51 protein-coding genes and 2 tRNA genes (1 of these 53 running past the window's edge) are annotated in these 57,671 nt (G+C 60.5%); 42 read left to right on the top strand and 11 right to left on the bottom strand.

Annotated features, from left to right (window positions below):
* A protein-coding gene (ybfF, locus tag CYR52_RS01830) for an esterase (protein WP_101827856.1) crosses the window boundary here: on the bottom strand, positions 1–81 show its 5' end (the start). 699 nt of this gene lie to the left of the window's left edge; only the first 81 of its 780 coding nucleotides appear in the window; the start codon lies at positions 79–81; the stop codon falls past the left edge of the window.
* Between the two features lie 204 nt (positions 82–285).
* Between ybfF and seqA the strand changes: the two genes are divergently transcribed.
* The 4 genes from seqA (at position 286) to CYR52_RS01810 (ending at position 3,767) form a co-directional block, all read left to right on the top strand.
* Positions 286–876 (top strand): replication initiation negative regulator SeqA, encoded by a 591-nt coding sequence (seqA, locus tag CYR52_RS01825; protein WP_072926279.1) that lies wholly within the window; start codon positions 286–288, stop codon positions 874–876.
* Positions 877–899: 23 nt separating this feature from the next.
* Positions 900–2,543: a phosphoglucomutase (alpha-D-glucose-1,6-bisphosphate-dependent) gene (gene pgm, locus CYR52_RS01820; protein ID WP_101827898.1), complete on the top strand. Its 1,644-nt coding sequence runs from the start codon at positions 900–902 to the stop codon at positions 2,541–2,543.
* Positions 2,544–2,713: 170 nt separating this feature from the next.
* On the top strand, positions 2,714–3,361 hold the full coding sequence (locus CYR52_RS01815) for a PadR family transcriptional regulator (protein WP_101827855.1): 648 nt from the start codon (positions 2,714–2,716) through the stop codon (positions 3,359–3,361).
* A gap of 199 nt (positions 3,362–3,560) precedes the next feature.
* Positions 3,561–3,767, top strand: coding sequence for a YbfA family protein (locus tag CYR52_RS01810; RefSeq protein ID WP_072926276.1), 207 nt, complete (start codon positions 3,561–3,563; stop codon positions 3,765–3,767).
* 36 nt (positions 3,768–3,803) lie between these two features.
* Here CYR52_RS01810 and kdpE read toward each other — a convergent pair whose 3' ends face one another.
* From kdpE to kdpF, 6 genes are read right to left on the bottom strand one after another with little or no spacing between them, the layout of a single operon-like run.
* Positions 3,804–4,490: a two-component system response regulator KdpE gene (kdpE, locus tag CYR52_RS01805; protein ID WP_394853977.1), complete on the bottom strand. Its 687-nt coding sequence runs from the start codon at positions 4,488–4,490 to the stop codon at positions 3,804–3,806.
* A 2-nt stretch (positions 4,491–4,492) separates the two neighbouring features.
* Entirely contained in the window at positions 4,493–7,180 is a 2,688-nt protein-coding gene (gene kdpD / locus CYR52_RS01800) for a two-component system sensor histidine kinase KdpD (protein ID WP_072926272.1), read from the bottom strand.
* Positions 7,177–7,758, bottom strand: a complete 582-nt coding sequence (kdpC, locus tag CYR52_RS01795; RefSeq protein ID WP_072926887.1) for a potassium-transporting ATPase subunit KdpC — start codon at positions 7,756–7,758, stop codon at positions 7,177–7,179. Before kdpC ends, kdpD begins: the two co-directional genes overlap by 4 nt.
* A gap of 15 nt (positions 7,759–7,773) precedes the next feature.
* On the bottom strand, positions 7,774–9,837 hold the full coding sequence (gene kdpB / locus CYR52_RS01790; RefSeq protein WP_072926271.1) for a potassium-transporting ATPase subunit KdpB: 2,064 nt from the start codon (positions 9,835–9,837) through the stop codon (positions 7,774–7,776).
* Positions 9,838–9,858: 21 nt separating this feature from the next.
* Positions 9,859–11,565 (bottom strand): potassium-transporting ATPase subunit KdpA, encoded by a 1,707-nt coding sequence (gene kdpA, locus CYR52_RS01785; protein WP_072926269.1) that lies wholly within the window; start codon positions 11,563–11,565, stop codon positions 9,859–9,861.
* Positions 11,565–11,654, bottom strand: a complete 90-nt coding sequence (gene kdpF, locus CYR52_RS01780; RefSeq protein WP_079205155.1) for a K(+)-transporting ATPase subunit F — start codon at positions 11,652–11,654, stop codon at positions 11,565–11,567. The genes kdpA and kdpF overlap by 1 nt, the downstream gene beginning before the upstream one ends.
* Positions 11,655–12,092: 438 nt before the next feature.
* Here kdpF and CYR52_RS01775 point away from each other — a divergent pair, with 438 nt between their 5' ends.
* The 11 genes from CYR52_RS01775 (at position 12,093) to CYR52_RS01725 (ending at position 23,494) form a co-directional block, all read left to right on the top strand.
* Positions 12,093–12,686, top strand: coding sequence for a fimbrial protein (locus CYR52_RS01775; protein ID WP_420912760.1), 594 nt, complete (start codon positions 12,093–12,095; stop codon positions 12,684–12,686).
* A gap of 68 nt (positions 12,687–12,754) precedes the next feature.
* Positions 12,755–13,489: a fimbrial chaperone gene (locus tag CYR52_RS01770; RefSeq protein ID WP_101827853.1), complete on the top strand. Its 735-nt coding sequence runs from the start codon at positions 12,755–12,757 to the stop codon at positions 13,487–13,489.
* 90 nt (positions 13,490–13,579) lie between these two features.
* The gene (locus CYR52_RS01765; RefSeq protein WP_072926263.1) at positions 13,580–16,126 is read left to right on the top strand and encodes an outer membrane usher protein; all 2,547 of its coding nucleotides are present in this window, start codon (positions 13,580–13,582) and stop codon (positions 16,124–16,126) included.
* A gap of 90 nt (positions 16,127–16,216) precedes the next feature.
* Positions 16,217–16,795 (top strand): fimbrial protein, encoded by a 579-nt coding sequence (locus tag CYR52_RS01760; protein ID WP_101827852.1) that lies wholly within the window; start codon positions 16,217–16,219, stop codon positions 16,793–16,795.
* Between the two features lie 16 nt (positions 16,796–16,811).
* Positions 16,812–17,372 carry a fimbrial protein gene (locus CYR52_RS01755; RefSeq protein WP_101827851.1) on the top strand — a complete coding sequence of 187 codons (561 nt, stop codon included), beginning with the start codon at positions 16,812–16,814 and terminating at the stop codon, positions 17,370–17,372.
* A 30-nt stretch (positions 17,373–17,402) separates the two neighbouring features.
* Positions 17,403–17,987, top strand: coding sequence for a fimbrial-like protein (locus CYR52_RS01750; RefSeq protein WP_072926885.1), 585 nt, complete (start codon positions 17,403–17,405; stop codon positions 17,985–17,987).
* A 177-nt stretch (positions 17,988–18,164) separates the two neighbouring features.
* Positions 18,165–19,064 carry a fimbrial protein gene (locus CYR52_RS01745; protein WP_165699061.1) on the top strand — a complete coding sequence of 300 codons (900 nt, stop codon included), beginning with the start codon at positions 18,165–18,167 and terminating at the stop codon, positions 19,062–19,064.
* 169 nt (positions 19,065–19,233) lie between these two features.
* A complete protein-coding gene (locus CYR52_RS01740; protein WP_072926250.1) occupies positions 19,234–20,187 on the top strand; it encodes a YbgA family protein in 954 nt (317 codons plus the stop codon).
* 75 nt (positions 20,188–20,262) lie between these two features.
* Positions 20,263–21,717 carry a deoxyribodipyrimidine photo-lyase gene (phrB, locus tag CYR52_RS01735; protein ID WP_101827849.1) on the top strand — a complete coding sequence of 485 codons (1,455 nt, stop codon included), beginning with the start codon at positions 20,263–20,265 and terminating at the stop codon, positions 21,715–21,717.
* 17 nt (positions 21,718–21,734) lie between these two features.
* Positions 21,735–22,721, top strand: a complete 987-nt coding sequence (locus CYR52_RS01730) for an MBL fold metallo-hydrolase (RefSeq protein ID WP_101827848.1) — start codon at positions 21,735–21,737, stop codon at positions 22,719–22,721.
* Between the two features lie 29 nt (positions 22,722–22,750).
* Positions 22,751–23,494, top strand: coding sequence for a type 2 GTP cyclohydrolase I (locus CYR52_RS01725; RefSeq protein WP_101827847.1), 744 nt, complete (start codon positions 22,751–22,753; stop codon positions 23,492–23,494).
* Positions 23,495–23,500: 6 nt separating this feature from the next.
* Here the strand turns inward: CYR52_RS01725 and CYR52_RS01720 are convergent, their stop codons facing one another.
* A complete protein-coding gene (locus CYR52_RS01720; protein WP_101827846.1) occupies positions 23,501–24,940 on the bottom strand; it encodes an MFS transporter in 1,440 nt (479 codons plus the stop codon).
* Between the two features lie 203 nt (positions 24,941–25,143).
* Here CYR52_RS01720 and pxpB point away from each other — a divergent pair, with 203 nt between their 5' ends.
* From pxpB to nei, 7 genes are all read left to right on the top strand, one after another.
* Entirely contained in the window at positions 25,144–25,800 is a 657-nt protein-coding gene (gene pxpB, locus CYR52_RS01715; RefSeq protein WP_072926242.1) for a 5-oxoprolinase subunit PxpB, read from the top strand.
* Positions 25,794–26,723 (top strand): 5-oxoprolinase subunit PxpC, encoded by a 930-nt coding sequence (pxpC, locus tag CYR52_RS01710; RefSeq protein WP_072926241.1) that lies wholly within the window; start codon positions 25,794–25,796, stop codon positions 26,721–26,723. Before pxpB ends, pxpC begins: the two co-directional genes overlap by 7 nt.
* Positions 26,713–27,450 carry a 5-oxoprolinase subunit PxpA gene (pxpA, locus tag CYR52_RS01705; protein ID WP_072926239.1) on the top strand — a complete coding sequence of 246 codons (738 nt, stop codon included), beginning with the start codon at positions 26,713–26,715 and terminating at the stop codon, positions 27,448–27,450. The genes pxpC and pxpA overlap by 11 nt, the downstream gene beginning before the upstream one ends.
* Before the next feature lie 79 nt (positions 27,451–27,529).
* Positions 27,530–28,258 (top strand): DUF969 domain-containing protein, encoded by a 729-nt coding sequence (locus tag CYR52_RS01700; RefSeq protein ID WP_101827845.1) that lies wholly within the window; start codon positions 27,530–27,532, stop codon positions 28,256–28,258.
* Positions 28,255–29,268, top strand: coding sequence for a DUF979 domain-containing protein (locus CYR52_RS01695; RefSeq protein WP_101827844.1), 1,014 nt, complete (start codon positions 28,255–28,257; stop codon positions 29,266–29,268). The genes CYR52_RS01700 and CYR52_RS01695 overlap by 4 nt, the downstream gene beginning before the upstream one ends.
* Positions 29,269–29,313: 45 nt before the next feature.
* Positions 29,314–29,964, top strand: coding sequence for a pyroglutamyl-peptidase I (gene pcp, locus CYR52_RS01690; RefSeq protein WP_072926234.1), 651 nt, complete (start codon positions 29,314–29,316; stop codon positions 29,962–29,964).
* A gap of 89 nt (positions 29,965–30,053) precedes the next feature.
* Complete coding sequence (nei, locus tag CYR52_RS01685; RefSeq protein ID WP_072926233.1) at positions 30,054–30,845, top strand: endonuclease VIII; 792 nt, start codon at positions 30,054–30,056, stop codon at positions 30,843–30,845.
* A gap of 18 nt (positions 30,846–30,863) precedes the next feature.
* Here the strand turns inward: nei and CYR52_RS01680 are convergent, their stop codons facing one another.
* Both CYR52_RS01680 and CYR52_RS01675 read right to left on the bottom strand, forming a co-directional pair.
* Complete coding sequence (locus tag CYR52_RS01680) at positions 30,864–33,848, bottom strand: autotransporter family protein (RefSeq protein ID WP_101827843.1); 2,985 nt, start codon at positions 33,846–33,848, stop codon at positions 30,864–30,866.
* Positions 33,849–34,170: 322 nt separating this feature from the next.
* Complete coding sequence (locus tag CYR52_RS01675; protein WP_072926229.1) at positions 34,171–35,454, bottom strand: citrate synthase; 1,284 nt, start codon at positions 35,452–35,454, stop codon at positions 34,171–34,173.
* Between the two features lie 766 nt (positions 35,455–36,220).
* Here CYR52_RS01675 and sdhC point away from each other — a divergent pair.
* The 8 genes from sdhC to sucD all read left to right on the top strand — a co-directional run bounded on the left by sdhC (position 36,221) and on the right by sucD (position 45,908).
* On the top strand, positions 36,221–36,598 hold the full coding sequence (gene sdhC / locus CYR52_RS01670; protein ID WP_072926221.1) for a succinate dehydrogenase cytochrome b556 subunit: 378 nt from the start codon (positions 36,221–36,223) through the stop codon (positions 36,596–36,598).
* On the top strand, positions 36,592–36,939 hold the full coding sequence (gene sdhD / locus CYR52_RS01665; protein ID WP_072926219.1) for a succinate dehydrogenase membrane anchor subunit: 348 nt from the start codon (positions 36,592–36,594) through the stop codon (positions 36,937–36,939). Before sdhC ends, sdhD begins: the two co-directional genes overlap by 7 nt.
* A complete protein-coding gene (sdhA, locus tag CYR52_RS01660) occupies positions 36,940–38,706 on the top strand; it encodes a succinate dehydrogenase flavoprotein subunit (RefSeq protein ID WP_072926217.1) in 1,767 nt (588 codons plus the stop codon).
* Positions 38,707–38,734: 28 nt separating this feature from the next.
* Entirely contained in the window at positions 38,735–39,451 is a 717-nt protein-coding gene (locus tag CYR52_RS01655; RefSeq protein WP_072926216.1) for a succinate dehydrogenase iron-sulfur subunit, read from the top strand.
* Positions 39,452–39,685: 234 nt separating this feature from the next.
* Positions 39,686–42,493 (top strand): 2-oxoglutarate dehydrogenase E1 component, encoded by a 2,808-nt coding sequence (gene sucA, locus CYR52_RS01650; protein WP_101827842.1) that lies wholly within the window; start codon positions 39,686–39,688, stop codon positions 42,491–42,493.
* A gap of 16 nt (positions 42,494–42,509) precedes the next feature.
* Positions 42,510–43,739 carry a 2-oxoglutarate dehydrogenase complex dihydrolipoyllysine-residue succinyltransferase gene (gene odhB, locus CYR52_RS01645; protein WP_072926213.1) on the top strand — a complete coding sequence of 410 codons (1,230 nt, stop codon included), beginning with the start codon at positions 42,510–42,512 and terminating at the stop codon, positions 43,737–43,739.
* Between the two features lie 130 nt (positions 43,740–43,869).
* Positions 43,870–45,036: an ADP-forming succinate--CoA ligase subunit beta gene (gene sucC / locus CYR52_RS01640; protein WP_072926211.1), complete on the top strand. Its 1,167-nt coding sequence runs from the start codon at positions 43,870–43,872 to the stop codon at positions 45,034–45,036.
* Positions 45,036–45,908, top strand: a complete 873-nt coding sequence (gene sucD, locus CYR52_RS01635; protein WP_072926209.1) for a succinate--CoA ligase subunit alpha — start codon at positions 45,036–45,038, stop codon at positions 45,906–45,908. The genes sucC and sucD overlap by 1 nt, the downstream gene beginning before the upstream one ends.
* Before the next feature lie 111 nt (positions 45,909–46,019).
* Here sucD and CYR52_RS22560 read toward each other — a convergent pair whose 3' ends face one another.
* The gene (locus CYR52_RS22560; protein ID WP_101854753.1) at positions 46,020–47,654 is read right to left on the bottom strand and encodes a phosphatidylinositol-specific phospholipase C domain-containing protein; all 1,635 of its coding nucleotides are present in this window, start codon (positions 47,652–47,654) and stop codon (positions 46,020–46,022) included.
* 632 nt (positions 47,655–48,286) lie between these two features.
* Here CYR52_RS22560 and cydA point away from each other — a divergent pair.
* The 12 genes from cydA to CYR52_RS01570 all read left to right on the top strand — a co-directional run bounded on the left by cydA (position 48,287) and on the right by CYR52_RS01570 (position 57,670).
* The gene (gene cydA, locus CYR52_RS01625; protein WP_072926206.1) at positions 48,287–49,882 is read left to right on the top strand and encodes a cytochrome ubiquinol oxidase subunit I; all 1,596 of its coding nucleotides are present in this window, start codon (positions 48,287–48,289) and stop codon (positions 49,880–49,882) included.
* A 12-nt stretch (positions 49,883–49,894) separates the two neighbouring features.
* On the top strand, positions 49,895–51,034 hold the full coding sequence (gene cydB / locus CYR52_RS01620; protein WP_072926205.1) for a cytochrome d ubiquinol oxidase subunit II: 1,140 nt from the start codon (positions 49,895–49,897) through the stop codon (positions 51,032–51,034).
* A gap of 11 nt (positions 51,035–51,045) precedes the next feature.
* Positions 51,046–51,159, top strand: coding sequence for a cytochrome bd-I oxidase subunit CydX (cydX, locus tag CYR52_RS01615; RefSeq protein WP_072926203.1), 114 nt, complete (start codon positions 51,046–51,048; stop codon positions 51,157–51,159).
* A gap of 273 nt (positions 51,160–51,432) precedes the next feature.
* Positions 51,433–51,837 carry a tol-pal system-associated acyl-CoA thioesterase gene (gene ybgC, locus CYR52_RS01610; protein WP_072926202.1) on the top strand — a complete coding sequence of 135 codons (405 nt, stop codon included), beginning with the start codon at positions 51,433–51,435 and terminating at the stop codon, positions 51,835–51,837.
* The gene (gene tolQ, locus CYR52_RS01605) at positions 51,834–52,520 is read left to right on the top strand and encodes a Tol-Pal system protein TolQ (protein WP_072926200.1); all 687 of its coding nucleotides are present in this window, start codon (positions 51,834–51,836) and stop codon (positions 52,518–52,520) included. Before ybgC ends, tolQ begins: the two co-directional genes overlap by 4 nt.
* A gap of 14 nt (positions 52,521–52,534) precedes the next feature.
* Positions 52,535–52,960, top strand: a complete 426-nt coding sequence (tolR, locus tag CYR52_RS01600; protein ID WP_072926199.1) for a colicin uptake protein TolR — start codon at positions 52,535–52,537, stop codon at positions 52,958–52,960.
* 106 nt (positions 52,961–53,066) lie between these two features.
* Positions 53,067–54,431: a cell envelope integrity protein TolA gene (gene tolA / locus CYR52_RS01595; RefSeq protein ID WP_101827897.1), complete on the top strand. Its 1,365-nt coding sequence runs from the start codon at positions 53,067–53,069 to the stop codon at positions 54,429–54,431.
* A 129-nt stretch (positions 54,432–54,560) separates the two neighbouring features.
* Positions 54,561–55,853 carry a Tol-Pal system beta propeller repeat protein TolB gene (gene tolB / locus CYR52_RS01590; RefSeq protein ID WP_101827841.1) on the top strand — a complete coding sequence of 431 codons (1,293 nt, stop codon included), beginning with the start codon at positions 54,561–54,563 and terminating at the stop codon, positions 55,851–55,853.
* Between the two features lie 44 nt (positions 55,854–55,897).
* Positions 55,898–56,422 carry a peptidoglycan-associated lipoprotein Pal gene (gene pal / locus CYR52_RS01585; protein ID WP_072926195.1) on the top strand — a complete coding sequence of 175 codons (525 nt, stop codon included), beginning with the start codon at positions 55,898–55,900 and terminating at the stop codon, positions 56,420–56,422.
* Positions 56,423–56,431: 9 nt separating this feature from the next.
* The gene (cpoB, locus tag CYR52_RS01580) at positions 56,432–57,220 is read left to right on the top strand and encodes a cell division protein CpoB (protein ID WP_072926193.1); all 789 of its coding nucleotides are present in this window, start codon (positions 56,432–56,434) and stop codon (positions 57,218–57,220) included.
* A gap of 171 nt (positions 57,221–57,391) precedes the next feature.
* A tRNA-Lys gene (locus tag CYR52_RS01575) sits at positions 57,392–57,467 on the top strand.
* Positions 57,468–57,594: 127 nt separating this feature from the next.
* Positions 57,595–57,670: transfer RNA gene (locus CYR52_RS01570), tRNA-Lys, on the top strand.
* Position 57,671: the final 1 nt, after the last annotated feature.

Genomic DNA, 57,671 nt, shown 5'->3' with positions numbered 1-57,671 from the left:
GTGAATCAGCACCACCGGCAGCGCACCGGCCGGTGAATGGTCGGTTTGTAAGCGATAATTCAATTTCATGGCAAAGTTCATACTGAGAGACAATCTCCTTAGGTTATCATGAGATATAAATCTGGATCTTCCCCGTGATTGAGAGATGACGAAGCGCCTGCCGGGCAGCGCGTTTAGGTAATAGTCTGCATTTTTGGCTGAGGCCGCAGGAACCTGTTCGCGAAACCGGATTAGCTTGTATACTCTTTTCGATTGAATTAAGTAGAAAAACAGTACTGGATAAAGATGAAAACTATTGAGGTTGACGAAGAGCTCTATCGTTATATCGCGAGCCATACCCAGCATATCGGTGAGAGCGCGTCCGACATTCTGCGTCGTATGCTGAAGTTCACCCCCGGCCAGCAGGCCGTGCGTGCGGCCCCGGCCGCCGTTGCCCAGTCGATGCAGGCCCGCGCTGAGCCGCAGGCCGCGCCGGTTGCCCCGGCCGCACCTTCCGTGACGGCCCCGGCCGCCGCGCAACAGCCGCGTGACAAAGTCCGGGCGATGCGTGAACTGCTGCTGTCGGATGAGTACGCCGAGCAGAACAAGGCTGTGAACCGCTTTATGCTGGTGTTGTCGACCTTATATAGCCTGGCGCCGCAGGAGTTCGCGGCGGCGACGGAAACCTTGCACGGCCGCACGCGCACCTACTTTGCCGGCGACGAGCAAACCCTGCTCCAGGGCGGTAACCACACCAAGCCCAAACCTGTTCCGGGCACACCGTACTGGGTCATCACCAACACCAATACCGGCCGTAAACGCAGCATGATTGAAACCATCATGCAGGCGATGCAGTTCCCGGTGGAACTGACTGACAAAGTTTGCGGCACCATTTAATTTAGCGAAAGGGAGAAGTGCCGGTGGCTAATCATCCACGTGCAGGGCAACCTGCTCAGCAGAGCGATTTGATTAATGTGGCACAGTTGACGTCGCAATATTATGTATTGCGTCCGGAGCCGGGCAACACTGCGCATGCGGTGAAGTTCGGCACCTCCGGGCACCGCGGCAGCGCCGGGCGTCACAGCTTTAACGAGGCACACATTCTGGCTATCGCCCAGGCGATTGCCGAAGTGCGCAAACAGCAGGGCACAACCGGGCCATGCTACGTGGGTAAGGATACGCACGCGCTCTCAGAGCCGGCCTTCATCTCTGTGCTGGAAGTGCTGACCGCCAACGGCGTGGACGTGATTGTCCAGCAGGATAACGGCTTCACCCCGACGCCTGCGGTCTCCAATGCGATTCTGGTACACAACCAGAACGGCGGCGCCCAGGCAGACGGCATTGTGATCACGCCGTCCCACAACCCGCCGGAAGATGGCGGCATCAAATACAACCCGCCGAACGGCGGCCCGGCTGACACCAACCTGACCTCGGTCATCGAAAAGCGCGCCAATGCGCTGCTGGCCGACAACCTGAACGGCGTGCAGCGCCAGTCGCTGGACAAAGCCCGGCAGAGCGGCCACCTGCACGAGAAAGATCTGGTGCAGCCGTACATTGAGGGGCTGACCTCCATCATCGACATGCCGGCCATCCAGCGTGCGGGCCTGAAGCTGGGCGTTGACCCGCTCGGCGGCTCCGGCATCGCCTACTGGCAGCGCATCGCCGAGCACTACAAGCTCGACCTGACGCTGGTGAATGATGAAGTCGACCAGACCTTCCGCTTCATGCACCTTGACCACGACGGCATCATCCGCATGGACTGCTCCTCCGAGTCCGCGATGGCCGGCCTGCTGGCGCTGCGTGACAAGTTCGATCTGGCCTTCGCCAACGACCCGGACTATGACCGCCACGGCATCGTCACCCCGAAAGGGCTGATGAACCCGAACCACTATCTGGCAGTGGCCATCCAGTACCTGTTCCAGCACCGCCCGCAGTGGGGCCAGGATGTGGCCGTCGGCAAAACGCTGGTGTCCAGCGCGATGATCGACCGCGTAGTGGCCGACCTGGGCCGCAAGCTGGTGGAAGTGCCGGTCGGCTTCAAATGGTTCGTGGACGGCCTGTATGACGGCAGCTTCGGGTTCGGCGGCGAAGAGAGCGCCGGGGCCTCGTTCCTGCGCTTCGACGGCACCCCGTGGTCCACTGACAAAGACGGCATCATCATGTGCCTGCTGGCCGCGGAAATCACCGCCGTGACCGGTAAAAACCCGCAGGCGCATTACGATGAGCTGGCACAGCGTTTCGGCGCGCCGAGCTACAACCGTATCCAGGCACCGGCCAGCCATGCGCAGAAAGCGGCGCTCTCCAAGCTCTCCCCGGAGCAGGTGAAGGCTGACCAACTGGCCGGTGACAAAATCACCGCGCGCCTGACTGCCGCACCGGGCAACAACGCGGCAATCGGCGGCCTGAAAGTGATGACCGACAACGGCTGGTTTGCCGCACGCCCGTCCGGCACCGAAGAGGCGTACAAAATCTACTGCGAGAGCTTCCTGGGTGCTGAGCACCGCGAGAAGATCGAGAAAGAAGCGGTGGATATCGTCAGTGAAGTGCTGGCGAACGCCAAATAATCGCGACACCTTCCCGACTTGCTGAAAAAGCGCTGTGAACACAGCGCTTTTTTTATGCCCGCAAAATAGATATATCGAATTTGCAAAAAGATCTTGCCTGCCTTCTGCGCAGCGTCTATTTTAGATATATCGAAAACAAATCGATATATCTAAAACGAGTGGAGTGAACAATGATTAATGACCACATTACCCCCCGCAAAGCCGGCGGCCGCCGTCGCGACAAAGTCTATAACCTGATCCGCCGTGGCGGGCACCATGCGCATCACCACGGTGAGCGCGGCGGGCGCCGTGGCGGCCAGGGTGAAAGACTGCACCGTCTGTTTGAACATGGTGACCTGAAGCGGGTGCTGCTGGCACTGGTGGCGAAAAAACCGAGCCACGGTTATGAGCTGATCAAAGCGATTGAAGAAGCCTCATCCGGCCTGTACGTGCCCAGCCCCGGCGTGATCTACCCGACGCTAACGCTGCTGGAAGAGCAGGAGTTACTGGAAGCGGTGCCGACCGGCAATGGCCGTAAAAGTTACCGCCTGACTGCCGCCGGGGAAGCGGAGCTGGCACAGCATCAGATGGCAGTAGATGTCATTTTTGCCCGGCTGGCGCAGGTAACGCAGAACCGCGAAGGCAACCTGGCAGAAGGGATCAGCGGCACCATGAAACAGCTGAAGCACGTCCTGCGCAGCAACATGATGCGCACTGACCTGACCCCCGCGCAGATCGCTGAGGTTAACCAGGCACTGCAAACCGCCGTCGCGGCCATTACGCTGACGCTGGCCCCACAAGATGCCGCAGAGGATCAGCCGGAAGACCAGCCGGAATAGCCGTAAATTAACTAATGGTTAGTTAATTCTTAACACTCTTGTAACTTAATGACAGAAATAAGGTAGGATAAGGTAAAAAACGCGAAAAATAGTGGTCGGATGAGTGGTAAAATTACATCACGCAGAGTAATATTTATACTAACTTACATAAACAGCGTGACTGTTTACCTGCGTAACTTTACTGCTGAGGAAGATAGCCATGTCCATCTATACCGCGTTTCCCCGCTACCAAATTTTCTTGCGCCGCCTGGCCGTGCTGGTGGTCGGCGTTCTGGCCCTGCCGGTGATGCTGTTGCGCCGCGATCGCGCCCGTTTTTACAGTTACCTGCACCGCGTCTGGCAAAAAACCAGCAATAAACCGGTCTGGCTTGCCCAGTCGGAACTGGCGGTTCAGGACTTCTATTGATGGCCGCACGCGTGGGCGGTTGCCCGCCACGCGGGGTTAACTGATAAAACGGTAGCCGACGCCGGTTTCGGTCAGCAGATGTTGCGGCCGGGTGGGGTCGGCTTCCAGTTTCTGGCGCAAATGGCCCATATAGATGCGCAGATAGTGGTTGTGTTCCACCGCGTTCGGCCCCCACACCCGGCTCAGCAACTGGCGCTGGGTCAGCACTTTTCCCCGGTTCGCCAGGAGTTCTGCCAGCAGCCGGAACTCAATCGGCGTCAGGTGCACCGGCTCGCCTTGCCGCGTCACCTGCCGGTTCAGCAAATCCACCGTCACGTCTGAAAACGTCACCAGCGGGCTTTCGCCGCCGTTGTTGTTGCCGTGGCGGCGCAGCGAGGCGCGCACCCGTGCCAGCAACTCCCCGACGCCAAACGGCTTGCTGAGGTAATCATCCGCCCCGGCATCCAGCGCGGCGATCTTATCTTCCTCCTCACTGCGGGCTGACAGCACGATCACCGGGATCGCACTCCAGTGGCGCAGATCCCGGATAAAATCCAGCCCGTCGCCGTCCGGCAAGCCAAGATCCAGAATGATCAGATCCGGCTTGCGGGTCGCGGCTTCGATCAGCCCCCGTTGCAACGTGGCGGCGTCATGCACGCGCCAGCCTTCTGCCTCCAGCGCGGTACGCACAAAGCGGCGGATCTCTTTCTCATCTTCTACTATCAGAATCTGCACCGGGTTCAGGGTCAGTTCTCCTCGTCGGCATCCATTTCAAGGTGCGGCGGTGGGGCGAGCGGCAGCCGGAAACAGAACGCCGCACCGCCTTCAGGCCGGTTTGCGGCCTGAATATCACCGCCATGAAGCGACATAATGGCACGGCAAATCGCCAACCCCAAGCCGACGCCAGGAATTGCTGACTCTTTATGCCCGCGGGCGAACTTATCGAAGATCAGCTGTTCACTGCCGGGCGGAATGCCGGGGCCGTCATCCCATACCGTGACCGCCAGCATCTCCGGCTGCACATCCGCACTGATGCCGAGCGTGGCACCCGGCCCGGCGTACTTGTGGGCGTTTTCCAGCAGATTGACCAGCACCCGCTCAATCAGCCCGGCATCGCACTCCACCAGCACCAGCGCCGGCGGCAGGTTCAGCACCAGCCGGTGGCTGTCGAGGAACGGCTCCAGCGAGCGCAGCGCGCTGCCCACCAGCTCCTCCAAAGATTGCCACTCTTTGCGCAACTGGAAACCGCCCGACTGGATGCGCGCCATATCCAGAAGATTATTCACCAGCCGGGTGGTGCTCAACACCTGCTGGCGGATCTGGCTGGCCTGCGGCGCATGCGGGGAGTGCGCCGCCGCCAGGTCCAGCGTCAGAATCTCCGCCTGCCCGAACAGCACCGTCAACGGCGTGCGCAGATCGTGGGAGAGGGCGGCCAGCAGCGAATTGCGCAACTGCTCGCGCTCCGCGTCCACCCGCGCCCGCTCGGTTTCAGCCGCCAGATGCAGCCGCTCCAGCGCATTGGCCAGCAGCACGGTGAAGGTCTGCAACAGCCGTTGCTGTTCCGGCACCAGCAACTGGCGCGGGCTGGTAGGCTCCACTGCCAGCAGGCCAAATGTCCGGCGGGCCGTCGCCAGCGGCAGCAACTGATAAGGCACGCCGGGCAGGGTGTCGGTGCCGGCACCCGCCGGGGCGTGGGTGTCAAAACTCCAGCGGGCGATGGCCGGGTCGATCGGGCCGGGCGCGGCCCCCTCTTCACTGAAAGGCTGCAACACGCCCTGATCGTCCGGCAGGAACACGCTGACCCGCGCCGGGAAGCCGCTGGCCACCACGCGGCAGCCGGTGCGCGCCACCTCTTCCGGGGTCAGCGCCTGGCTGAGCGCGGTGGAAATCTCATACAAATGCCGGGTACGCTGTTCGCGGTAACGCGCCACCCGCGCCTGGTAGCGCACCCCGGCGGTGAGGTTGCCGATCACCAGCCCGACAATCAGCATCACTGCAAAAGTCACCAGATACTGCACATCCGTCACCGCCAGCGAGCCGCGCGGCTGCACGAAAAACAGATCAAAACAGACCACATTCAGCAGCGCCGCCAGCGCGGACGGCCAGCGGCCAAAGAACAGCGCCACCACCACCACACCGAGCAGGTAGAGCATCACCAGATTGGAGGGATCGAAACCGGGCAGCAGCCAGTGCGCCGCCAGCGTGATCAGCGCGCACAGCGCCACTGCCAGCCCGCAGCCCTGCCACTGCCGCCGCCAGCGCCCGGCCAGCGGGCGCGGGTCCGGGGCGGTGGGCGGGAAGGGCGCGTCGGCCAGCGGCACCAGCAGCAGATCGGCATCCGGGGCCAGCCGCGCCAGCCGTTCGCCAAAACTGCGCCGCCAGCGGCGGGGCGTCGGCGGCCGCCCGGCGACAATTTTGCCCAGGCTGTGCTGGCGTGCATAGCGCAGCAGCGCCTGTTCCGGCTGGGGATCGGCCAGGGTCGCCGTCTCCGCGCCCAGGGCCTGCGCCAGTTTCAGCGCCTGTAGAATGGCCCGCCGCCGCGCCTCCGGCAGCCGGTGCAGGCGCGGCGTTTCGGCATAGACCGCGTGCCAGTCACAGCCGAGGCGCGCCGCCAGCCTGGCGGCCACCCGCACCAGCTTCTCCTGGCCGCCGCCGGGGCCGATGCACACCAGCAGCGCATCCCGCGCATGGCGCAGGGCCTCGCTCTCCGGCCCTTGCCGCAGCTCGCGCATCTGGCCGTCCACCCGGTCTGCGGTACGGCGCAGCGCCAGTTCACGCAGCGCAATCAGGTTACCTTTACGGAAAAAGTGCTCAATCGCCCGCTCGGCCTGGCCGGGCAGGTAGACTTTGCCCTCCTTCAGCCGCCGCCGCAGGTCATCCGGCGGCAGATCCACCAGCACCACTTCGGTGGCCTGATCGAACACCTGATCGGGCACCGTTTCCCGCACGCGGATGCCGGTCACCCCGCCGACCACGTCGTTCAGGCTCTCCAGATGCTGCACGTTCACCGTGGTCAGCACATCGATCCCGGCGTTCAGTAGCTCGTCAACGTCCTGCCAGCGTTTCGGGTGGCGGGAGCCGTCGACGTTGCTGTGCGCCAGCTCATCCATCAGGATCAGCGCCGGGCGGCGTGCCAGTGCGGCATCCAGGTCAAATTCCGGCAGCGGGCGGCCCCGGTGGGTAATGCGCCGCAGCGGCAGCACCGGGATGCCCGCCAGCAGCGCTTCGGTTTCCCGGCGGCCGTGGGTTTCCACGACGCCTATCAGCACATCCAGCCCGGCGGCGTGCAGCCGCTGCGCCTCCTGCAACATGGCGTAGGTTTTCCCCACCCCGGCGCAGGCACCAAAGAAAATTTTCAGCTGGCCGCGCGGGCGGGCATTGGCCAGCGCCAGCAGGGCATCCGGGTCGGGGCGCGCAGGCACCTCATTCACTATGACTTATCCTTGTTGAGCGCATCCAGGGCGCGGTTCAGTTGCAGCACATTCACCCCCGGCGCGCCGATAAACGCCGGGAACGGGGTCTCAGTATGCGCGGCGATCAGGGTTTCCAGCGTCTCCGCCGGGACCCCGCGCGCGCGGGCAATACGCGGGATCTGCCAGCGCGCCGCCGCTGGGGAGATCTGCGGGTCCAGCCCGCTGCCGGAAGCCGTCACCAGCTCCACCGGCACGCGGGCCGGGCTTTCCGGGTTGGCGGCGCGTAATGCGGTGATGCGTGCCGCCACCGCCTGATCCAGCGCCGGGTTACTGCCCGCCAGGTTACTGCCCGCCGACGCCAGCGTAGCATAAGGTGTCGGGGAGGTGGCGGAAGGGCGGCCCCAGAAATAGTCACCGCGGGTAAAATTCTGGCCAATCAGCGAAGACCCCACTGCCTGTTGGTCACGGTAGAGCAACGAGCCGTTGGCCTGCGCATTGAACAGCAACGCGGACAGCGCATTGGTCAGCAGCGGGTAAGCGATGCCGGTCAGCACACTGAGCAGCAGTAATACCACAATCATCGGGCGTAACATCATCATCATCACTCTCCTTATTTACGCCATGCCCAGCAGGGTCAGCAGCAGGTCAATCAGTTTGATGCCGGCAAACGGCACCAGCAGCCCGCCCAGCCCGTAGATCCACAGGTTGCGCCGCAGCAGCGCCGCCGCGCCCATCGCACTGTAGTGCACGCCCTTCAACGCCAGCGGGATTAAAAATACAATCACCAGCGCGTTGAAAATCACTGCCGACATAATGGCGGACGCAGGTGAGTGCAGGTGCATCACGTTCAGCGCGTTGAGCTGCGGGTAAGTGGCGGCAAACGCGGCCGGGATGATGGCGAAATATTTCGCCACATCGTTGGCGATGCTGAAGGTGGTCAGCGAGCCGCGCGTCATCAGCATCTGTTTGCCGATGTGCACCACTTCGATCAGTTTGGTGGGGTTGGAGTCGAGGTCCACCATGTTGCCTGCCTCTTTCGCCGCCTGGGTGCCGGAGTTCATCGCCACCGCCACATCAGCCTGCGCCAGCGCCGGGGCGTCGTTGGTGCCGTCGCCGGTCATCGCCACCAGCCGGCCTTCAGCCTGATACTGGCGGATCAGCGCCAGCTTGGCTTCCGGCGTGGCCTCGGAGAGAAAATCATCCACCCCGGCTTCGGCGGCAATCGCCGCGGCGGTCAGCGGGTTATCACCGGTGATCATCACGGTTTTGATGCCCATTTTGCGCAACTGGGCGAAACGCTCGCGGATGCCGCCTTTTACGATGTCTTTCAGCGCCACCACGCCGAGCACCTGGTTGCCGTCCGCCACCACCAGCGGGGTACCGCCCTGGCGCGCCACGCTCTCCACCAGCGTGTTGACCGCTGTCGGGAAGCTGCCGCCGTTGGCCTCGACATGGCGGCGGATGGCGTCCACTGCGCCTTTGCGCACCGAGCGTTCGCCGATATTCACGCCGCTCATCCGCGTCTGGGCGGAGAAGGGCACAAAGCTGGCGTTCAGGGTGGCGAGTGAGCGCTCGCGCAGGTTAAAGCGCTGTTTCGCCAGCACCACGATGCTGCGCCCTTCCGGCGTCTCATCCGCCAGCGAGGCGAGTTGCGCCGCGTCCGCCAGATCCTGCTCGCTCACGCCCGGTGCCGGCAGGAAATCCGAGGCCTGGCGGTTGCCGAGGGTGATGGTGCCGGTTTTGTCGAGCAGCAGCACATCCACATCCCCGGCGGCTTCCACCGCGCGGCCGCTGGTGGCGATCACATTCGCGCCCAGCATCCGGCTCATCCCGGCCACGCCAATCGCGGACAGCAGCCCGCCGATGGTGGTCGGGATCAGGCAGACCAGCAGCGCCACCAGCACCGTGACGGTGATAGGCGTCCCGGCTTGCCCGGCCATCACGCTGAACACGGAGAACGGGTAGAGGGTGGCTGTCGCCAGCAGGAACACAATCGTCAGCGCAATCAGCAAAATGGTCAGGGCGATCTCGTTGGGCGTTTTGCGCCGTTTCGCCCCTTCCACCATCGCGATCATCCGGTCAAGGAAGGTATCGCCGGGGTTGGCGCTACAGGTGATCACCAGCCAGTCTGAGAGCAGCCGTGTGCCGCCGGTCACGGAGGCGAAATCCCCGCCTGACTCACGGATCACCGGGGCAGACTCACCGGTGATGGCGCTCTCATCCACCGAGGCACCGCCCTCCAGCACTTCGCCGTCACACGGGATGGTATCGCCGGCTTCCACCAGCACCCAGTCGCCTTTGCGCAGGCTTTCGGCGGTGACTCTCTCCTGGGCGGCATCCGGTTGCGGGGCCGCCAGTTTTTTCGCCCAGTTACTCTTTTTCACCCCTTTCAGGCTGGCGGCCTGGGCCTTGCTGCGCCCTTCAGCCAGCGCTTCCGCCAGGTTGGCGAACAGCACGGTAAACCAGAGCCACAGGGCGATGCCGCCGGTAAAGGCGCTGTCACCGCGCTGGTTCACCAGCCCTTCGAGCCAGATAAGCGTGGTCAGCACACTGCCGAGCCACACCACGAACATCACCGGGTTGCGCCACTGGGTGCGCGGGTCGAGTTTCTTCAGGGCGTCCGGCAGGGCAGCGCGCAGCAGCGCCGGGTCACGCAGCGCAGAATGTTTACGGGTCATTGCGTCAGTTCTCCGCCGTTCTCAGTGAGCCGCCGCGTGCAGCGGGGCCGTTATCATAAGCAGGTGTTCCGCCACCGGGCCAAGCGCCAGGGCAGGGATAAAGGTCAGGGCGCCGACCAGCAGCACAGTGCCGACCAGCAGGCCGATAAACAGCGGCCCGGCGGTGGGCAGCGTACCCGGCCCGGCAGGCTGGCGTTTTTTCGCCACCAGTGACCCGGCAATCGCCATCACCGGCAGGATCACGCCGAAGCGGCCAAGGAACATCGCCACCGCCAGCAACAGGTTATAGAACGGCGTGTTGACGCTCAGCCCGGCAAAGGCGCTGCCGTTGTTATTGGCAGCCGACGACAGGGCGTAGAGCACTTCACTGAAGCCGTGCGCGCCGGGGTTCAGGATGCCCGCCCGGCCGCTTTCGGTAACCAGCGCCAGCGCGGTGCCGAGCAGCACCAGCGCCGGGGTGACCAGAATCGCCAGCGCGGTCATTTTCATCTCGCGCACGTCGATCTTCTTGCCGAGGTACTCCGGCGTACGGCCAATCATCAGCCCGGCGATAAACACCGTCAGCAGCACAAACAGCAGCATGCCGTAGAGGCCGGAGCCGACGCCGCCGAACACCACCTCGCCAATCTGCATCAGCCACATCGGCACCAGCCCGCCCAGCGCGGTAAAGGAGTCATGCATCGCATTGACCGCCCCACACGAGGCGGCGGTGGTCACCACCGCAAACAGTGACGAGGCGAGAATGCCGAAGCGCGTCTCTTTGCCCTCCATATTGGCGGTGCTGTCCGCGCCCAGCGCGGTAAAGTGCGGGTTACCGGCCAGTTCGGCATACATCACCACGATCACGCAGACCACGAAAATCAGCGACATCGCCCACACCAGCGCGTTGCCCTGGCGGCGGTCGCCCACTGCTTCGCCAAAGGCGAAACAGAGCGCGCACGGGATCAGGAAAATCGCCAGCATCTGCACCAGGTTGCTCAGCGCGGTCGGGTTCTCAAACGGGTGGGCAGAGTTGGCCCCAAAAAAGCCGCCGCCGTTGGTGCCGAGCATTTTGATCGCTTCCTGCGAGGCCACCGGCCCCATCGGCAGCAGTTGCGCACCGCCCTCCAGCGTCGCGACATGCTGGTAAGGCGCGAGGTTCTGCAATACCCCCTGGCTCACCAAGAACAGCGCCATCAGCAATGAGAGCGGCAGCAGCACGTAAAGGGTGATGCGCGTGAGGTCAACCCACGCATTGCCGAGCGTGGCGGCAGCGGGGCGGGCAAAGGCCCGGATCAGCGCGAACGCCACGGCGATGCCGGTGGCAGCGGACAGGAAGTTCTGCACCCCCAGCCCGGCCATCTGGCTGAAGTAGCTCAGCGTGCTTTCGCCGCTGTACGCCTGCCAGTTGGTATTGGTGACAAAGCTGACGGCGGTGTTCAGCGCCAGATCCCACGGCAGCCCCGGCAACTGTTGCGGGTTCAGCGGCAGCGCCCCCTGCCCGAGCAGCAGCGCCAGCAGCAGCACCAGCCCCAGCAGGTTAAAGCCGAGCAGCGCCAGCAGGTACTGTACCCAGTTCATCTCCTCCGGCCGGATACCGGCCAGCCGCCACACGCCGTTTTCCAGGTGTTGCCACCCCGGCCGCGGCGTACCTTCAATCAGCCGTGCCAGCCCGCTGCCGAGCGGACGCGCCAGCAACAACAGCACCAGCATAAAACCGGCAATCAATCCTGCGCCCTGAGCGGTCATCAAAATGCCTCCGCCCGGAGCAGGGCATAGATCAGGTAGGCCAGCAGCAACAGCACCAGTACTGCACCCGCGATTACGCCGAAACTCATGTTTCTCTCCTGTAAAAAAAGGGAATTTTTTCCAATGTGGGACGAAGGGCAGCGTAAAGCGCGCGGGGCAAAGAAGCTGAAAAAAGCGGAGGGCGGGGTGTAAAAAAAAAGTAAAAATACTTGCTGTCCGGTGAGGGGGTAAGGCAAGGGGGTAATAGGTTTGTTGAGTAATGAATAAATAAAAAGGAATGGATTCAATCTTTGCTGATTATATTTTTCATAATTAGCAGGGGAAATTAACTATTAAATAATAGTTAATTGATTATTTATTAATGGCCGATTGTTCATGTGCCCTTTAAAAGGATAATGAGGCCGGAATTGGGAAATTTTCCTAAGATTTTTTCCCAAATCTTAAGGTTTTTTCCTGAAGTTTAAGGTTCTTTCCTCCGAACCTTAAGTATTTCCCCCGAATTCGCTTATCCCATTTTTTAAACGGACATGAAAATGAAAAAACATATGCTTGCAGTCTCTGCACTGGCACTGGCTCTCGGCGCTTCCTCTGCCTACGCGGATAATGCCGTAGGGCTTATCACCTTTGACGGCGCTGTCACGGATACCACCTGCAAAATCACCACCAATAACGGCGTTGAAGCGAATAATGTCACCATCAGCCTGCCGGTGGTGCAAAAGGCAGACGTGAAAGGTGCCTCGCTGGACACGCGCGGCGTGGGTGCCAAAGAGTTTGAATTGAAACTCACCGAATGCCCGGCGGGTGCCTATGAAAAAGCCAGTGTCACCTTCACCTCTCAGCAATTCGCCGAGCTGTCTAACGGCACGCTGAAACCAGACCCAACGGTAGCAGGCGCGGCGCAGAACGTCAGCCTGGCGTTGTTTAACAACACGTCTGCCGATCAAACCCAGATCAAAATTGGTGACATGAACGCCACCCAGGTTGCGGATATTTCCTCAGGCGAGGGCTCGCTGGCCTTTATGGTCTCTTACGTGCCGAGCGCAGACTACAACGAAACCACGAACGACATCGTCGCCGGGAAGGTGAGCAGCAACACCACCTTCACCATGAGTTATGAATAAACCATAACCGGTTGGCCCCGCCGCCTGCCGGGCGGCGGGGATGTTCATTATTCATTTACAGGACACTTATGTTTTCTTCTACTCCCACCCCGGCCGCCACCGCCGCACTGTTTGCGGCTGCCCTGACGGCAAGCTACAGCGCGCAGGCCGATATCGTCTTATCCAGCACCCGGGTTGTGTATGCCCAACCGGCAAAAAATGTCACGGTCAACCTGACCAATAAGGGCGTCAACCCGCTGCTGGCGCAGGTCTGGCTGGATGACGGCCGCGAAGACGCCAACCCGCAGGCGCTGAAACTGCCGTTTGTCGTTACCCCGCCGGTGTCGCGCCTTGATCCGGGCAAAGGGCAGACGGTGCGCATCACCTACCTGGGCCAGCCGGTCGCGCAGGACAGGGAAACACTCTACTGGTTCAACGTGCTGGAAGTGCCGCCGAAACCCAGCGCGGACGAGAAACAGAGCCTGCTGCAACTCGCCTTCCGTACCCGCATTAAGCTCTTTTTCCGCCCTGAAGGGCTGAAAGGGTCTGCGGCCGCGGCGGCTGAAAGCCTCAAGTGGTCGCTGGAAAACAGCGGCGGCAAGGCAAAAGCGACCATCCGCAATGACTCCCCTTACTACGTGGTGTTGCACAGCGGTGAATTTGTGCAGAACGGCAAGACATACCCGCTTGAGCTGTCGCAGATTGCGCCGTTCTCCAGCCTCAGCGCCACGGTAAAAGGGTCGCCTGCTCCCGGAAAAGGTGTCGTGAAATTCAACACCATCAATGACTTCGGTGGGTTAAATCAGTACGAAAGCCAACTGTAACGCCCTGTCTAACAGGGGATCTTTCAGGCAAGGACGGGTGTCACTGTGTCAGCAAAACAATTCTCTCGCCTCTTATCTGCCGGTGTCTGGGTGGCTTGCCTGATAGGTGCCAGGCACAGTTATGCCGCAGCCGACATTGAATTCAATGAGCAGTTTCTTTTCAGCACCGGTTCACCGATCGAACTGGGGCGTTTCGCGCGCGGAAACCCCGTGTTGCCCGGTACCTATCCGGTGACGATTCAGCTGAACGGCGTGCCTAAAGTCAACGGCGACGTGACCTTCCTTGAGAACGGCACGCCGGTGGCGACACCCTGCCTGACCCTGCGCCAACTGATGCAACTGGGCATCAAAACGGAAGAATTATTGCCGGCACTGGAGGCGGAAAAAAGCGCCGAACCGCTGGAGCAGCGCTGCCTGGACCTGAACCGCTACTACAGCACGGCACAGCTGAATTACGACCCCTCCGCTCAGGTGCTGGACGTCAGCCTGCCGCAGGTTTACGTGCTGCAACAACCGGCAGGCTATGTTGACCCGGCCCTGTGGGATTACGGCATCCCGGCCGCGATGCTCTCCTATGACCTGAATGGTTACCAGAGCGTCAATGACCATGACCGCAGTGAATCTGCCTATGCCGGGTTGCGTTTCGGCGGCAACCTCGGCGCGTGGCGTTTCCGGGCCAGGGGCAATCTGGACTGGGACAGTGACAGCGGCACCGACTACGACAGCCACGACATCTACCTGCAACGGGACATCCCCAGCCTGAAGGCGCAATTTCTGGTGGGTGATTCCTACACCCGCGGCGACACCTTCGACTCAGTGAACCTGCGCGGCATCCGCCTTTACAACGATGACCGTATGCAGCCGCGCGGCCTCTCCAGCTTTACCCCGGTGGTGCGCGGCGTGGCCCGGACCAACGCCAAAGTCACCGTCATGCAGGACGGCAACAAGGTGTATGAAACCACGGTGCCGCCCGGTGCCTTTGAACTGACTGACCTCTCCACCGTGAGTTACGGGCAGGATCTGGACGTGACGGTTGAAGAGGCGGACGGCAGCAAAAACAGCTTCTCAATCCCTTATGCCTCCGTGACCCAGATGCTGCGGCCGGGGGCCTCCCGCTGGGATGTCGGCCTCGGCCAGTACAATGAGGGCGACCTGACCACGCGCCCGTGGGTCATGGCTGCCAACGGCTACTACGGCTTCAACAACACCTTTACCGGCTATGCCGGGGTGGAGTATCTGGACATCGGCTACGTCTCCGGCCTGCTGGGGGTGGCGATGAACACCCGTTTCGGGGCGATCGCCTTTGACGTGACCCACTCCTACCTGAATGACCCGGAAGTGGCCGACGAGATGTTACAGGGGCAGAGCTACCGCCTGTCGTACAACAAAACCCTCAGCAGCACCGACACCTCGTTTAACTTTGCCGCCTACCGCTTCTCCACTGAGCACTACATGACCCTCGCTGACGCCGCCTCGCTGCATGGCGGCAGTGATGATGAGGGGGACTACAACCAGTACCAGCGGATGAAAAACCAGGTCCAGCTCAACATCAGCCAGCCGGTACGCATCAATGACAGCGATTACGGCTCGCTCTACCTCACCGGCAGTTGGGAGGATTACTGGGGCGCGAAAGATGAACCGACCTCGCAGTTCTCTGCCGGTTACAGCAACAGCTTCCGCTGGGGCAGCTACAGCCTCTCTGTGCAGCGCACCTACGATGAGCTGGGCGTCAAAGATGACAGCATCTACCTCAACCTGACGCTGCCGCTGGAAAACTTTACCCAGAGCCGCAAGGCACCGGGCGGATTCTCCAACCTGAATATGGGCATGAACGTCGACAGTGACGGCAACAGCAATACCAGCGTGTCGGCTAACGGCAGCAGTGAGGATGACCGCGTCAACTACAGCATCAGCACCAGTTACAACCGCACTGATGAGCAGTCCCTGGCGGATCTCAGCGGGTACGGCACTTACAACAGTGCCTATGGCCCGGTCAGCGCCTCGGTGTCCGTGTCGGATGAGGCGGACCGCCAGTACTCCCTGAGCTACAGCGGCGGCCTGCTGCTGCACGGTGACGGCATCACGCTGGCCCCGAACAGCATCAGTGACAGCGAAACCCTGGCGCTGGTGTATGCCAAAGGTGCAGAAGGGGCGGGCGTGGCCTCAATGGGGCGCATCAATAGCGACGGTTACGCGGTGAACACCGGCCTGACGGCCTACCGCGAAAACACGGTGGCACTGGACATCGGCACCCTGACGCAGGATGTGGAGATCAAAAACACCAGCACCCTGGCCATCCCGGCGGGTGGAGCGGTGGTGAAAGTCAACTTTGAAACCGATGACGAACGCTCGGTGCTGCTGTCCCTGACACGCAGCGACCAGGGCTTTATCCCTCTGGCGGCAGACGTGCTGCTTGACGGCCGCTCGGTGGGCGTGGTCGGGCAGGCGGGGCAAGCCTTTGTGCGCGGCATCCCGGACAGCGGCGTATTGCAGGTGGCCTGGGGCAGCGGGGCAGACCAGCGCTGCCGGGTGGACTACCGCATCACACCGGAAGCGCCGGTGCTGGCGGGCAGCCTCTCCCTTGGCGAGCAGCCCTGTGTGATGGAGGCGGGCCGCGTCGCAGACGCGAAACAGTGATGGAGACAGGAGGTCCCCCCTGACAGCGACGTCACCCTCTGGCTATTAGAACGTAGTGAAATGAAAAACCAGCAAAAAGGAAGGATGAGAATGAAGAAACTAAGCATGGCGTGCCGGGCAGTGCCCCTGGCGCTGCTGTTTACCGGTGGCCTGGCACAGGCTCAGGATGTGCCGATAGTGTTCAAAGCCAACATTGTAGAGACCACCTGTACCATGAAAGTGACCGGCGGCACCGGTGATGGGCAGAACAATACCCTGAAAATCGGTGTTGGCGGCAAAGTAGGGCTGGATAAACTGATCGCGGGCGATCAAGCGACGACGACGGCGGCCTTCTCGCTGGATATTGTGGAATGCCCCGGCAGCCTGCAAAAACTGAAAACCTCGGTGAACGGGTCGGTCAGTGAGATCCCGACCGGCATTAAAAACAACATCGCGCAGGGGGATGGCGGCGCGCAATTTATCGGCGTGAGCATCGCCCGCACCAGCGCCCCGGACAAACCGTTCAAAATTAACTCCACCACGGATGCGGAGCGCCTGGTCTGGACGGAGACGGAAATTAAGCAGGACAAAAAGGTGAACCTCACCGCCCGCCTGACGGAAACGCAGGCCAATATGGCGACGACCGGCCAATTCAGCGCGCTGGCGACCTTTGCGTTTACTTATGAATAATGTCACGGGAGAGACTATGAAAAACATCAGCATGACCGTCAGCGCAGGGATCTTCTGCCTGGGTATCGCCGCGCCCGCCCTGGCAGGCACCGACAGCGTCACAATGACCTTTGAATCCGTGATTGAGGCCGGCACCTGCGCCGCGCAAATCCAGAACGGCGCAGGCACCGTCATCAACGAGCTTAACTTCGGCAATGTCTATAAATCTGATCTGATGAACAAAAGCCGGGTGGAGCCGTTCAAGCTGGTCTTCAGCAATTGCAGCGGTGTGGTGAAAGCGAACTATAGCGCGACGAAAAGTGCGGGTTCCGGCTGCTCCGGCCCGAGCGCCGATGGCCCGTCGTTCACCGGTACCGGTACAGCGACGGCGGTTGCGGTTGAGCTGTGGAAAGGCGAAGCGGACAACGGCACCGCGTTGGTGTGCAGCAACCCGCCGCCGCAAAACGTGAGCATCACCAGCGGCGGTGCCTCAGTGGACATGAACGCCCGTATGGTGATCGCCTATCAGCGCTCAATTAACAATGTGACCGCAGGGGATACCACCATCCCTCTCACCTTTGCCGTGACGTATGAATAATTCACGCTAACCAGCATAGTGAGCCATGACGTGAAACGACCTCTCTTTTCTGTATGCCGGCTGGTGCTGTTGGTCACCCTTAACGTTTCCGGCGCCTTTGCCGGCGACGGGAACAGCACGGATCTGACCATTACCGCCCAGATACGCGATAACACCTGCACGATAAGCCTGGACAATGAGGGTTACATGCGGCTGCCGGTCATCCATCGTGCGGCACTGGTGGACGGCGACGGCAACCCGCGGGTCAGCCCCACTGACAATACCGGCGGGGAAGCGTTTCATATCACGGTGACCGACTGCATGGAAAATGCCGGGGGCGCCGCCGCCGCCGGCCTGCACTTTGCTTTCAGCCCCTATGCGCTGCCGGTGCAAAACCAGGTGTTTCTGAATGAAATCCCACCTGCTGACGGCGGCGCACAGGGGGTGGGCATCGTGATCTTCTCCCGCGAGCACGGCACCAATGTGTTGAACGCTGACGGCAGTTCGGACGTGGTGTTCCCGGCTGACGGCAACCTGCTCAAGGATTACCCGTTCACGGTGCGTTATCAGGGCACAGGGCCGGCCACCAGTGGCCTGGTCACCAGCCGGGTGCGGGTGGATGTGACCTATGACTAAAAGGAAAAAGAGATGAAGCGGTTTACCTACCGGGCCTGTGTGATGGCACTGTTGCCGCTGCTGCCAGCGGCGGCGTGGGCGGGGCGGGAGTGCAATTTCAAATCATCGGGCACTTTTGTTTTGCTTACCGGAACAATCACACCGTTGCCAATAACCGGCACTGTCACGGAGCCGAAATTGCTAAGAAAAAATATGCTGGCGTATGACGGCGACGGCATTGTATCCGGATGTAGCACTGGGCCTGACGGGCAGAATTTACACGCCCGCTCTAATCTTCAGGACGTCAAAGGGTTACCCGGCGTCGATGGCGTGCAATTTAAAACCAATATTCCCGGCATTGTTTACAACGTGCATATGATGCCCAACACCACCTCAGAAGTGGATGGTTACTTGCCGCCCCAAAGCGAATGGAAAACCGTGGTATATATGCCGGGCGAAATGGATAGCGAGAACGGCAAGCTGGATGGAGAGAAGTGGCGTGTCTACATCGACATCTATCAGGATGCCGATTACCGGGGCAATAATGGGATAAGCCGGGTGCAGCCCCTATACACCACCAAGCTGGGCGATTATCGCCTGGGGGAAACTAATGGACAACCTGTCATCACACTCAATATCGAAAAAGGCAGTTTCGCCATCCCTATCTCCGCGCCCACCTGTACCAGCGCGGTGGCTGATGTCAGCAACAGCACGGTGGATTTTGGTGACGTCAATATCAACGACCTCGGGGGCGGGCGCGTACCGGTAAAACCGTTCAGCATCACCCTGAGTGGCTGCTCACTGGTGAACAGCGTGACCGCCAAACTTACCACGCTGTTTGCCAGTGAGGATGGCAACATGATGGCTAACGCGTGGATGGGGCAGCCTGGCTATGCGGAGGGCCTCGGGGTGCAAATCCGTGATGTTAACAACAACATGCTGCGCCCGAATGACCTCAACTCCTCGTCTGTCATCAATGGCTTGGAGATGGCCGGCACGGTAAAACTCAATTATACGGCAGAGTTGCGGGCAGACGGTAAAGCACGCAAAGCCGGGCCTTTCCAGGCTACCGGTGTATTCACGCTCTCCTATCAATAACGGCCGCCGCCCCAGCGGCGGCTGACCGGCAAACCCCTTCGCCTGATAATTTTTTGCGCGCTAACCTGTACAAATTTCTCTATTTGTATAAATTACTTCTCCCTGGGTACGCGGTTTGGGTGCCCGTCTTCTACACTTAATTCATCATCAACAACATCCGGGAGTTGCCGTGAGTGAAAAAATTCCCATTGGAATCAGCGCCTGCCTGTTAGGCGAGAATGTCCGTTTTGATGGTGGGCATAAGCGGTTCGGGTTTGCCGTCGAACAATTAGCCCCTTACGTGCGTTTTGAGCCAATCTGCCCGGAAATGGCCATCGGCCTGCCGACGCCGCGCCCGGCGCTGCGGCTGGTCAAAACGGATGAACGCATCGCGATGCGTTACAGCAATGACGCCTCGGTGGACGTTACTGACGCCATGCAGCGCTGGTCGGCGGAGCGCGTCAGCTCACTCGGCCACCTGTGCGGGTATATCGTCTGCGCCAAATCGCCCAGTTGCGGCATGGAGCGGGTGCGTGTGTACAGCGCCAACGGCAAAGACGCGCGTAAAAGCGGCGTCGGCCTCTATACCGCCGAACTGATGAAACGTTACCCGTGGTTGCCGGTCGAGGAAGATGGCCGCCTGCATGACCCGATGCTGCGGGAGAACTTCGTCGAGCGGGTGTTTACGCTGTATGAACTCAATGCGCTGTGGAAGCAGGGGCTGACGCGCGGCGGGCTGATGGCGTTCCACAGCCGCTATAAACTCTCGCTGCTGGCGCACTCCCAGCCGGAGTACCGCGAGCTGGGGCGCTTTGTCGCCGCGATGGATCAGTGGGAGTCGCTGGATGCGTTCGCCATTGAGTACCGCAGCCGCCTGATGGCGCTGATGTCCCACAAAGCGACGCGCCGCAACCACACCAACGTGCTGATGCATGTGCAGGGCTACTTCCGCAAACAGCTCAACCCGTCGCAACGCCAGGAGCTGACCCAGCTGATCGACCGTTACCGGCAGGGCGTGCAGCCGCTGCTGGCACCGATCACGCTGCTCAAGCACTACATGGCGGAATTCCCCGACGACTACCTGCAACAGCAGCGCTACTTCGAGCCTTACCCCGAAGCACTTTGCCTGCGCTACGGCCACTAAGCGTGCCCTGAGCAACAGCCACTGTCTGGGGCGGCCACCGTGCCGCCCCTGTTTTCATGATTCACAGGATTTTTTATGGCCACCCATCTGGTCTGGTTCAGGAACGATCTGCGTACCATTGATAACCGGGCGCTGCACGCCGCCTGCGAAGATCCGTCAGCACGTGTGCTGGCGCTGTTTATCGCCACCCCCGGCCAGTGGGCCGCACACAACATGGCCCCGCGTCAGGCCACCTTTATTTACCAGACCCTCCACCATCTGCAGGCTGCGCTGGCGGCCAAAGGCATCGAACTCTGTTACCACCAGTGTGAGGATTTCGCCGCCGCCAACGCCTGGCTGGTGGCATTCTGCCGTGAGCAGCGCATCGACCAGCTGTTCTATAACCGCCAGTATGAACTGAATGAGCAGCAGCGTGATGCGGCACTGGAGCAGGCGCTGGCCGGGCAGGTGCACTGCCGGGCGTTTGATGACAGCCTGTTACTGCCGCCGGGCAGCGTGACCACCGGCAGCGGTGAGATGTACAAGGTTTACACGCCGTTCCGTAATGCCTTTCTGCGCCGCCTGACGGCCTCCGACACCCGTTCACTGCCTGCGCCGCGCCCGCGCGATCAGGGCCACGTCACCCGGCACCGGCTGGCACCGTTTGACTACCCGCAACAGGCGGTGGATGAGGCGCACTTCCCGGCGGGCGAAGAGGCGGCGCTGGCGCGGTTGCGCGCCTTCTGCCGTGAACAGGTGCCGGACTACGTGCGCCAACGCGATCTGCCCGCCCTTAGCGGCACCAGCCAGCTCTCCCCGTATCTGGCGATCGGCGCGCTCTCGCCGCGCCAGTGTTTCAACCGCTTGCAGGCAGAGTGCCCTGGGCTGCTGGAGCGGCGCGACAGCGGCGCCTTTGGCTGGCTGAATGAGCTGGTCTGGCGCGATTTTTACCGCCATCTGCTGGTGGCCTGGCCGATGCTCTGCAAGCACCAGCCGTTTATCCGCTGGACGCGCTTTGTGCCGTGGCGTGCGCCGGATGAGGCGTTCGAGGCGTGGAAACAGGGGCGCACCGGTTACCCGATTGTGGACGCGGCGATGCGGCAGATGAACCAGACCGGCTGGATGCACAACCGGCTGCGGATGATCACCGCCAGCTACCTGGTGAAAGATCTGCGCATTGACTGGCGCGAAGGCGAACGCTATTTCATGACGCAACTGATCGACGGCGACTACGCGGCGAATAACGGCGGCTGGCAGTGGGCGGCCTCCACCGGCACTGACGCCACACCCTATTTCCGCATCTTCAACCCGACCACCCAGGGCGAGCGTTACGACAAGCAGGGCGACTTTATCCGCCGCTGGCTGCCGGAGCTGGCCGCCGTGCCGGACAGTGCCATTCACCACCCGCATCGCTGGGCCGAACAGCAGCGGCGCGTGCTAGACTATCCGGCACCACAGGTTGACCACGCCACCGCACGGCGGGAGACGCTGGAGGCGTTTGAGGATGCCCGGCGCCACGCCCGCGCCCAGGAGGCTGACGACCCTTATTAATCAGCACGGAGCACGCAATGGGCAGAAGCATACGGGTAATGGCGGCGCTGCTGGCGCTCTGGTCAGCGGCGGCCGCCGCTGACTTTGACATCGTGGCGCTGGGGGTGCGCGGCGGGCTGGAAGAGGGCAACCTCAGCGCCTATCTGATCAAAAACGGCGAAAACAGCCGCTATCTGGCGCTGGATGCCGGCACGCTGCTGCCGGGCATCGCCCAGGCGCTGGCGAAAGGCAGCTTCCCGCAGGCCACGCCGGAGAAGGCCGCGCCGCTGACGCCGCAGGGCTACGTGCTGCGCGAGCTGATTGGCGCCTATTTCCTCAGCCACGGCCACCTTGACCACCTCGCCGGGCTGCTGCTGGCCGCGCCGGACGACAGCCGCAAACCGATCTACACCACCGCCGACACCGCCAACACCCTGCGCACCCACTACTTCAACTGGAAAAGCTGGCCCAATTTCAGTGACAGCGGCAACGGCACCCGGCTCGGCACGTACCGCATCAATACGCCGCCGCTGGGGCAGCGCGTCACGCTGGGTGACACCGGCCTCAGCGGCGTGATCACCCCGCTGAGCCATGACAGCAGCGCCTCATCGATGTTGCTGGTGAGCCGCGGTGACGAGGCGTTTGCCTATTTCGGCGATACCGGCAGCGATGCCAATGAGAAATCCAGACACCTGCAGGCCGCCTGGCAGGTGCTGGCACCGCTGGTGCAGGCGCATCAGCTGAAGGGCATCCTGATTGAAAGTTCCTACGCCAACGACCAGCCCGCCAACCGGCTGTTCGGCCACCTGACCCCGGCCCTGCTGCTCGGCGAACTGGACAAACTCGCCGCCCTGAGCGGCGGCGATCACGCGCTGCGCGGCCTGCCGGTGCTGGTCACCCACATCAAACCCTCATTACAGGCGGGCAAAGATGTCCCGGCCGAGGTGAAACAACAGCTTGAGGCCGGTAACCGCCTCGGCGTTAACTTCATCTTTATGCAACAGGGCGAACACATTACCCTGTGAGCCTGACTCACCGATTAAGAGAACACACCATGCGCAATACCGAGCTTGAACGCCTGATTAACCAGAAACTTAACGTCAACGACTTCAAAGATTACGCGCCCAACGGGTTGCAGGTCGAGGGGCGCGACGAGGTGCGGCGTATCGTGACCGGCGTCACCGCCAGCCAGGCACTGCTGGATGCCGCCGTGGCGCATCAGGCGGATGCGATTGTGGTGCACCACGGCTATTTCTGGAAAAACGAGCCGGTGGCGGTGCGCGGCATGAAGCGTAACCGGCTGAAAACCCTGCTGACCCATGACATCAACCTCTATGGCTACCACCTGCCGCTGGACGCCCACCCGGAGCTGGGCAACAACGCGCAACTGGCGCAGGTGTTCGGCATTGAGGTGCAGGGCGAGGTGATGCCGCTGGTGCCGTTCGGCGAGCTGGCGACCCCGCTCACCGGCGAGGCGCTGCGCCAACGGATTGAGCAGCAACTCTGCCGCAGCGTGCTGCACAGCGACATCGGCGCGCCGGAAACCATCAAACGCGTGGCCTGGTGCAGCGGCGGCGGGCAGGGCTTTATCCAGCAGGCGGCCGAGTTCGGCGTTGATGCCTTTATCAGTGGGGAAGTGTCGGAGCAGACCATCCACATCGCCCGCGAAATGGGGCTGCACTTCTTTGCCGCCGGGCACCACGCCACCGAACGCGGCGGCGTGCGCGCCCTCGGTGAGTGGCTGGCCGCTGAGCACGGGCTGGACGTCACCTTTATTGATATTGATAACCCGGCGTAACCCGGTTCAGCCGGTTTTTTTCCGCGCCGTGTCCTCTTCCGCCGCCCCGCCTGGGGGGGCGTCATCCTCCAGCAAAATAAACGCCCGTTGCAGGCCGGTATCGCTCTCCGGGTCCGCGCCCTGCGGCGGAAACGCGTTCTCCTCCTCACCGGCCGTTAACGGGTCATCATTCACGGAGGCCGGGGCCGGCATCGTTTCCTGAATCAGCTGCTCATCAAATGCCGGGTTCAGCGCCGGTGAGAGGGGTGAACTGGTCAGGCTGTCCGGCATGGCGGTGTGCGGCACCGGGGCATCCTGCGCCTGCGCCGGTTCCCCGGCGGCTTTCGGGGTGCGCGTCAGGGCGGCGATCCCGGCGGCGCATACCGCAAAGAAGGCGTAAAGGCTATTCGCCCCCAGCGGCTGCATCAGCGCGCCCACCAGCAGCGGCCCCACACAGGCCCCCACGCCAAACGCCATCAGCAAACAGGCAGACAGCGACACCCGCCGCGCCGGCGCGATCAGGTCATTGGCCAGCGCCACCACCAGCGGATACAGCGAAAACTGCATCAGGCTCACCGCAAAACCGATGGCCAGCAGCAGCGGGAACGGCAGGTGCGGCAACACCGCCAGCGGCAGCGCCGCCACCGCCAGCAGCAGGGCGCACAGGCGCATCAGCCGGGTGCGGTTGTAGCGGTCAGAGAGCCAGCTCAGCGGGAATTGCGCCACCAGCCCGGCAAAAATCGCCAGCGCCATAAACAGCCCGGTCTGGCGGGTCGACAGATCCAGCTGGCTGGTATAGACCGGTGCCATGCCGTAAAACGCGCCGACCACCATGCCAATCACCAGGGTAATCGCCAGGATTTTTGGGATCGCGCCGATGAAAAATTTCAGCTCCATCGGAGCCGGTGACATGTGCCCGGCGTGGGTGCGGGTGGTCAATGCAATCGGCACCAGACACAGCGCAAAACAGAGCGCGATAATCAGCAGCGTGCTTATCCCCAGCCCATCCTGCAACATCAGCACCACCTGGCCGAGGGCCATGCCGAGGTAAGAGGCCGCCATATAAAACCCGAATACCGTGCCGCGCTGCTCAGCGGCCGCCTGATCGTTAAGCCAGCTCTCCAGCACCATGTACTGGCACATCATGCACAGGCCAATAACCAGCCGCAGCGCCACCCACAGCGGGATGATGTCCGTCAGGCCGTGGCCGAGCACCGCGGCGGTGATGATGCCGGAACAGGAGACATAGGCGCGGATGTGGCCGACACGGGCGATCAGCATATGGCCGACCTTCCCGCCGATCACCAGCCCAATGTAGTGGGCTGCGATGATGGCACCAATCAATGCGCCGCTGACCTGCACGGCCGTGAGCCGCAGGGAGACGTAAGTGGTCAGCAGGCCGGAGCCGAGCAGCATCAGCAGGGTGGTGGTGTAGAGGGGAAAAAAGACACTCAGGGTTTTTTTCACGCTATCTCCCTTATCCATGTAAAAAAAGCCGGCCGGTGGGCTGGCCCTGCGCTGCTTCACCGGCGCAGAACAGGCAACCTTATGCTATTGATACTAGCAGGTGCGGCGACAGGGTAAGGGGCGGATGGTTGACAGCGCCCCCTGCTTTCCTGCATAACGATGCGGGTTTAATTGATAATTATTCTTTATCTAAGGGGCGGGAAGTGCAGCGAGCACGTTGTTATCTGTTAGGGGAGCGCGCGGTCGTTCTCGAGCTGGAGCCGCCGGTGACGCTGCAAAGCCAGCAGCGGATCTGGGGGCTGGCGGAGCGGTTACGGGGCCGGGATGATGTCCGCGAGGCGGTGCCGGGCATGAATAACCTCACTATTTTTCTGGCCGAGCCGCAGACGGTGGCGCTGGATGCCATTGAGCGGCTGCAACGCTGGTGGGAAGAGAGCGAGGCGCTGGTGCCCGACGCGCGGGACATCGACATCCCGGTGATCTACGGCGGCACCCACGGCCCCGATCTGGAGGTGGTGGCGCGCCATACCGGCCTGACCCCGCAACAGGTGGTCGAGGCCCACGCTTCGGCCCACTATGTGGTCTATTTCCTCGGCTTCCTGCCGGGCTTCTCCTATTTCGGCGGGATGCCGGAGCAACTGGCGACCCCGCGCCGCGGCGAGCCGCGCCTGCTGGTGCCGGCCGGTTCCGTCGGCATTGCCGGGGCGCAGACCGGCATCTACCCGCTGGCCTCGCCCGGCGGCTGGCAACTGATTGGCCTGACGCCGCAGGCGCTGTTTATGCCTGACCAGATGCCGCCGACCCTGCTGCGCCCCGGTGACAACGTGCGCTTTGTGCCGCAACAGGAGGGCGTATGCTGAAAATTATCCGTGCCGGGATGTATGCCGCCGTCCAGGATTTGGGCCGCCACGGCTTCCGCGCCCTCGGCATCAGCCAGACCGGCGCGCTGGACCAACCGGCGCTGCAACTGGCGAACATGCTGGTGGGCAACGCGCCCGACAGCGCCGGGATCGAAATCACCCTTGGGCAGTTCACCGCTGAATTCCTGCGTGACGGCTGGATAGCGCTGACCGGTGCCGGCTGTGACGCCGAACTGGACGGCCAGAAACTCTGGACCGGCTGGCGTTACCCGGTCAAACCGGGGCAGCGGCTGGTGCTCGGGATGCCGAGACGCGGTATGCGCAGCTATCTGGCGATTTCCGGCGGCATCAACGTGCCGGAGGTGCTCGGCTCCCGCAGCACTGACCTGAAAGCCGGGATTGGCGGCTTCCACGGGCGGCGTTTGCAGGAGGGCGATCTGCTGCCGCTGGGCGAACCGCAGAACCTGCCGCAGCGCGCCACCGGCATCAAACAACTGCTGTTCAGTAACCGCATCCGCGCCCTGCCGGGGCCGGAGTATCAGGAGTTCAGCCCGGCTTCGCGCGAGTCATTCTGGCGCACTGCCTGGCAGCTCAGCCCGCAGAGTAACCGTATGGGCTACCGCCTGCACGGCCACGCGCTGGAACGCACCACCGACCGCGACATGCTGTCGCACGGCTTGCTGCCGGGCGTGGTGCAGGTGCCGGGCAACGGCCAGCCGATCGTGCTGCTGGCGGATGCGCAGACCACCGGCGGCTACCCGCGGATCGCCTGCGTCATCGAGGCGGATCTCTATCACCTGGCGCAAATCCGGCTCGGCGAGCCGATCCATTTTGTGAAATGCACGCTGGAAGAGGCCCACCAGGTCAAGGCCGATCAGGACCGGTTCCTGCAACAAGTGGCACGGGGGTTATATGGCCGTTGATTTGAATGCGGATTTGGGTGAGGGCTGCGCCAACGATCGTGAACTGCTGCAACTGGTAAGCTCCGCCAATATCGCCTGCGGTTTCCACGCCGGGGACGCGCAAACCATGGTGCAATCGGTGCGCTGGGCGCGTGAGTTCGGCGTCGCTATCGGTGCACACCCCAGCTTCCCGGATCGTGAAAACTTCGGCCGCACGGCGATGCAACTGCCGCCGGAAACGGTCTACGCGCAGGTGCTCTACCAGATCGGCGCACTGGCGGCGATCGCCCGTGCCGAGGGCGGCACGCTGGTGCATGTGAAGCCGCACGGGATGCTCTATAACCAGGCGGCGAAAGATCCGGCGCTGGCGGATGCCATTGCCCGCGCCGTCCTGGCGGTGGACGGCACGTTGCGGCTGGTCGGGCTGGCGGGCAGTGAGCTTATCCGCGCCGGCCAGCGGCTGGGGCTGCAAACCCGGCAGGAAGTGTTTGCTGACCGCCGCTACCAGGATGACGGCACGCTGGTGCCGCGCAGTGAGCCGGATGCGTTAATCGAGAGTGACGAGCAGGCGCTGGCGCAAACTTTGCATATGGTGGAGCGGGGCGAGGTCATCAGCCGCAGCGGGCAGGCGGTGCCGGTGCAGGCGGACAGCGTCTGTGTGCACGGCGACGGCGCCCACGCGCTGGCGTTCGCCCGCCTGCTGCGTCGCAGTTTTGAGCAGCGGCAGATCGCCATCCGCGCCGCCTGATTTTTCCCCTTTTTCGCCCGTTTGGGGCATGTTACGCACCGGGCCTTGCCCGGTGCTGATCGCTTTGGGAGCAGGAACTATGCAAGAGGCTGTCAACTTATGGCCGCTGGTGGGCATTGCCGCCATCGTCATTGGGTTTTTATTGCGCTTTAACGCGGTGCTGGTGGTGATTGTCGCCGGCATTATCACCGGGCTGGCGGCGCAGATGCCGGTGGCCGCCATCCTGGAGAAACTCGGGTCGGGCTTTCTCAGCACCCGCACCCTGCCGCTGATCCTGCTGCTGCCGCTGGCGGTGATCGGCCTGCTGGAGCGCCACGGGCTGAAGGAGCGGGCGCAGGCGTTTATCGCCACCATCCACAGCGCCACGGCCGGGCGCCTGCTGACGGTCTACCTGCTGGCGCGTGAGCTGACGGCGGCGCTGGGGCTGACCAGCCTCGGCGGCCACCCGCAGATGGTACGGCCGATGCTGGCACCGATGACCGAAGGGGCGGCCACCGCGCGCCACGGTGAGCTGCCGGAAGCCACCCGCCACCGGCTGCGGGCGATGGCAGCGGCGACCGACAACGTCGGCCTGTTCTTTGGCGAGGATATTTTTGTCGCGTTTGGGGCCATCATCTTTATGCATAATTTCATGCTGGAGTCCGCCGGGATCCAGACCGAGCCGCTGCACATTGCGTTGTGGGGCATCCCGACGGCGGTGTGCGCGTTCCTGATCCACGCCTTCCGCCTGAACCGGCTTGACCGGCAGCTCCGGCGTGAGCTGTCCGCCCTGAACAGCGCGGCCCTGTCACGCAAAGGAGGCCAATAATGTTCCAGCAACACTATCTCTATGTGCTGGCCGGGGTCTTGCTGCTGATTGTCAGCGTGATGTCCCTGCGTGACCGCGCCAACCCGCGCCGCCTGTTTACCGGGCTGTTCTGGGGGCTGTATGGCCTGATTTTCCTGCTGGGTGACTGGGCCGGGCAGTGGGCCGCCGCGCAGGGCGGGGCAGAAGGCGTGCGCACGCTGAACATTGCGGTGGGCGTGGTAGTGGTGCTGATGGCGCTGATCGCCGGGTGCGGCGGGGTGCGCCTCGGCAGTTACCACCAGCGCAGTGAGAAAGCGCGTGCCGAAAGCGCAGGGCGGCTCGGCAACCGGCTGTTCCTGCCTGCGCTGGCGATCCCGGTGGTGACGGTGCTGGGCGTGCTGGCGTTCAACAATATCCCCGGCCTGGCGGCCACGGTGTTTGGTGCCGGCAGCCCGCCGACGCTCAACACGCTGTTCTCAATGCTGGTCGGCTGCGTGGTCGGCCTGCTGATGGCACTGCGGATGACGCGGGATTCGGCGCTGCAATCGGTGCAGGAGACGCGCCGCCTGCTGGATGCCATCGGCTGGGCGTTTATCCTGCCGCAAATTCTCGCGACGCTCGGGCTGCTGTTTACCTCGGCCGGGGTCGGCAGCGCCATTTCCCACCTGACGCAGGAGTACCTGGCGGTGAACCACCGGCTGGTGGCGGTGGCGGTGTATGCCGTCGGCATGGCGCTGTTGACGATGGTGATGGGCAACGCCTTTGCCGCGTTCCCGATCGTGACCGCCGGGATCGGCATCCCGATTCTGGTGATGCAGCAGGGCGGTAACCCGGCGGTGATGGCGGCGATCGGCATGTTCTCCGGCTATTGCGGCACCCTGATGACGCCGATGGCGGCCAACTTCAACATTGTGCCCGCCGCGCTGCTGGAGTTGCCGGACCGCAATGCGGTGATCAAGGCACAGATCCCGACAGGGCTGGCACTGCTGTTGGTGAATATTTTCCTGCTCTATTTTTTGATGTTTTTATGAGCATACTGGCTATGCTGAAAACAGGGCCTGCGGGGAGATGAGACGATGCAAACTGTATTGATTACCGGGTTTGAACCCTTTGATGGTGAGCGCATCAACCCCTCCTGGGAGGTGGTGAAGCGGCTGCATGATATGGAGCTGGGCCGCGTGCATATCGTGGCGCGCCAACTGCCTTGCGTGTTCCACCATGCGCTGGAAGCGCTCGAGGCGGCGATAGCGGACACCCAGCCGCGGCTGATTCTGGCGGTGGGGCAGGCGGGCGGCCGGGCGGAAATCAGCCTGGAACGGGTGGCGATTAACGTCGATGATGCCCGCATCCCGGACAATCAGGGGCAGCAGCCGATTGATGAGCCGATTGTGCCGGGCGGCCCGGCGGCGTACTTCTCGCAACTGCCGATCAAGGCGATTGTTGAGGGGCTGCGCGAGGCGGGCATTCCGGCGGCGGTGTCGCAAACCGCCGGGACGTTTGTCTGTAACCATGTGATGTACGGGTTACTGCACCACCTGCACCTGAAAAACAACCCGCGCATCAAGGGCGGGTTTATCCATATCCCTTATCTGCCGGAGCAGGCGGCGCACCATCCCGGCAGCCCGAGCATGGCGGCCAACACCGTGCTGACGGCGCTGGAGCTGGCGATCGCCATTGCACTCAACACCGAGCGCGACCTGCTGGTGGGCGGCGGCGCCACCCACTGAACCACGGCTTTTACGCTATACTTCAGGGCATTGGCAGGCACGTTAACGCGTGCCTGACCTGTTTATGACATAGCGAAGGAGCAGTCCCCATGCCTGAAGGCCCGGAAATCCGGCGCGCGGCCGATAAGCTTGAAAAAGCGGTAGGCGGCAAGCCGCTGACCCATGTCTGGTTCGCCTTTCCCCAGTTGCAACCCTACCAACCTGAACTGATCGGCTGCCGCGTCATCCGCTTTGAAACCCGCGGCAAAGCGCTGCTGACCCACTTTTCCAACGGTATGACGCTCTACAGCCACAACCAGTTGTATGGCGTCTGGCGGGTGGTGAAACCGGGAGAGGAACCGGCGGGCAAGCGCTCGCCGCGCGTGCGGCTGGAAACCGCGGACAAGGCGGTGGTGCTGCTGAGCGCCTCAGACATCTCCTTGTGGGTCACGGATGAGGTAGACACCCATCCGTTCCTGGCGCGCATCGGGCCGGATGTGCTGGACATGGCCCTGACGCCGGACATCGTGCGCGAGCGGCTGATGTCCCCGGCGTTCCGCCGCCGTCAGCTGGCGGGCACGCTGCTGGATCAGGCGTTTATCGCCGGGCTGGGCAACTATTTGCGGGCAGAGATTCTCTGGCAGGCGCAACTGGCCCCGCAGCACAAACCGCAGGATCTCAGCGAGGCACAGCGGGAGGCGCTGGCCGAGGCGGTGCTCAGCATTGCGCGCCTCTCCTATGCCACGCGCGGCAAGGCTAAAGAGAGCAAACACCACGGCGCGTTGTTCCGCTTCCGGGTGTTCCACCGCGCCGGGAAACCCTGCGAACGGTGCGGCAGCCTCATTGAGAAAACCACGCTCTCCTCCCGGCCGTTTTATTGGTGCCCGGCCTGCCAGCACTGACCCACAGGGTAAAGGAAATCAGAAAGCGATTTTTACCCCGATCATCCCGGCATAGCCGTCGCTCTGCCGGTCAAACGCCTGCTGATAGCGGAACTCCCCGTAGGCGCTGGCGCGGTCACTGAGGGTGGCCGCCACGCCCAGCCCGGTTTGCCAGTAGCTGTTGCTGAACTCAGTCTGGATCTGCTGTGAACCAACGCGCACCGCCGGTTCATCCCCGATCAGTGTGGCGGCATCGAGCGTCAGATAGGGCTGCCAGTGGCCAACGTCACGGTACAGGCGCAGCCCGGCACGCGCCTCGCCGCTGCTTTGCGCCACGCCGGAGACGGGGCTGATCGCGTCGTGAAACCCGTCCAGATGCAGGTACTGGTATTTCAGTTGCAGTTGCGGCTCCAGCATGAGCAGGTTACCCAGGGCGAATGGTTTCCCGGCCTCGAAAGAGGCGGCGACGCCCACCCCATGCTGCGCGCTGTGCCCGGCGCTGAAATAGTCATTATGAAGCGTGCTGAGCTGGCCGATCACATCCAGATAACCGCCATCGTCAGCCTGCACGCTGTAGTAGCCGCCGAGGCTGTAAATCTCACTCTCGATCCGGCCGGTCGCGATAGAGAGCGCCGGGTTCAGTGCGCGCTGGCGGTCTTCGGCGTCCGTGCGCTGGCTGCCGAGCGTCAGCACCCAGCCGGCGCGGGTAGTGGCCGTGCTGCTGCGGTCTTCGTACACGTCGTTGCCCAACTGCACATAGCGGGTTTCGCTGTCATAACCAAACCGGCCGGAATCCAGATCCTGTTGCTGGTCAAACACCCGCAGCCAGCTGCCGTCGAGGTGCGCCACATCGCCGCCGGTGCGCTGGTGGTAGGTGCCGAGCGCGTCAAACAGGTAACGCTGGTTGAGCACCGGCGCCGCCAGGTAACCCGGCACCTCTTCCCGCCACGGGATGTCGTCCGGGTCGGGCTGGGGGGCCGGTGGCGCAGGGTGCGGATCGTCTGACGGCGTGTCGTCCGGCGGCAGATCGTCCGGTGTCACCGGCTCGTCAGTAAAGGTGGAGCGCAGGTACCAGTCGTCGGCATCCTGTTCGCCGCCCTGATAGAGGAAATAGTCGTAGGCATCCACCGCCACCCGTTGCCCCAGCGTCACGCTGCCGCTGCTGCTGCCGTCCACCTGAATCACGTTGATGCCGTCACCGGTGGTCAGCCCGCCGCGGCCGCCGGTGTTATGCACGAACAATTGGTAATCGCCGCGCATCTCGCCGGTAACCACCAGCCGGTCGGTGGCGGAGGCGTTACCGGCCAGCGCGGTGTTCAACAGCAGATCGCCGCCGCCGCTCAGGCTATCGGTATGCAGGGTCAGGTAGCGATCGCCGTGGTGCTGCATGGCAAGCGTACCGCCGCCCAGCGCAAGCTGCTGGATACGGCTGTCACCGGTCATCGCCCATTGGCTGGTGGCGTCAAGCGTGAGCTGGTTGAGCTGCGGCGTGGCCCCCTGCCAGCGGGAGGCGTCGCGCAAATGCAGGGCGGCGTTGTTCTCTGCCGCCAGGGGATCGATCAGCACATCACCGGTCAGGTGCGAATGGCCGCCCGCATTGAGGGTGACGTCATCATGCACCAGGTTGCCCGCCGTGTCCTGAATGACGGCGGTTTCCAGCAGCACGCCGTTCCCGCCGGTGAGCTGGCTGCTGTTGGCGAGGTTAATCGTGATGCCGCCGCCCAGCGCGGAGACGGCTGCGGACTGTGCGCTCTGGATCGTGCTGTTATCCAGCGTGATGGCGGTGGTGGCGGCCCGAAGCGCCGAGTCGTTGAGCATCGTGATGCCGTGGGCGTCAACACCCCCGGCAGTCAGGTGGCTGTCAGTGAGGGCAAGGGTGGCGTTGGCGTAGGTTTTTATCGCATCCGCCCGGTCGCCGGAGGCGGTGCCGGTCAGCGCGGTAGCGGCGATATGGCTGTCGCCAAAGTTAAGCAGCAGGTTGCTGTTTTCGCCGGAGGTGGCGGCAGAAACCCCGTTCAACGCCACCTCACCCCCGCGCGCGGCAGCGATGGCCGCGCTGCGTTTGCCTGCCGTGTTCAGCACCAGATCGCGCGCATGGGTTGTGGCTTCGGTATAGAGGGCGTGCGAATTATTGCCAAGCGTCGTGATCCGGCTGCCTGCCATCGCCAGCCGGCCGCGGTTATCTATGGCGTGCGCGCCGTTGCCTTCGGTGGTCAGCGTCATACCGGTGGCCTCCATCTGCACGCGCTCATCCACCAGCCAGACGCCGTAACCGTTCCCGGCGCGTATAAGATAGTCGCCGCCGTTGACGGTGATCCGGCTGTTGCCGCTGGCGTTAATCAGGTAGCTGGGCCGGCCGCTTTCCGGCCCGTTGACCGCCACGTTAAGGCCGTTCAGCGTAAGGCGGCCTTGCTGGGTTTCCGTGCCGGAGACGTTAAACACGTCCAGCGTGCCTTGCGTCGCCACCCGGATATCGCCGCCGTTGAACACGGCCTGAGTGCCGATGATATCCACCACTTCCATCGTCGGCGCGCTGCCGTGGGCCGTGTTGTCCACCACGATCTGCATATTGTCGGCGCTCAGGGTGGCACCGAGTTTACTTTGCAGCGCAGAGACGCCGTCTTGCAGTGAAATAACCGCATCAGCCAGTGTCGCCGTGACATGGCCGGCGAGTTCAATCCCTTTGGCCTTTTTCCCGCCGACATGGATGAGGATATTTTTTGCCTCCAGCGTGGTGGGCGGCAGGGTATTTTCACCGTCGGCCGCAATGCCTTTTGCTGTTATTCCGTCAATGGTCAGGGTGCTGTTTGTGAGGGTGAGGCGGCTGCCGTTATTCACGGTGAGGGCATTGGCGCTGTCGCTGTAAATATCAACGTTATTCAGCGTATGGGCGGCACCGTCATTGATAATGCGCGGGTGGCGATCCTCCGCCCAGGCGGCGGTCAGCGGCGGCAGGCTGCAAAGCAGACCGGCAATCACGGTTTTACGGAACAGGGGGCGGTGGGCTGCGGGCCGGTGATGCATTTTTCTTCCTGAAAAAAGGCGTGGATAAAAAAACACCCCACCGAAAAGGGGCGGTCGGTGAGGCGCGTAAAAGGCGGCAAAATAGAGGGCGGGGAGGGGCTTTTCAACGATTTTCTTATTTTCTCAAAACGGCGCAGGCTTAGGCATTGAATAAGAAATGGTTCTGAAAAATATTGATTTAGTGAATAGATAAAGAATATTCACAATAATGATAATGTGGGGCGAAAGACGGGCTGGGAATAATAGAATGAGGCAGCGGGCAGGCATAAAAAAACCGGGATGCCAACGCATCCCGGTCTGGGTCAGAGGCCGGTGAGGGCCGTTATTTTTTCAGCTCGCTTTTGAAGTCACGCTTATCGTAACCGGTGTAGAGCTGGCGCGGACGGGCAATTTTAATGCCGTCCTGGTGCATTTCGTTCCAGTGTGCAATCCAGCCGACGGTACGCGCCATCGCGAAGATCACGGTGAACATCGAGGACGGGATTTTCATCGCTTTCAGGATGATGCCGGAGTAGAAATCGACGTTCGGGTAGAGTTTGCGCTCGATGAAGTACGGGTCGTTCAGCGCGATGTGCTCCAGCTCCATGGCGACTTCCAGCAGGTCGTCTTTCATGTTCAGCTCGTTGAGCACTTCATGGCAGGTTTCACGCATCACGGTGGCACGCGGGTCGTAATTTTTGTAGACACGGTGGCCGAAGCCCATCAGGCGGAACGAGTCGTTTTTGTCTTTCGCGCGGCGCACGAATTCCGGGATGTGCTCCACGGTGTTGATCTCTTCCAGCATCTTCAGGCAGGCTTCGTTCGCGCCGCCGTGCGCCGGCCCCCACAGTGAGGCGATGCCTGCCGCGATACAGGCAAACGGGTTCGCGCCGCTGGAACCGGCAGTACGCACGGTAGAAGTGGAGGCGTTCTGCTCATGGTCAGCGTGCAGGATCAGGATGCGGTCCATGGCGCGTTCCAGCACCGGGTTCACCTTGTACTCTTCGCACGGGGTAGCGAACATCATATGCAGGAAGTTACCGGCATAGGAGAGGTCGTTGCGCGGGTACACAAACGGCTGGCCGATGGAGTATTTGTAGCACATCGCGGCCACGGTCGGCATTTTCGACAGCAGGCGGAAGGCCGCAATCTCACGGTGGCGTTCATTTTCCACGTCAATCGAGTCATGGTAGAAGGCCGCCAGTGCGCCGGTCACGCCGCACAGCACCGCCATCGGGTGCGAGTCACGGCGGAAGCCGTGGAACAGGCGGGTGATCTGCTCATGCACCATGGTATGGCGCGTCACGTTGGTGCGGAACTCTTCAAACTGTGCTTTGGTCGGCGCTTCGCCATACAGCAGGATATAGCTCACTTCCAGGTAGTTGGATTCTTGCGCCAGCTGGTCAATCGGGAAACCACGGTGCAGCAGCACACCCTGATCGCCGTCGATGTAGGTGATTTTGGATTCACAGGATGCGGTGGAGGTGAAACCGGGATCGAAGGTGAACAGCCCCTGGGAACCCAGCTTGCGGATATCAATCTCCTCCTGACCGAGCGTACCGGCCAGCACATCCAGTTCAATCGGGTCACTGCCTTCCAGGGTCAGTGTCGCTTTCTTATCAGCCATTTTACTGTCTCCTTAGCGCCTTATTATTAAAATCTGTCACAACCGGGCTGTCACTGCCGGGAGAGGCCCGGCATGTGCCACAACGGACGCATGAGCAGCTGTAAGCGGAAAGGGAACAGCGTTCATGACGTGCAGTTTATGAGGTGTAATCCCCTCTGGGCGCCAGCCCTCTGGAGCAGACCTTACAGGGCGGACAAGCTGCGTTCCGGGTTGTTAACGACTCAGTAGATCTTGGGTAACCGGATTCATCACCCTACGGCATCGCTTTACGACACAGGGCCGGCCCCGCTAAAGAGGTCAGCCGCTACAGGTTTTCACATAACGAACGGTTTTGCGCAAAGTACACCTTTGCATAACTCAAAGTACACTTTTGCATAACTTATGCTCCCAGGGAAGTGCCGATCTGAGAAGCCTGAAGCCGTAAGGGAGAGGGCATGCCTATTTGTAATGGAAATGTTGATCTATTGTCAAACTAGATAATTAATTTTGTATCTTTTGTGAAAAATGTGGCTTGGATCACTGTTTTGGGGAAATGTGACCAAAGGGTTTGTGTGGTAATTGTAATGAGAATGTGAACGGCCTATACTGCCGCCAGGTCTCCGGAACACCCTGAAGTAGGAGCACCCAGCGTTAATAAGACCGCGCCGTTTAAGCACAGTGGATGTTGTTGTTTGAGCGCGTGACGTGAAGGGCCAAGGCTCTTAACGCTGTCTGATCCCACCCAGGCCGGAGGAAGGAAAATAATAAGAGCTGTGTGGGCTAATCCGTGAAAAAACAAAGACCTGTCAACCTGGATCTGCAAACGATCCGGTTCCCTGTTACTGCGATAGCGTCAATTTTACACCGAGTCTCTGGCGTAATCACCTTCGTTGCGGTGGGTATCCTCCTCTGGCTTCTGGGCATTTCCCTCTCTTCTGAAGAGGGGTTCATGCAGGCAGCGGCCATTATGAATAGCGGGTTCGTTAAATTCATATTTTGGGGAATCCTGACCGCACTTGCCTATCACATTTGCGGTGGCATCCGCCATTTGTTAATGGATTTTGGCATGATTGAAGAGAGTTTGGCCGCTGGTACCCGCTCAGCCTACGTGGCGATAGGGCTGACCGTCGTGCTGTCAATTCTGGCTGGAGTTTTGGTATGGTAAGCAATGTCTCAGCATTAGGGCGTAATGGCGTGCACGACTGGCTTCTGCTGCGTGCGTCAGCCATCATCATCACGCTGTATATCATCTACCTGGTGGGCTTCGTGCTCATCGCCCCCCCGATTACCTTTGCCGTCTGGCATGGCTTCTTCGCTTCCCCGGTCACGAAAGTATTCACCCTGCTTGCCCTGTTTTCGACCCTGGTTCACGCCTGGATCGGCATGTGGCAGGTATTAACGGACTATATGAAGCCGTTCGCCTTCCGTCTGATGGTGCATTTTGCCGTCGTCGTGGCGCTGCTGGCTTACTTAATTTATGGATCTATCGTGGTGTGGGGAGTGTAAATGAATCTGCCAGTCAGAACCTTTGATGCAGTGGTAGTGGGTGCCGGCGGTGCCGGTATGCGCGCTGCACTGCAAATTTCGCAAATGGGCCTCTCCTGCGCCCTGGTGTCCAAAGTCTTCCCGACCCGCTCCCATACGGTGTCCGCACAGGGCGGCATTACTGTCGCGCTGGGCAACAGCCATGAGGACAACTGGGAATGGCACATGTATGACACGGTAAAAGGCTCCGACTACATCGGTGACCAGGATGCCATTGAATATATGTGTAAAACCGGCCCGGAAGCGATCCTGGAGCTGGAGCACATGGGCCTGCCGTTCTCGCGCCTGGATGACGGCCGCGTCTACCAGCGCCCGTTCGGCGGCCAGTCCAAGAATTTCGGCGGTGAGCAGGCGGCGCGTACTGCGGCCGCGGCTGACCGTACCGGCCATGCGTTGCTGCACACCCTGTACCAGCAGAACCTGAAAAACGGCACCACCATTTTCTCCGAGTGGTATGCGCTGGATCTGGTGAAAAACCAGGATGGCGACGTGCTGGGCTGTACGGCCATCTGCATCGAAACCGGTGAAGTGGTCTACTTCAAAGCCAAAGCCACGGTGCTGGCCACCGGCGGCGCAGGCCGTATTTACCAGTCCACCACCAACGCCCACATCAACACCGGCGACGGTGTCGGCATGGCGCTGCGCGCCGGGGTGCCGGTGCAGGACATGGAAATGTGGCAGTTCCACCCGACCGGCATCGCCGGGGCAGGGGTACTGGTCACCGAAGGGTGCCGCGGCGAAGGCGGTTACCTGCTGAACAAAGATGGCGAACGCTTTATGGAGCGTTATGCGCCGAACGCCAAAGACCTGGCCGGCCGTGACGTGGTGGCCCGTTCCATCATGATCGAAATCCGTGAAGGCCGCGGCTGTGACGGCCCGTGGGGCCCGCACGCCAAACTGAAGCTCGACCACCTCGGCAAAGATGTGCTGGAGTCCCGCCTGCCGGGCATCCTGGAGCTCTCCCGCACCTTCGCCCACGTTGACCCGGTGAAAGAGCCGATCCCGGTTATCCCGACCTGCCACTACATGATGGGCGGCATCCCGACCAAAGTCACCGGCCAGGCGCTGCGCCTGAATGCCAACGGTGAGGATGAGGTGATCCCGGGCCTGTTCGCGGTCGGCGAAATCGCCTGCGTATCGGTACACGGTGCCAACCGCCTGGGCGGCAACTCGCTGCTTGACCTGGTGGTGTTCGGCCGTGCGGCCGGGATGCACCTGCAGGAATCGCTGCTGGAACAGGGCACCCTGCGCGATGCCACCAATGACGACATCGACGTGGCCCTGGAGCGCCTCAACCGCTGGAACAACACCCGTTCCGGCGAAGACCCGGTGGAGATCCGCAAGGCACTCCAGGCCTGTATGCAGAACAACTTCTCGGTATTCCGTGAAGGGGACGCCATGGCGAAAGGGCTGGAAGAGTTGCGCGGCATCCGCGAGCGGCTGAAAAATGCGCGCCTCGACGATACCTCCAGCGAATTCAACACCCAGCGCATCGAATGCCTGGAGCTGGATAACCTGATGGAGACCGCGTTCTCCACCGCCGTATCCGCCAACTACCGTACCGAGAGCCGCGGCGCGCACAGCCGCTTCGACTTCCCGGAGCGTGATGATGAGAACTGGTTGTGCCATACGCTGTATGAACCGCAAACCGAGAGCATGACCCGTCGTCAAGTGAACATGCAGCCGACGCTGCGCCCGGCCTTCCCGCCGAAAGCGCGTACTTACTAGTCAGCGGCATGTTGCGCAGGAGCCAGAAATGAAACTTGAATTTTCGATTTACCGCTACAACCCGGACGTCGATGCCGCGCCCCACATGAAAGAGTATGTGCTCGAGGCGGAAGAAGGCCGCGACATGATGCTGCTGGATGCGCTGATCCAACTCAAGGAGCAGGACCCGTCCCTGACGTTCCGCCGCTCCTGCCGTGAGGGGGTCTGCGGCTCTGACGGCCTCAACATGAACGGCAAAAACGGGCTGGCCTGTATCACCCCGATTTCCGCGCTGCGCAACGGCAACAAGAAAATTGTCATCCGCCCGTTGCCGGGCCTGCCGGTGATCCGCGATCTGGTCGTAGACATGGGGCAATTCTATAAGCAGTATGAGAGAATTAAGCCTTACCTGTTGAATGATGGGCAAAATCCGCCGGCACGCGAGTACCTGCAAACGCCGGATCAGCGGGAAAAACTCGATGGGCTGTATGAGTGCATCCTGTGCGCCTGCTGCTCCACGTCCTGCCCGTCGTTCTGGTGGAACCCGGACAAGTTCGTCGGCCCGGCCGGCCTGCTGGCGGCATACCGCTTCCTGATCGACAGCCGCGACACTGAAACCCAGGCGCGCCTGGACGACCTGGACGATGCCTTCAGCGTGTTCCGTTGCCACAGCATCATGAACTGTGTCAGCGTTTGTCCGAAAGGGCTGAACCCGACTAAGGCAATCGGGCATATCAAGTCTATGCTGTTACAACGCGGCGCGTAAGGGCCGCGGTGCCGGGAGCCTGCGGGTTCCCGGCCTGTTTTACCCGGTTTGACTCTGCTGCGTGATGGCAACAGGAAACCTTTGAAAGCGGCCGCCGCCAGACCGCTTTCAAAGGTTCCTTTACGGGCCTCTCTGCCCGTACCGCATGAACCGTAATTCGGCACACCGTTATACGGCACAACGATGTATGTTAACCACGGCGAAAACTAAAGCTACAAAGCTTAAGGGATCATGATGCAGAACGGCGCAATGAAGGCCTGGCTGGATTCCTCCTATCTGGCGGGCGCGAACCAGTCTTACATAGAGCAGCTCTATGAAGACTTCTTAACCGATCCGGGCTCCGTAGAAGATAGCTGGCGTTCTATTTTCCAACAGCTACCCACCGCGGGTGTGAAACCCGATCAACTCCACTCGAAAACCCGGGATTACTTCCGCCGCCTGGCGAAGGATGCGTCCCGTTACTCCGCGGCGATCAACGATCCCGACACTGACGCCAAACAGGTGAAAGTGTTGCAGCTGATCAACGCCTTCCGCTTCCGCGGGCATCAGCAAGCCAATCTCGACCCCCTTGGCCTGTGGAAACAGGATGAGGTACCGGATCTTGACCCGGCCTACCACAACCTGACCGAGGCGGATTTCCAGGAAACCTTCAACGTCGGTTCGTTTGCCATCGGCAAAGACACCATGCAGCTCGGCGAGCTGTATCAGGCACTGAAGCAGACCTACTGCGGCTCGATTGGCGCCGAATATATGCACATCACCAACACGGACGAGAAACGCTGGATCCAGCAGCGCATCGAGTCCGCGGTGGGCCGCGCCACCTTCAGCCCGGAAGAGAAGAAACGCTTCCTGAAAGAGCTGACGGCAGCCGAAGGGCTGGAACGCTACCTGGGCGCGAAATTCCCCGGTGCGAAGCGCTTCTCACTGGAAGGCGGCGACGCCCTGGTGCCGATGCTCAAAGAGATGATCCGCCATGCGGGCAAAAACGGCACCCGTGAAGTGGTGCTGGGCATGGCGCACCGCGGCCGCCTGAACGTGCTGATTAACGTGCTGGGCAAAAAAACCGAAGAACTGTTTGACGAATTCGCCGGTAAGCACAAAGAGCACCTCGGCACCGGTGACGTGAAGTACCACATGGGCTTCTCCTCCGACGTGGAAACCGAAGGCGGCATGGTGCACCTGGCCCTGGCCTTCAACCCGTCGCACCTGGAGATTGTAAGCCCGGTGGTGATGGGCTCCGTACGCGCCCGCCGCGACCGCCTCGACGAGGCCCGCAGCAACATGGTGCTGCCGATCACCATCCACGGTGACGCGGCAATCACCGGCCAAGGCGTGGTGCAGGAAACCCTGAACATGTCGCAGGCCCGCGGCTACGAAGTGGGCGGCACGGTACGCATCGTGATCAACAACCAGGTGGGCTTTACCACCTCGAACCCGCAGGATGCGCGCTCCACCCAGTACTGTACCGACATCGCGAAAATGGTGCAGTCACCGATTTTCCACGTGAATGCGGATGACCCGGAAGCGGTGGCCTTTGTGACCCGCCTGGCGTTGGATTTCCGTAACACCTTCAAGCGTGACGTGATGATTGACCTGGTGTGCTACCGCCGCCACGGCCATAACGAAGCGGATGAGCCGAGCGCGACCCAGCCGCTGATGTACGCCAAGATCAAAAAACACCCGACGCCGCGCAAACTCTACGCTGACCGCCTGAGCGAAACCGAGGTCGCGAGCCTGGAAGATGCCACGGAAATGATCAACCTCTACCGTGACGCGCTGGATCGCGGCGACTGTGTGGTGGAAGAGTGGCGTCCGATGAACATGCACTCCTTTACCTGGTCGCCGTACCTCAACCACGAGTGGGATGAACCCTACCCGAGCACCGTTGACATGAAGCGCCTGCAGGAGCTGGCACGCCGCATCAGCACCATCCCGGATGCCATTGAAGTGCAGTCGCGCGTGGCCAAGATCTACAACGACCGCAAAGAGATGGCCGAAGGCAACAAAGCCTTTGACTGGGGCGGCGCAGAGAACCTGGCTTACGCCACGCTGGTGGATGAGGGCGTGCCGGTGCGGCTTTCCGGTGAGGACAGCGGCCGCGGCACCTTCTTCCACCGCCATGCGGTGATCCACAACCAGAAAAACGGCGCAGTCTATGTGCCGCTGGCGAACATCCATAACAGCCAGGGCGAATTCCGTGTCTGGGACTCCGTACTGTCTGAAGAGGCGGTGCTGGCGTTTGAATATGGCTACGCCACCGCAGAGCCGCGCACCCTGACCATCTGGGAAGCGCAGTTCGGTGACTTTGCCAACGGCGCGCAGGTGGTGATTGACCAGTTCATCAGCTCCGGCGAGCAGAAATGGGGCCGGATGTGCGGGCTGGTCATGCTGCTGCCGCACGGCTACGAAGGGCAGGGGCCGGAGCACTCCTCCGCACGCCTTGAGCGCTACCTGCAACTCTGCGCGGAGCAGAATATGCAGGTGTGCGTGCCGTCCACCCCGGCACAGGTCTACCACATGCTGCGCCGCCAGGCGCTGCGCGGTATGCGCCGCCCGCTGATCGTGATGTCGCCGAAATCGTTGCTGCGCCACCCGCTGGCCGTCTCCAGCCTGGATGAGCTGGCGAACGGCACCTTTGAGCCGGCGATTGGTGAAGTGGACGCGCTCGACCCGAAACAGGTTAAACGTGTGGTGATGTGCTCCGGTAAGGTTTACTACGATCTGCTGGAACAGCGCCGCAAAAACGAGCAGACCAATGTGGCGATTATCCGCATTGAGCAGCTCTATCCGTTCCCGCATCAGGCAATGCAGGCGGTACTGGCGCAGTATGCCCATGTACATGACTTCGTCTGGTGTCAGGAAGAGCCGCTGAACCAGGGTGCCTGGTACTGCAGCCAGCATAACTTCCGTGAAGTGATTCCTTTCGGGGCTTCTTTACGTTACGCCGGGCGTGCGGCTTCTGCTTCGCCGGCAGTGGGCTATATGTCCGTTCACCAGAAGCAGCAACAAGATCTGGTTAATGACGCGCTGAACGTTGATTAATACATAAGGATAGATAATGAGTAGCGTAGATATTCTGGTTCCTGACCTCCCTGAATCGGTCGCGGATGCCACCGTGGCCACCTGGCACAAAAAACCGGGTGATACCGTTGCGCGTGATGAAGTGCTGGTAGAAATCGAAACCGATAAAGTGGTGCTGGAAGTGCCGGCCTCTGAGGCGGGCATTCTGGACAGCGTACTGGAAGATGAAGGCGCCACCGTGACGTCGCGCCAGATCCTGGCGCGCCTGCGTCCGGGTGACAGCAGCGGCAAGCCGAGCGAAGAGAAAAGCCAGGCCAAAGAGCCGACCCCGGCCCAGCGCCAGACGGCCAGCCTGGAAGAGGAGAGCAACGACGCCCTCAGTCCGGCTATCCGCCGCCTGATCGCCGAGCACAACCTCGACGCCTCTGCCATCAAAGGCAGCGGTGTGGGTGGCCGCCTGACGCGTGAAGACGTGGAGCAGTTCCTGGCGAAAGCCCGCACGGAACAGCCTGCGGCCAAAGCCCCGGAAAGCGCCCCGGCGGCAGCCCCGGCACCGGCACTCGGCGGCCGCAGTGAGAAACGCGTCCCGATGACCCGCCTGCGCAAGCGCGTGGCCGAGCGTCTGCTGGAAGCGAAAAACAGCACCGCGATGCTGACCACCTTCAACGAAATCAACATGAAGCCGATCATGGATCTGCGCAAGCAGTACGGCGAGGCGTTTGAGAAACGCCACGGCGTGCGCCTGGGCTTCATGTCCTTCTACCTGAAAGCGGTGGTGGAAGCACTGAAACGCTTCCCGGAAGTGAACGCCTCCATCGACGGCGAAGATGTGGTGTACCACAACTATTTCGACATCAGCATTGCCGTTTCCACGCCGCGCGGCCTGGTCACGCCGGTACTGCGTGATGTGGATACGCTGGGTATGGCTGACATCGAAAAGAGCATCAAAGAGCTGGCGGTGAAAGGCCGTGACGGCAAGCTGAAAGTGGAAGAGCTGACCGGCGGTAACTTCACCATCACCAACGGCGGGGTCTTCGGGTCACTGATGTCCACGCCGATTATCAACCCACCGCAGAGCGCCATCCTGGGGATGCACGCCATCAAAGATCGCCCGATGGCGGTCAATGGCCAGGTGGTGATTCTGCCGATGATGTATCTGGCGCTCTCTTACGATCACCGCCTGATCGACGGCCGCGAGTCCGTTGGCTTCCTGGTGACCATCAAAGAGATGCTGGAAGATCCGTCCCGCCTGCTGCTGGACGTCTAAGCCATTGCCGGGCGCCGTGCGCGGCGCCCGATAACGTACACATGGTCGTGCCGGATGGCCCGGAACGTGGGATTTCCACGGCGGGTCACGGGGGCGGCTGAGTCTTTCAGACCTGAATGGATAGAACATCATGAACTTACACGAGTATCAGGCAAAACAACTTTTTGCACGGTATGGCCTGCCTGCGCCGACCGGTTATGCCTGCACGACCCCGCGTGAAGCGGAAGAAGCAGCCTCCAAAATTGGGGCCGGCCCTTGGGTGGTGAAGTGCCAGGTACATGCCGGCGGCCGCGGTAAAGCGGGCGGCGTTAAAGTCGTGAAAAGCAAGGAAGAGATCCGCGCTTTCGCTGAACAGTGGCTGGGCAAAAAACTGGTGACCTACCAGACAGACGCCAACGGCCAGCCGGTTCACCAGATCCTGGTGGAAGCGGCAACCGACATCGAGAAAGAGCTGTACCTGGGCGCCGTGGTTGACCGCAGCTCCCGTCGCGTGGTGTTCATGGCGTCAACAGAAGGCGGCGTGGAAATTGAGAAAGTGGCGGAAGAGACCCCGCACCTGATCCACAAAATGGCGCTCGACCCGCTGACCGGCCCGCAGCCGTACCAGGGGCGCGAACTGGCGTTCAAACTCGGCCTGACCGGCAAACAGGTTCAGCAGTTCACCAAGATCTTTATGGGTCTGGCGAACATCTTCCTGGAGCGCGACCTGGCGCTGATTGAAATCAACCCGCTGGTGATCACCAAGCAGGGCGACCTGATCTGCCTCGACGGCAAACTGGGCGCGGACGGCAATGCCCTGTTCCGCCAGCCGGAACTGCGTGAAATGCAGGACCCGAGCCAGGAAGATGCGCGTGAAGCGCACGCTGCGCAATGGGAACTGAACTACGTGGCGCTGGACGGCAACATCGGCTGCATGGTGAACGGCGCCGGTCTGGCAATGGGCACCATGGACATCGTGAAACTGCACGGGGGTGACCCGGCCAACTTCCTCGACGTCGGCGGCGGCGCAACCAAAGAGCGCGTGACCGAAGCGTTCAAAATCATCCTCTCTGATGAGAAAGTGAAAGCGGTGTTCGTCAACATCTTCGGCGGCATCGTGCGTTGCGACCTGATTGCTGACGGCATCATCGGCGCGGTCTCTGAAGTGGGTGTCAGCGTGCCGGTAGTGGTGCGTCTGGAAGGGAACAATGCCGAGCTGGGTGCCCAGAAACTGGCAGACAGCGGCCTGAATATTATTGCAGCGACCAGCCTGACGGATGCGGCGCAGCGCGTTGTTGCGGCAGTGGAGGGGAAATAATGTCCATTTTAATTAATAAAGAGACCAAAGTGATCTGCCAGGGCTTCACCGGCAGCCAGGGCACGTTCCACTCCGAACAGGCGATCGCCTACGGAACCCAGATGGTCGGCGGCGTTACGCCGGGCAAAGGCGGCACCGAGCACCTCGGCCTGCCGGTGTTCAACACCGTGCGTGAGGCGGTAGAGCAAACCGGCGCCACTGCGTCTGTTATCTACGTTCCGGCCCCGTTCTGCAAAGACTCCATCCTGGAAGCGCTGGATGCCGGCATTAAGCTGATTATCTGCATCACCGAAGGCATCCCGACGCTGGACATGCTGGTGGTGAAAGCCAAACTGGAGCAGACCGACGCACGCATGATCGGCCCGAACTGCCCAGGTGTGATCACCCCAGGCGAATGCAAAATCGGCATCATGCCGGGCCACATCCACAAACCGGGCAAAGTGGGCATCGTCTCCCGTTCCGGTACCCTGACCTATGAAGCGGTCAAGCAGACCACGGATTACGGTTTCGGCCAGTCCAGCTGCGTCGGCATCGGCGGTGACCCGATCCCAGGCTCTAACTTCATCGACATCCTGAAGCTGTTCCAGGAAGACCCGCAGACCGAAGTGATCGTGATGATCGGTGAAATCGGCGGGAACGCAGAAGAAGAAGCGGCCGCTTACATCAAAGAGCACGTGACCAAACCGGTGGTCGGTTACATCGCGGGTGTGACGGCGCCGAAAGGCAAACGCATGGGCCATGCCGGTGCGATTATCGCCGGCGGCAAAGGCACGGCGGATGACAAATTCGCTGCACTGGAAGCGGCAGGCGTGAAAACCGTGCGCAGCCTGGCTGACATCGGCGAAGCAGTGAAATCCCTGCTGCCGAACTGAGGCTGACCCCGCGTTATCACGTGGGTATCCAGCAGACATCAGCCTGAAAGGCCACCCTGAGGTGGCCTTTTTTTATGGCAGAACGGCAGCGGGGCAGGGCGTACCGCGGGGTTAATATAAGGTGATATTTCCCCTGGCAGGGGCCTCACTGTCGGTATCCATACTGACCGGTTGGCGGGTGGCCGGCTGGGCATCGACCACCATGTTAAATTTGGAGAGGTAGTTGCCGGGGATCGACTGGGCGGCACTGATCACCTCTTCCGGCGCACCGGTGAACGCCGGCATGACAGGGGTGTCACTGGCATTCTGGTCGGATGCCGCCGCAGCACCGCCGGTTTTTTCCAGGCCAAAACTCTGGTCTTTGCCCGGCGCGTAACAGGTGCGCAGTGACAGGCTTTTTTTGTCATCGCCTAAGGTCAGGCAGCGCTGGGTACCGGACAACCAACTGCGCAACCGGCCGCGTTCGGCACTCCATTTCTGGTTGGGGCTCCCGCTGCAAGGCCAGAAAATAATCGATGCATTCTCTTTGTTCTGCCCATCTTTGACATCCAGGCATTGGTTGCCGAGTTTCAGCTGGTCATGTTCAAGGCGCAGGCGCTGCCTTTCCGGCACCGGGCTGCCGCACTGTTCGACTATCGCTTTGGCCCCCTTGGCAGCCGGCGTGCTCCCTTGCGTCGCGACGCACTGGCCGGTGGATTTCAGCAGCAATTGATGATGGGTAAAATTATCCCGGTTTTTCTGGATAACCGACTGAATCAGCCCTTTGCCGGGGAAGTCTGCGGCAATAATCCCGGTGTCTGTAATATGCTCGTTACTGTTAAGGTAGTTTTTAGTTAACGTATTGGTACCTTCAAACGCGATGGTACAAATACCGATAAAACAGGAGACGCGGGGGAAATCAGGGTATCGGTGTTTCCAGCCCGGCGTGGTCAGGCCGGTCGCCAGGCGGCCCGCTGAGGTGCCGGCGCTGGAGTGGCCGCTGGCAACAAAATAGGGGAAGGAGCCGCCGGAGCCGCTCAGGTGGTTGATGGTAATGCCACTATTGTTATTATTCGCGTTGATAAAGGATTTTATCTTTTCCCATTTACTGTACTGTGACCAGTTGGTTTTCATATGGTAATCGTCTTGCTTAGGAATATCACCAAAGTCATACCCTTCCGCATTCCCGTACACACCATCATAAATTACCACGATTTTCCCGCGCATATCGCCCAGGGTCAGCTGTTTATTCCACGTAAAGCTTCGGGGGGATTTAAATACCTTGTTGTATTTCTTTAAATATTCATCCAGGGTTTCATTTATCGTGCGGGTATTATCGGCCGGTGTATGCTCCTCTTTAATCCGCATAAATACCGTTTCAGTGGGGTTAGCCGCAAGAAACGCCGTAGTTTGTGAGAGCACATCATCAAAATTCAGATGCTGATAAACCGGACCGTGGTGAATGGCAAAATGGTTATCAATATGGCGTACGCGGATGTCCAGGTAGCGGATCCCGGCGTTCAGCTGCTGGCTGATGGTCATCACCTGGTTGGCGATGGCAGCACCGCCATAGCGCGAGCCGGAATCATGGGTGCCGGGAATACTCAACTGGCCCAGCGGCGTACTGTCATCAATATCACTCATCCAGCGGGTACGGGAATAGTCCAGATACTTCGTGTCATGGCTATACCCGTCATCTTTATGCGCCTGTGTCGCGCCGGAAAACATCGCCAGCAGCGGAATCGCTAATAACATCACCTTTTTCATAAAACAGCAGACCTTAAATTAATCGGGGGAAAATAAATAGCCGCGATTCTAGGGGTGCTTAATTAATGGCGTCAATAAAAAGGCCGTGGCAGGCCGGTTTCAGGATGTTTTCCGAATAATAACCGGGAGGTTTTCCCTGACCTATTTATTCCTGTTATGGAAAGCTGTCATTGTTTTATTTATACCGGCGTCACACCGGGTGTGATTTAAATGTTGTTGTTTTTAACAAATTTAACAGATGGTTAAACTTCAGCGAGAGTAAAGGGAAGTAGCAACAAAATTGATACAAAACAAATTTTTCTGTGGCGTAAAAGTAAATGAATTAATTTTAATTGATTTAGATCAAGTTTAGCTATGCCGCTTATTTGAGAGAATTTGATCGGCTCAGAAAAAGTAAACAAACTCCCTATTGCCTTATTTATTGTGGGGGTATGGCGGCGTATTATAGCCACGCTAAAAAACAGCCACACGTTTATCGTCTTTGTTTCCCGAACACCTTCCGCATTCCTGCCCGGCAGGGGAGGGTTTTCCGGCAGCAATTTTTTTAGGCACACACTGATGGTTAACCGGGTTCGCTGTTGTCGCCCGCGCGCCACCTGTTGAAGTCTTCCTGCGAGAGGCAAGGAGTCATAATGTTGGATGTAGTCGAACTGTCGCGTTTACAGTTTGCCCTCACGGCCATGTACCATTTCCTGTTTGTTCCGCTGACGCTCGGTATGGCGTTCCTGCTGGCGATCATGGAAACGGTCTATGTGCTCTCCGGTAAACAAATCTATAAAGATATGACCAAATTCTGGGGCAAGCTGTTTGCCATCAACTTCGCGCTGGGGGTTGCTACCGGCCTGACGATGGAGTTCCAGTTCGGCACCAACTGGTCCTATTTTTCCCACTACGTCGGCGATATCTTCGGCGCGCCGCTGGCGATTGAAGGGCTGATGGCCTTCTTCCTCGAGTCCACGCTGGTGGGGCTGTTCTTCTTCGGCTGGGACCGCCTGAGCAAAGTGCAGCACATGACCGTGACCTGGCTGGTGGCGCTCGGCTCCAACCTGTCGGCCCTCTGGATCCTGGTGGCCAACGGCTGGATGCAGAACCCGATCGCCTCTGAGTTCAACTACGAAACCATGCGCATGGAGATGGTCAGCTTCGCCGATCTGGTGTTTAACCCGGTGGCGCAGGTGAAATTCGTGCATACCGTCGCCGCCGGTTACTGCACCGGCGCGATGTTTATCATGGGCATCAGCTCCTACTACCTGCTGAAAGGGCGCGATCTGGCCTTCGCCAAACGCTCCTTCGCCATTGCCGCCAGTTTCGGCATGGCGGCAGTGCTGTCGGTGATTGTGCTGGGGGATGAGTCCGGGTATGAGATGGGCGATGTGCAGAAGGTCAAACTGGCGGCGATTGAGGCCGAGTGGGAGACGCAGCCCGCCCCGGCCAGCTTCACGCTGATTGGCCTGCCGGACCAGGACAACATGGAGAACGGCTACAGCATCCAGATCCCGTACCTGCTGGGGATTATTGCCACCCGCTCTGTGGACCAGCAGGTGACCGGCCTGCGGGAGCTGATGGGGCAGCATGAGGTGCGGATCCGCAACGGCATGAAAGCCTACCAGTTGCTGGAAGCCCTGCGCGCCGGGAATACCGACCCGGCCGTGCGGGAAGCGTTCAACAACACCAAGCAGGATCTCGGCTACGGCATGTTGCTCAAGCGCTACACCGACAACATCACCGACGCGACCGACGCCCAGATTACGCTGGCAACCAAAGACTCTATCCCGCGTGTCGCGCCGCTCTACTTCTCGTTCCGTATCATGGTGGCCTGCGGCGTGATGATGCTGCTGGTGATTGGTGTCTCCTTTATCACCGTGCTGCGCGGGCGCATCGGCCAGAAACGCTGGCTGCACCGCGCCGCCCTCTATGCCATGCCGCTGCCGTGGATAGCCATTGAGTCCGGCTGGTTCGTGGCGGAATATGGCCGCCAGCCCTGGGCGATTGGCGAAGTGCTGCCGACCGCGGTGGCCAACTCCTCGCTGACGGCCGGTGACATTCTGTTCTCGATGCTGCTGATCTGCGGCCTGTACACCCTGTTCCTGGTGATTGAGATGTACCTGATGTTCAAATTTGCGCGCCTGGGGCCAAGCAGCCTGAAAACCGGCCGCTACCACTTTGAACAGCCGGTGGTCACTGAACCGGTTCCGACCCTTATCGCCACCCAGCCGCAGGTTCAGTAAAGGAGCGCCATGATGTTTGATTACGAGGTATTGCGTCTTGTCTGGTGGGGGTTGATTGGCGTGCTACTGATTGGCTTTGCCGTGACCGACGGGTTTGATATGGGCGTGGGGGTGCTGCTGCGTATCCTCGGCCGCACAGACACCGAACGCCGGGTGATGATCAACGCCATCGCCCCACACTGGGACGGCAACCAGGTATGGTTGATCACCGCCGGCGGCGCGCTGTTCGCCGCCTGGCCGATGGTTTACGCCGCTGCGTTCTCCGGTTTCTATATCGCGATGATTCTGGTGCTCGCCGCGCTGTTTTTCCGTCCGCTTGGGTTTGACTACCGCGCCAAGGTGGATGACCGCCGCTGGCGCAACCTGTGGGACTGGGGCATTTTTGTCGGCAGTTTCGTCCCGGCGCTGGTGTTCGGTGTGGCGTTCGGCAACCTGTTGCAGGGCGTGCCGTTCCATGTCGATGCCTACCTGCGGCTGTTCTATACCGGTAATTTCTTCCAGCTGCTTAACCCGTTTGGCCTGCTGGCCGGGGTGGTCAGCCTGACGATGCTGGTGACGCAAGGGGCGACCTACCTGCAGATGCGCACCACCGGCGAACTGCACCTGCGCAGTCGCGCCGCGGCGCAACTTTCTGCCCTGGTGATGATGGTGGCGTTCCTGCTGGCCGGCCTCTGGCTGGTTAACGGCATCGATGGCTATGTGGTGACGTCAGTGCTGGAACGCGGGGCGGAATCCAACCCGCTGCGCAAAGAGGTGGCGCATCAGGCCGGGGCGTGGCTGGCGAACTTCAACCAGCATCCGGGGCTGTGGGCGCTGCCGCTGCTGGGCGTACTGCTGCCGCTGGTGACCATCATGATGGCGCGGCTGAACCGCAGCGCCTGGGCGTTTGTCAGTAACTCGCTGACCATCGCCTGCGTGATCCTCACCACCGGCGTCACGATGTTCCCGTTTGTGATGCCGTCCGTGACGGACCCGAACGCCAGCCTGACCCTGTGGGACGCCACCTCCAGCCTGCTGACGCTGCGGGTGATGACGGTGGTCGCGATCATTTTCGTGCCTGTGGTGCTGGCGTATACCAGCTGGGCTTACTACAAGATGTTCGGCCGCATCGACAAGGCGTTCATCGACAACAACACCCACTCCCTCTATTAAGGAGCTAACTGATGTGGTATTTCGCCTGGATCCTCGGCACCTTGCTGGCCTGCGCGTTCGGCATCATCACGGCGCTGGCGCTGGAGCATCATGAGGCTGCGGAGTCAGCCAAAAGCGGCCGGTAACCCTGCCGTGCTGCACCAGGAAACAATACCGTGCAGCATTAAGAAAATAGTGCGCCGATAAAACAGCGCGCACAGATAAAAAGGGGCGCCGCGCAAGGTGCCCCTTTATCGTGTGGGGTGGGCAGGAAATAAACTTTTTTTGCTAATAATTTACATTAATTTATAGCGCCCAGACTGGACCGATAATTATTTCTCTGTAACTCTGGCAACCCATTCCCAACCTGAATGCCATTGCGTATAGTAAGCGCGTTTAATTGCAGGACGGGATGTAGAGTGAGTAATCCGTTGTTCCGATGGCCGGTTCGTGTCTATTACGAAGATACAGATGCGGGTGGCGTGGTCTATCACGCTCGTTATGTTGCCTTTTATGAGAGAGCGCGCACAGAAATGCTGCGCCAACACCATTTTCATCAACAGCAATTGTTGGCTGATCATGTCGCTTTCGCTGTCCGCCGCATGACGGTGGAGTACTTTGCCCCCGCACGTCTGGATGATTTGCTGGAAGTGCAGAGTGAAATTACTGCGCTGCGCGGTGCCTCACTCACGTTTGCTCAAAAAATCCTCGATGCGCAGGGAACGCTTCTGAGCAGTGCAGAAGTCCTGATCGCCTGCATCGACCCACACCAAATGAAGCCGATAGCGCTTCCCAAGTCTATTGTCGCGGAGTTTAAGCAGTGACTGACATGAACATTCTTGATCTCTTTTTGAAGGCCAGCCTTCTGGTGAAGCTTATCATGCTGATTTTGATAGGCTTTTCGGTGGTGTCCTGGGCTATTATCATCCAGCGCACACGCATCCTGAATGCGGCTACCCGTGATGCGGAAGCGTTCGAGGATAAATTCTGGTCGGGGATTGAGCTTTCCCGCCTGTACCAGGAGAGCCAGACGCGCCGTGACGCCCTGACCGGCTCTGAGCAGATTTTCTACGCCGGCTTCAAAGAGTTTGCCCGCCTGCACCGCGCCAACAACCATGCGCCGGAAGCAGTGATCGAAGGGGCGTCGCGCGCGATGCGCATCTCCATGAACCGTGAGCTGGAAACGCTGGAAACCCACATCCCGTTCCTCGGTACCGTCGGCTCCATCAGCCCTTATATCGGCCTGTTCGGCACCGTATGGGGCATCATGCACGCTTTTATCGCGCTGGGCGCGGTCAAGCAAGCCACGTTGCAGATGGTTGCCCCCGGGATCGCAGAAGCCCTGATCGCCACCGCGATCGGCCTGTTCGCCGCCATCCCGGCTGTTATGGCCTATAACCGGCTTAACCAGCGCGTGAACAAACTGGAGCAGAACTACGACAACTTCACGGAAGAGTTCACCGCCATCCTGCACCGTCAGGCATTCTCCAGCGAGAGCAGCAAATAAGGTAGGGGGAGAGCATGGCACGTGGTCGTCGCGGTCGCCGCGAACTGAAATCGGAAATCAACATTGTTCCTTTGCTCGACGTGTTGCTGGTGCTGTTGCTGATCTTTATGGCGACCGCCCCCATCATCACCCAGAGCGTGGAAGTTGATTTGCCGGATGCAACGGATTCAAAAGCCGTCGGCAACAATGACAATCCGCCGGTTATCGTGGAAGTCTCCGGGGTCGGCCAATACACGATGGTGGTCGATCACCAGCGTATGGAACAACTGCCGGAGCAGCAGGTGATCGCTGAAGCAGCCGATCGCATGAAAGCCAACCCCAAGACGGTATTCCTGATCGGGGGCGCAAAAGAGGTGCCGTATGATGAAATTATTAAGGCACTGAATATGCTGCACCAGGCGGGTGTGACCTCGGTAGGGTTAATGACACAGCCTATTTAAGGCCAGGCCGGCCCCGGTGCCGGCCCTTATTATCCGGGTTTTCAACGCGCAGGGAGAGGGCGGTTGAAAACCTTGTTTTTTGGTAATCCTGTTTTGGGAATCTATTGTGGTAAAGGCAACTGAGCAAAACGATAAGCTAAAACGCGCCGTTATTGTTTCGGTGGTGCTGCACATCATATTGATTGGCCTGCTGATCTGGGGATCGCTCACCGAGGATATGTCCATGAGCGGTGGCGGCGGCGGTGAAGATGGCGGCAGCGCGATTGATGCCGTGATGGTCGATCCGGGTGCCGTGGTTCAGCAATATAACCGCCAGCAGCAACAGCAAACCGACGCCCAGCGCGCGGCTCAGTTACGCCAGAAAAAGGCCGAGCAGCAAGCAGAAGAGTTGCAGCAGAAGCAGGCCGCGGAACAGCAGCGCCTGAAGGCGCTGGAGAAAGAGCGTCTGGCCGCGCAGGAGGCCCAGCAGAAAGAGGCTCAGGCGCTGGCCGAACAGCAGAAACAGGCACAAGCGGCTGCCGCCAAAGCACAGGCGCAACAGAAGCAGGCGGAAGCTGCCGCGGCGCAAGCGAAAGCAGAAGCGGAAGCGGCCGCCGCACAGGCCAAAGCCGAGGCGAAAGCCCAGGCAGACGCCGCGAAACAGGCAGCTGAGCAGGCGAAAAAAGAAGCCGCTGCGGCCGCTGCCGCGGCGAAAAAGCAGGCGGCAGACGAGGCGAAGAAAGCCGCTGCGGAAGCGAAGAAGCAGGCGGAAGCCGAGGCGAAGCAACAGGCCGCGGAAGAGGCGAAGAAAGCTGCCGCAGACGCGAAGAAACAGGCAGAAGCCGAGGCGAAAAAAGCCGCCGAAGCTGAAGCGAAAAAAGCGGCAGAGGCTGAGGCGAAAAAAGCCGCCGCAGCCGAAGCGAAAAAACAGGCTGCGGAAGAGGCCAAACAGGCCGCCGCTGAAAAAGCCGCGGCCGAAAAAGCCGCCGCAGAAAAAGCCGCTGCGGCTGAGAAAGCCGCCGCCGCGAAGAAAGCCGCGGCCGATGCCAAGAAAAAGGCGGCAGCCGAAGCCGCCAAACAAAGTGAAGATGTGGATGACCTGTTCGGCGGGCTGGCCTCGTCGAAGAATGCCCCGAAAGCAGGCGGCGCGGCCAGCGGCAACGCCTCCGGTGCTGCCGGTGCGGCAGGGCAGGGCAAGAATAAGAACAGTGGGGCCTCCGGGGCGGATATCGCCAACTATAGCAGCCAGATTCAGGCCGCTATTCAGAATAAATTTTATGACGCCCAACTGTACAAAGGCCGTACCTGTACGCTGCGCATCAAGCTGGCCCCGGATGGCTTGCTGATTGACGTTAAACCGGAAGGGGGCGACCCGGCACTCTGCCAGGCGGCCGTGGCTGCTGCCAAGCAGGCGCGTATTCCGAAGCCGCCAAGCAAGGAAGTTTACGAAGAGTTTAAAAAGGGTACGTCGTTAGACTTCAAGCCACGTTAAGCGCATAACGCAGCAAGTTTTAAGACTTTTACTATAGTTTCACGGGTAATGTTCTAGTTTTGTGTGCGTTGGTTAGTTAAAATTCTGCTAAATTATCGCGGGCAGAACCGTCCAGATAAGGGAGAGACAATGAAGCAGGCATTTCGAGTAGCGATGGGCCTTTTGATGTTGTGGGCCACCGTTCTCCATGCGGAAGTCCGCATTGAGATTACCCAGGGTGTGGATTCTGCGCGCCCGATTGGCGTCGTGCCGTTTAAATGGGCCGGTCCGGGCAGTGCGCCGGAAGAGATCGGGGCGATTGTTGGGGCGGATCTGCGCAACAGCGGCAAATTCAACCCGATTGATGCGTCACGTATGCCGCAACAGCCTTCCAGCGCGGCGGAAGTGACCCCGGCATCCTGGACGGCGCTCGGTATTGATGCCGTGGTCGTGGGGCAGATCCAGCCCGATGCAGGCGGCAACTACCTGGTCTCTTACCAGCTGGTCGACACCTCCGGCGCGCCGGGCACGGTGCTGGCCCAGAACCAGTATAAAGTCACCAAGCAGTGGCTGCGCTACGCGGCGCATACTGCCAGTGATGAAGTTTTCGAGAAGCTGACCGGTATCAAAGGGGCGTTCCGTACCCGCATTGCGTATGTGGTGCAGACCAACGGCGGCCAGTTCCCGTATGAAGTGCGCGTAGCGGATTACGACGGCTACAACCAGTTCGTGGTTCACCGTTCACCGCAGCCGCTGATGTCCCCGGCCTGGTCGCCGGACGGCAGCAAACTGGCGTACGTGACCTTTGAAAGCGGCCGCTCTGCGCTGGTGGTTCAGACCCTGTCAAACGGGGCTATCCGTCAGATTGCGTCGTTCCCGCGTCACAACGGTGCGCCGGCCTTCTCGCCGGACGGCAGCAAACTGGCTTTCGCGCTCTCCAAAAGCGGCAGCCTGAACCTGTATGTAATGAACCTCGGTTCCGGCCAGATCAGCCAGGTGACCGACGGACGTAACAATAACACCGAACCGACCTGGTTCCCGGACAGCCAGAACCTGGCCTTCACCTCCGATCAGGGTGGCCGTCCGCAGTTGTATAAAGTCAATATTAATGGCGGTGCGCCGCAACGCCTGACATGGGAAGGTTCTCAGAATCAGGACGCTGACGTCAGCAGTGACGGCAAGTTCCTGGCAATGGTGAGTTCCAATGGTGGCGCGCAACACATCGCCAAACAAGATCTGGAAACGGGAGCCGTCCAAACGTTGACGGACACGTTCCTGGATGAGACGCCTAGTATCGCACCGAATGGCACCATGGTGATTTACAGCTCCACACAAGGGCTGGGTTCCGTGTTACAGCTGGTCTCGACTGATGGGCGTTTCAAAGCGCGTCTTCCGGCTACCGATGGACAGGTCAAATTCCCTGCCTGGTCGCCGTATCTGTGATGCATGTGTGAATATGTATGGCAAACAATAAAAGGATCAAAGAGATGCAACTGAATAAAGTGCTGAAAGGGCTGATGCTGGCATTACCGGTTATCGCTATCGCTGCATGTAGCTCTAACAAAAGCGCAAACAATGACCAATCTGGTATGGGCGCCGGCGGCACTGGTATGATGGAAAACGGCAGCGCAGGCGCAGGCAACATGTCGTCTGACGAGCAAGCACGTCTCCAGATGCAAGAGCTGCAACGGAACAACATCGTTTACTTCGACCTGGACAAGTACGATATCCGTTCTGACTTCGCTCAAATGCTGGATGCGCACGCAGCCTTCCTGCGCGGCAACCCGTCTTATAAAGTGACCATCGAAGGTCATGCGGACGAACGCGGCACGCCGGAATACAACATTTCCCTGGGTGAGCGTCGTGCTAACTCCGTGAAAATGTACCTGCAAGGCAAAGGCGTATCTGAAGACCAGATCGCTATCGTTTCTTACGGTAAAGAGAAACCTGCCGTACTGGGCCATGACGAGTCGGCTTACGCCAAAAACCGTCGTGCCGTACTGGTATACTAAGAGAATCGCATGAGCAGTAACTTCAGACATTCTTTATTAAGTCTGGCGTTACTGGTTGGCGTAGCGGCCCCCTGGGCCGCTACTGCCCAGGCGCCAATCAGTAATGTCGGCTCTGGCTCGGTGGAAGACCGTGTCACGCAGCTTGAGCGTATCTCCAATGCTCACAGTCAACTTTTAACCCAACTCCAGCAACAGCTCGCCGATTCCCAACGTGATGTGGACTCCCTTCGTGGCCAGATCCAGGAGAATCAGTACCAGCTGAATCAGATTGTCGAACGGCAAAAGCAGATTTATCAGCAAATAGACAGCCTGAGCAGCCAGGGCGCTGCGGCGGCACCTGCCGCACCGGCTGCTGATGCCGGCGCTGCTGCTGCACCGTCTGCCGCTGCGGCAGACACGGCATCTGCACCGGCCAGCAGCGGTGATGCCAACACCGACTACAACAATGCGGTGTCACTGGCGCTGGAAAAGAAACAATACGACCAGGCGATAAGCGCCTTCCAGGCGTTTATCAAGCAATACCCGGACTCCACTTACCTGCCGAACGCCAATTACTGGCTGGGGCAGTTGTATTACAACAAAGGTAAGAAGGATGATGCGGCCTACTATTACGCGGTTGTGGTCAAAAATTTCCCCAAATCCCCAAAAAGCGCAGATGCGATGTTTAAAGTCGGCGTGATCATGCAGGATAAAGGGCAGAAAGATAAAGCCAAAGCCGTGTACCAGCAGGTGCAGAAACAGTACCCGAATACGGATGCTGCCAAGCAATCGCAAAAGCGTCTTTCCGCGCTCGGCTAGCACGTTACGCCCAGAATTTGGTCATTTCGCTTGATTTCTGGGCGTGAACGCGTGAAGAACAAGCAGTTGATGCCATCATTAAGAAATAGTGGTTGCACTGCGAAGATAAATTAGTAATATATGCCGCCGTTGCCAAGACAACTGTAAAACGTTAAGGCAGCAAGGAATTATGGGTCGTTAGCTCAGTTGGTAGAGCAGTTGACTTTTAATCAATTGGTCGCAGGTTCGAATCCTGCACGACCCACCATCATTTAAAGAAGATGATGGATGTAAGGAAGTGAAGGATAACAACGCGCAAGCGTTGGCCCGAAGGGCGAGGCCAGAGGCCGAGTCATCCTGCACGACCCACCATGATTCCAGCAGTACCGCACAGCGGGTCGTTAGCTCAGTTGGTAGAGCAGTTGACTTTTAATCAATTGGTCGCAGGTTCGAATCCTGCACGACCCACCAT

Origin of the sequence: Chimaeribacter arupi (assembly GCF_002858805.1) — a bacterium.
GTDB classification, from domain to species: Bacteria; Pseudomonadota; Gammaproteobacteria; order Enterobacterales; family Enterobacteriaceae; genus Chimaeribacter; species Chimaeribacter arupi.
The sequence above is the reverse complement of the archived record's forward strand: the minus strand, read 5'-3'. Positions and strand labels throughout refer to the sequence as shown.

Bases quoted from the DNA above. Each gene is read 5' to 3' on its own strand.
- seqA (WP_072926279.1), top strand. From the start codon at position 286: ATGAAAACTATTGAGGTTGACGAAGAGCTCTATCGTTATATCGCGAGC.
- CYR52_RS01815 (WP_101827855.1), top strand. From the start codon at position 2,714: ATGATTAATGACCACATTACCCCCCGCAAAGCCGGCGGCCGCCGTCGC.
- CYR52_RS01810 (WP_072926276.1), top strand. From the start codon at position 3,561: ATGTCCATCTATACCGCGTTTCCCCGCTACCAAATTTTCTTGCGCCGC.
- kdpC (WP_072926887.1), bottom strand. From the start codon at position 7,758: ATGATGATGTTACGCCCGATGATTGTGGTATTACTGCTGCTCAGTGTG.
- kdpB (WP_072926271.1), bottom strand. From the start codon at position 9,837: ATGACCCGTAAACATTCTGCGCTGCGTGACCCGGCGCTGCTGCGCGCT.
- kdpA (WP_072926269.1), bottom strand. From the start codon at position 11,565: ATGACCGCTCAGGGCGCAGGATTGATTGCCGGTTTTATGCTGGTGCTG.
- kdpF (WP_079205155.1), bottom strand. From the start codon at position 11,654: ATGAGTTTCGGCGTAATCGCGGGTGCAGTACTGGTGCTGTTGCTGCTG.
- CYR52_RS01775 (WP_420912760.1), top strand. From the start codon at position 12,093: ATGAAAATGAAAAAACATATGCTTGCAGTCTCTGCACTGGCACTGGCT.
- CYR52_RS01770 (WP_101827853.1), top strand. From the start codon at position 12,755: ATGTTTTCTTCTACTCCCACCCCGGCCGCCACCGCCGCACTGTTTGCG.
- CYR52_RS01760 (WP_101827852.1), top strand. From the start codon at position 16,217: ATGAAGAAACTAAGCATGGCGTGCCGGGCAGTGCCCCTGGCGCTGCTG.
- CYR52_RS01755 (WP_101827851.1), top strand. From the start codon at position 16,812: ATGAAAAACATCAGCATGACCGTCAGCGCAGGGATCTTCTGCCTGGGT.
- phrB (WP_101827849.1), top strand. From the start codon at position 20,263: ATGGCCACCCATCTGGTCTGGTTCAGGAACGATCTGCGTACCATTGAT.
- CYR52_RS01730 (WP_101827848.1), top strand. From the start codon at position 21,735: ATGGGCAGAAGCATACGGGTAATGGCGGCGCTGCTGGCGCTCTGGTCA.
- CYR52_RS01725 (WP_101827847.1), top strand. From the start codon at position 22,751: ATGCGCAATACCGAGCTTGAACGCCTGATTAACCAGAAACTTAACGTC.
- pxpC (WP_072926241.1), top strand. From the start codon at position 25,794: ATGCTGAAAATTATCCGTGCCGGGATGTATGCCGCCGTCCAGGATTTG.
- pxpA (WP_072926239.1), top strand. From the start codon at position 26,713: ATGGCCGTTGATTTGAATGCGGATTTGGGTGAGGGCTGCGCCAACGAT.
- CYR52_RS01700 (WP_101827845.1), top strand. From the start codon at position 27,530: ATGCAAGAGGCTGTCAACTTATGGCCGCTGGTGGGCATTGCCGCCATC.
- pcp (WP_072926234.1), top strand. From the start codon at position 29,314: ATGCAAACTGTATTGATTACCGGGTTTGAACCCTTTGATGGTGAGCGC.
- nei (WP_072926233.1), top strand. From the start codon at position 30,054: ATGCCTGAAGGCCCGGAAATCCGGCGCGCGGCCGATAAGCTTGAAAAA.
- CYR52_RS01680 (WP_101827843.1), bottom strand. From the start codon at position 33,848: ATGCATCACCGGCCCGCAGCCCACCGCCCCCTGTTCCGTAAAACCGTG.
- CYR52_RS01675 (WP_072926229.1), bottom strand. From the start codon at position 35,454: ATGGCTGATAAGAAAGCGACACTGACCCTGGAAGGCAGTGACCCGATT.
- sdhD (WP_072926219.1), top strand. From the start codon at position 36,592: ATGGTAAGCAATGTCTCAGCATTAGGGCGTAATGGCGTGCACGACTGG.
- sdhA (WP_072926217.1), top strand. From the start codon at position 36,940: ATGAATCTGCCAGTCAGAACCTTTGATGCAGTGGTAGTGGGTGCCGGC.
- CYR52_RS01655 (WP_072926216.1), top strand. From the start codon at position 38,735: ATGAAACTTGAATTTTCGATTTACCGCTACAACCCGGACGTCGATGCC.
- sucA (WP_101827842.1), top strand. From the start codon at position 39,686: ATGCAGAACGGCGCAATGAAGGCCTGGCTGGATTCCTCCTATCTGGCG.
- odhB (WP_072926213.1), top strand. From the start codon at position 42,510: ATGAGTAGCGTAGATATTCTGGTTCCTGACCTCCCTGAATCGGTCGCG.
- sucC (WP_072926211.1), top strand. From the start codon at position 43,870: ATGAACTTACACGAGTATCAGGCAAAACAACTTTTTGCACGGTATGGC.
- sucD (WP_072926209.1), top strand. From the start codon at position 45,036: ATGTCCATTTTAATTAATAAAGAGACCAAAGTGATCTGCCAGGGCTTC.
- CYR52_RS22560 (WP_101854753.1), bottom strand. From the start codon at position 47,654: ATGAAAAAGGTGATGTTATTAGCGATTCCGCTGCTGGCGATGTTTTCC.
- cydA (WP_072926206.1), top strand. From the start codon at position 48,287: ATGTTGGATGTAGTCGAACTGTCGCGTTTACAGTTTGCCCTCACGGCC.
- cydB (WP_072926205.1), top strand. From the start codon at position 49,895: ATGTTTGATTACGAGGTATTGCGTCTTGTCTGGTGGGGGTTGATTGGC.
- cydX (WP_072926203.1), top strand. From the start codon at position 51,046: ATGTGGTATTTCGCCTGGATCCTCGGCACCTTGCTGGCCTGCGCGTTC.
- tolR (WP_072926199.1), top strand. From the start codon at position 52,535: ATGGCACGTGGTCGTCGCGGTCGCCGCGAACTGAAATCGGAAATCAAC.
- tolB (WP_101827841.1), top strand. From the start codon at position 54,561: ATGAAGCAGGCATTTCGAGTAGCGATGGGCCTTTTGATGTTGTGGGCC.
- pal (WP_072926195.1), top strand. From the start codon at position 55,898: ATGCAACTGAATAAAGTGCTGAAAGGGCTGATGCTGGCATTACCGGTT.
- cpoB (WP_072926193.1), top strand. From the start codon at position 56,432: ATGAGCAGTAACTTCAGACATTCTTTATTAAGTCTGGCGTTACTGGTT.